This is a genomic window from Mesobacillus sp. MER 48 (genome assembly GCF_023714225.1).
GTDB lineage: Bacteria > Bacillota > Bacilli > Bacillales > Cytobacillaceae > Mesobacillus > Mesobacillus oceanisediminis_A.
Map to the genome: position 1 here is coordinate 57,672 of NZ_JAMAUR010000004.1, position 57,671 is coordinate 115,342.

Consider the following 57,671-nt stretch of genomic DNA (forward strand, 5'->3'; position numbering starts at 1 on the left):
AGAAAAAGTAACGATTGTGGATGCTTCCGGTGCACTGCTCCTGATCCAGCTCAGGGACCAGCTGAAAGACAGGGGACAAACACTCTATCTTGTCGGGAATGATTTGGACCTTGGCGGTATCCTTCGCAAAATGAATGTATTTCAACTTTTTGGTCCAAGCCATCATTATAATTCAATCGAAGAACTATTATTCAATCTTGAAAAAAAGAACATTTCGTTCTAAAATGGCCCGGATTAGATATTGGAGAATGTCTTTATAAAGGCAGCCTTTTAATATGGATCGTTTATAAAACAACATTAACGATATTCCTAAAAAGTGCGGAGTGATTCAGCATAGTGAATCACTCCGCGTTTTTTAATTCTTTAGTTTAACATCAGAATACCAGTTATTTAATATCAACTAAAAAGCCTACTTAATATTCTCTTCGAAATTCCCTGCATGCTTAATCCAATTCAATGACTCAAATACCATTTTGTTCTTTTTATGAAACGAAAAAGTGAGAAATAGTTAGTTTTAAGAAGAAAATATAAGGTTTTTGTTCTTTATTGAGTGCTTTTGGGGGAATATAAATTTTCTTTTTGTTACATCTTCCGTTATACTCACAATATGTTCTTTATAATGAACAATATGAAGGTGTGAAGATAATATGAAAAAGAAGATTTTTTTTTCTGTCCTTCCTGCTAATCCTTTGTTTTCTAAGGTTTGAAGAACCAATTGCACAAAAAGTTTCACCACATAATATTGAAAAATATGAAATGAAAGATTTAAAGGTGGACTCCTTAATTAAGAACGATTTTGTTCCGGCGAATGATAAAGAGGGGAGTGGATGGGAACTTGTATTTATGGATAATTTTTCCGGATATAAAGTGGAGTTAGAGAAGTGGGGAGTGTTAAACCGAAAGAAAAATTACAACAATGAATTGCAGGAGTATACTGCAGAAAATGTTAAGGTTCGTGATGGACGTCTTCATTTAACGGGACTTAAAGAAAAAGACGGTTATACTTCTGGATTAATACAAACAAAAGGGAAATTTGATTTTCTCTATGGAAAAGTGGAAGTGAAAGCTAATTATCCATCTGGCAAAGGCTTATTCCCTGCCATATGGCTGCTTAGAAGTGATGAAAAGGACGTCTTGCCAGAGATTGATATTTTTGAGGCAGTAGGCCATGAACCAGAAAAGGCCTATTTTGTTCAACATTGGAGGGAAGACGGAAAGCTTAAGACTGTACATGGTACTAAAAGTATTAATAATCCACATGAGGATCACATATTTAGTGTTGAGTGGGAAAAGCACGAAATCAGATGGTTTGTAGATAATCAACTAGTATTCAAAGCTGAAAATTATGATGCTAATGTCCCTATGTATTTAATTGTTAATCTCGCAATTGGTGGGAACTGGCCAGGAAGCCCAGATGCCCAGACAATTTTTCCAGCAGACTTTTCAATTGATTATATAAAAATCTACGAAAAGGAGAAATAAAGGATGATTTATTTTATTAGTATTGTCATTTTGGGTATGTGCTTAATATTTCCATTATATCATATAATAAATTCCCTTATTGCCCGAAAGGAACCGTATTATTTAAAGAGGAAAGTTTTTTTGAACGAAAAATCGATTAGCATCCTAATTCCCTGCTATAATGAGCAATCAATAATACAGACAGCAATTCATGGGATAGATAGATTAAACTATAATAATTATGAAATGATATTTATTAACGACGGTTCAGATGATCTTACTTTTCAACTCATGAAGGAATTATTGGTTCTAGAACCAATATTAAAAGACCGAAACGGTGTTCTTGATTTTAGGCCGATTAAAGGGATTTACAGATCCAAAAAAAATTCGCGTGTTTTGGTTATTGATAAAGAAAATGGAGGGAAAGCGGACTCACTGAATGCAGGTATTTCATATGCAAGTAGCGAGATTGTTATTACCCTTGATGCTGATAGTATGCTTGATGAACAGGCATTGCCTATCATCAATTGTGCTTTTCAGGATACAAACCTTATAGCTGCTGGAGGCATGGTTCATGTTCTGCAAGGAAGAAGGTTTCAGAAAGGAGCACTAAAGCCAAGTTTAAAGGTGAAGTCGATTGTTAGACTCCAAATACTAGAATATTTCAGAGGGTTTTATATATATAAAGCATCACTTTCTAAAGCCGATGCGTTAACCATTATATCAGGAGCTTTTGGTGCATTTAAAAGAGATGTACTACTTAGTGTAGGAGGATATAGAAAAACAATCGGGGAAGATATTGATATTACTATTAAAATTCAAAAGTATAAGAATGAAAGAAGTAATCTAAAGGTTATTTTTATTCCTGAGGCTATATGCTACACAGAGGTGCCAGAAAAATGGGGTGATTTATTTAAACAAAGAGTAAGATGGCAGAAGGCATTCACAGACTGTATTGTTCTATATTCCAAAGAGTTTATAGTTACAATATTCAAGAGTCCAATTTCATTTTTTCTATTAATTGATGCACTGTTTGTGGGTGTTGTGTGTTCGTTCTTAACAGTCATTGGCCTGATAGCTATACTATTAACAAATGATTATTCTTATATTTATATTATATTAATTTTATTTTCGTTATGTGTCAATTTATCATATAGTCTCATGGCTATCTTAATTGCATCCTCTCATGGTCAAAAATTTAGCAGTAAAGATATTGGTTTCCTTGTAACTACATTGTTAATGGATCTTATATTCTTTAGATTAATATCCTTATACATTATTATTTATGGAACAATCCAGTATTTTATCAATAAGGAAGAATGGAACAAAGTGGAACGAACGGGAAGAGCGTATAATTTAGAACAGGCAGGATAAATTTTTTTGACCGCTTGTTCTTTATTGAGAATGTAATGTTCTGACTAAAGAATAATGCCTGTAACTTCTAATGCGTATTTACAAAACGTTGAATTAAAGGTATAATTTTCTAGAAATTATAAAGGGAGGCAGTCGAAATGATTGATTTGAATCAAGCAACTAAGACAATTTCATATGTTTTACCTTCGGCCTGCCTGTATTGTGTGTAGTAGCGCTTATTTTTGTCATGAAAAATAACTGCCTAACCATAGACTCAGATGTCTGTGGTTTTTTTGTGCCTGAAAATCGAATGTATGTTCATGGAGAGTGATAATGTGATTACTGTTGAAAATTTAAAAAAGGAATATAAATTGGTGAAGCGTGACCCTGGTCTTAAGGGTGCGGTGAAGTCGCTTTTTAACCGGAAGTATGAAACGAAGCATGCGGTGAAGGGGATTAATTTTACGATTGAACAGGGTGAGACGGTTGGCTATATTGGCGCGAATGGCGCAGGGAAGTCGACTACGATCAAGATGCTGACGGGAATCCTGACACCGACATCTGGCAAGGTGACAGTGAATGGACTGGTGCCGTATGAAAACCGCCAGAAGAATGCGGTGAATATCGGGGCGGTCTTCGGACAGCGGACGCAGCTGTTCTGGGATATACCGGTTCGTGAATCTTATAATTTGTTAAAACATATTTATGAGATTCCGGAGCAGGAATATCAGGAAACAATCGCGATGTTTACAGGGGTGCTGAACTTGGAACCGTTGCTCAGCATTCCGGTCAGACAGCTTTCCCTTGGGCAAAAAATGCGCTGTGAATTGGCTGCGGCCTTCCTCCACAGGCCAAAAGTTGTTTATCTGGATGAGCCGACGATCGGTCTTGATATTGCGGTAAAAGTGAAAATCAGAAAGTTTATCAAAGAAATGAATCAGCGCTGGGGCACAACAGTGCTGCTGACTACACATGACATGCAGGATATTGAGGAAATCTGCGACCGAATCATCATTATTGATGGCGGTACGATTTTGTACGATGGAGGGCTGGAGCAAATCAAAAAGCAATTCGGGCAAAAGCGCGTGATCCATTTTGAACTGGCTGACAAGGAAAAATTCGTTTTGCCAGATACTCTCAATGGACACGTAGATATTTTACCCAATGAAGAAGAAACGAAGGTCAGTCTGTCTTTTGACCATGAGGCAGTTAAAAGCTCGTTCGTCATTTCAGAGATGATGGGCATGTATGAAATTGGTGATTTGAATATTGCGGATCCTAAGATCGAAACGATCGTAGAGGAGCTATACAACAAGCAGGAACAGGGGGGAGAGCATGAGAAAGTATTGGCAAATAGCTAAAGGACGGATGCAGGAGAATACGGCCTATTCTGCGTGGTACTGGGCCGGGACCGCTTCGGCGGTAATGAGGCTGTTGATTATTTACTTCTTCTGGCAGGCGGTCTACGCTAACCAGACGACGATTGAAAACATCAACCTTGAGACGATGCTGACGTATATCGTCATTGCGATGATGCTTCAGGGATTTGTCGGGGGTGTTGGCAATGAGCTTGCGGAAAATATTAAGGACGGCCAGGTCGCAATCGAATTGATGCGTCCGTACGATATGATTTTTAAACTGTTCGCGGTCGATATTGGCTCGAAAATCATGTATTTGATCCAGGGGACACTGCCGATGGTGCTGATTGCTTACTTCTTTATGGATTTAAGCTTTCCGAAATCACCTGAGACGATCATTTTATTTATCCTCAGTGCACTAGTGGGCATCTGGATCGGTACATTCTTCGATTTCCTTGTCGGTGTGCTTGCGTTCTGGACGGTCAATGTCTGGGGTGTGAGAGTGCTGAAGGAATCATTGATTACGTTTTTCTCCGGGGCGCTGGTTCCAATCACGCTTTTCCCGGATTGGCTGAGAACCATTACAGAATTCCTGCCGTTCCAGACGATGGTCTATCTTCCGGTTTCGATTTACTCAGGCCTCATTAGCGGGACGGACGCTTATATGGCACTGGGCGTCCAGTTATTTTGGCTCGTGTCTTTATATGTTTTGGTAAGGGTAATCTGGTCGCAGGCGATTAAACAGATTACGATTTTTGGAGGTTAGGAGGCGATTATATGCGCCGTTATACGAGATTATATTGGGAGTTTGCGAAGAGCCATATGAAGGTGATGATGGAGTACCGAATTGACTTTTTGATCGGTGTCGCCTCAGTGATGCTCGAGCAGTTCGCTTCGATCTTTTTTGTAAAAGTAGTGTTTGACCACATTGAACAGATTAATGGCTGGTCGTTTTATGAGATATTGTTCATATACGGAATAGCGGCAACAGGCCGGTCGATCCATCAGATTTTCTTTGATAATTTATGGACGCTTGGCTGGCAGTATATAAGACCGGGGAAACTCGACCGTCTGCTGATCAGGCCGGTCAATCCACTATTCCATGTCGTGGCAGATCGTCTGCATCAGGATGGCTTTGGCCAGCTGATCATCGGGTTGATCATTCTCGGAACAGCGATTCCACAGCTTGACCTTGTTTGGGGAGCGACAGAAATTGCCATGCTGGTCATCATGATCATCTCTTCTGGGTTGATTTTCGTGGCGATTAATTTATTTTTCGCGACTTTCAGCTTCTGGATGATCGATAGTCTTCCTATTGTATGGGCCGTCTTCAACCTGAGCGACTTTGCGAGATATCCGCTGACGATCTATCATAAGGGTATCCGCATGTTCCTGACATGGATTATTCCATACGGGTTCACCGCATTTTTTCCGGCGGCTTATTTTATCGATAAGTCAGGCTATAAAGAATTCGCACTATGGACCCCGGTTGCTGCGGTTGTTTGCTGTGTGATTGCCTATGCTTTTTGGAATAGAGGGCTTAAAGCCTTTGCAAGTACGGGTAGTTAAGTTGAAGGCAACCCGATGAATGTAGGGGATTTTCTTTTAACACTGCCATTGTCGTATTGCCCCTTGGGAGTTCAGTCGGATATGATGAAAAAAATAGATTGATAGGGGTGGCGAGGATGTTGGAAAGCAAGTCGGTCAGAGAAGTATGGCAGGAAATCGAGAAGGTCATGAATGAAAGACCAGAGCCAATACTAAAAATGAAGGCTGTATATCAGTATGACATAACAGGAGATGACAGCGGAACATTCCAATTGCTGATCTCTTACGGAACGGCACATGTTGTCGAAGGAACAGAAGCAGCTCCAGATTGCACCCTTAAGCTGTCAGATCAAAACTTCAAGAAAATGATCATGGGCAAGCTGAATGGAACAGCCGCCTTCATGACAGGGAAACTCAAAATCCAGGGCAGCATGGGACTCGCGCTTAAACTAGAAGGAATCCTAAATGAATACAATCTGAGCGAAACAGCATAAAACAGGATGGACCAGGCAATTAATCGCCTGGTCCACATTTATTCTATAAAAGATTCCTTTCAATCTATAAAAAATATTTATTAAAAAATCTTCTGCCAAATTAGACAAAAAGTAACAAGATATGACACATCCTGCTATAATAAGGCTATCAAGTTTTAAGATTTAAGGAGATTCCGTATGGAACCATTCAAAAAAAATTCGGTTTTAGTTTATGAAGAAGTAAAAGCAGTTAAGTTCTTTTTGTGGACTTTTTATATTATATTAGTTCCTTATGATTTTATTTATTATTATTTAATCCCATACTTAACTAAAGAAGAAATAGGTTTACCTCTAGGGGGAATGGGTTTTCTATATCATGTATTCTTATTTGCGCTGATTCCTTTAGCAAGATACTTAGTAAAAATAGGTCAACCCGAAAAAATAAAATATATTTACTTTATATCTTTTACATTAATAGATGCTATTAACAATTTCTTGATTTATTGGGGAACAGAAAAAGAGTTTAATAGTGGACATATTCTAGAAATTTATTTTATCTTGTTTTCTCCAATTTTTGTAAGCAGTCGTTTCTTCTGGATTATTAGCGTGGGTATTTTTTTGAAATATCTACTATCTGGGTTGATTTTCCAAACTACTGAAGTTTTAGTGGCAAATGCATTAATTATTTTCATAGCTGCTATTGCATGGATTTTGCTTAATCGTTTCCAATCTTATGTTAATGCAATTACTTCTATTTATGAAGATTTACGACAAAAAGAAAAGCTGGCTGTTATTGGACAAATGGCTACTGCGATTGCGCATGAAATAAAAAACCCTTTATCTTCTTTGAAGGGGTTTACGCAACTACAGCAAGAAAAGGATAAGGGTGATGAACAATATTATCCTATCATGCTAAATGAAATTGATCGGATAAATGCTATTGTAAATGATCTGCTGATTCTGGGAAAGCCAAATACTGCAGTCAAAACGCCGAAAAAATTAATCGATATAATTGAGTATGTTATTTCTGTTATTGACCCGCATGCCCAGAGGAAAGAAATCTACATTGAATATGATGTAGATCAATCCGCTATGCTGTTATGCGACGAAAATCAAATGAAACAGGTTTTTATCAACTTAATCAAAAATGCGATGGAAGCGATGCCTAATGGAGGAACTATAATAACTCATGGTAAAGTTGAAAATGATAAAGTGTTTGTCTCTGTTAAGGATGAAGGGTGCGGAATCCCTCCTGAGACACTCGCTAAATTGGGAGAACCATTTTATACAACCAAGCAAAATGGACATGGATTAGGTTTGATGGTCACTAAAAAAATCATTGAAGAACATGATGGGAAATTTAATATTTCAAGTGAAATTGGAAAAGGTACGATTATTACGATCCAATTGCCCGTTTCCAGTTAATACATTAAATTAAAATGAAAAATAACCCAATAAATAAACCAAAAGGACTATTTTACCAAATAGTTCTTTTGGTTTATAATGGAGAAAATTGTCGAATTGTGAAAAAATGATGTAGGCTAAATTATTCATTTTTTTATTATTTCATTTAAAGTATTAATTTTATACAAAATAATGGCGATATGAAGGGAAAATTGACTAGGTACTTTTAAGAAAACGAGGTATTATAATGCAAAATTCATTTAAAGATCCATCTTTGCACCACGAGGAAAAAAGAGCGATTAAGTGGTTCTTGGCTTTGTTTTATATTTCCTTTATCTCTTTTGATATTTTTTATTTTTATTTTTACCCTAAGTTAGTATTGAATCAGTCCGTGGATTTTTTTGGTGATTCTAGATATTACTATTATTGTTTAATAGTATTGATGTTGCCGATTGTATATTTCATGGCAAAAAAAGGATATATATCTACAATTAAATATTTTTTCTTTATAAGTTATTCGTTATTAACTATTATGTATGATTCAATTACTTATTACGGAAGTGATTTGGAATATAAAAGCGGAAATATCGTAGAAGTAATCTTAATATTATTTGCTCCAATTTTCGTTAATTCTATTTTCTTTTGGACGGTTTCTATTGGAACCATAGTGAAATACGCTTTTTTAGGAATTTTACTTGAAACCTCGTCAGTGTTGTTTCCTATAGCATTGATTTTACTTCTTTCATTAATTGGTTTTATTATCTTAAAACGTTTTAAAAGCTATATTGAAGCAATAAAAACCTCTTATGACAATCAACTTTCCGGGATTGTTAAGGGTGTAATTGCTACAATTGAACTTAAGGATCCGTATACGAAAGGCCATAGTGAAAGAGTTGCATACTATGCAAAATCTCTAGCAGAAGTAACTGGGAATTATTCTAAAGATGAACTCAGATCTTTTACATACGCATGTTTACTGCATGATATAGGGAAAGTGAACATTCCAGATTCGATACTAATGAAACCTGGAAAACTATCTAAAGAAGAATATGAAATTATAAAAACACACCCAGAAGTTGGTGCTGATGCAATTAATAAGGTAAGAGGACTATCGGGGAGTATTGATATTATTAAATCACATCATGAAAGATGGGATGGTAAAGGGTACCCTGAACAATTAAAAGGTACAGAAATACCTTATTTGGCAAGAGTTGTATCTATTGCAGATGCATTTGATGCAATGACCTCATCACGATCTTATAGGTCAGCTATGCCGGTTGAAGAAGCGTATAAAAGAATATTAGAAGGTAAGGGTACACAATTTGACCCAGAATTAGTAGAACTATTTGAAAAGGTTTTTCCAAAATGGATTTCATTCCATGAACGGTATGAATGGCTAGAACCCCTTCCTATTCAAAGCATTGAGAGAATAAAGGAGGTGACAAAATGAAAATCCGTAAATTAAATAAAATCAAAACTACATGCTGGTGGTGCGCATACTGGCCGGGCTGATCAATAGGGAGGGGATGTTGGCTAATAGCCGCATCCCTATATATTTAAATAGGTGATTATATGAATCTTACTGCTAGCTCAAAAGTATCCCTTCGTCCTATAATTATTCGTAAAGATACTAAACACTTTATTGTTGAAGATATCAGTAGTACAGATTACTACGAAATGCCAAGAATTTGCATTGATGCTATTGAATTGATTAATCAAAATAAGGCACTTGGCGATATCGAAAAAATATTAAATTCTAAATATCCTGGAGAAGGTGTAAATATATATGATTTTGTATCACAACTTATCAATCTAGATTTGGTAAGGGAGTTGAACGGTGAATCAATACCTAGGACGAGTGCAGAAATAAAAACTTATCAAAGCTTTTCATGGATACCACCTAAGTTAGGTCAATTCTTCTTCAATTCTGTAAGTTCAAAGGGTTATCTTGTTTTCCTTTTGATAAGTATTGGACTGATGCTATCCAAGCCAACACTCTTTCCACGCTATTCGGATCTTTTTATCTTTGACATAATGATTAAAAACATTGTGGTATTACTGGTGATTACATTTGTTCTCGTCCTCCTCCACGAATTCGGTCATGTCCTAGCGGTCAGGTCAGAAGGTCTACCCGCAAAGATAGAAATCGGACATCGGCTCTTTTTAGTGGTTTTGGAAACGGACATGTCACAGGTCTGGAAGCTGCCGGCTGAAAAGCGCAATAAGCTTTACCTTGCAGGGATGTATTTTGATTCTGTTGTGTTATTCTTTGCGTTGCTGGCCCAAATGTTTACAAGTGAAGGTTCGCTCATCATGGGTTTATTGAAGCTGGTGGTGCTGGATACATTCATACGCCTGGTGTATCAGGCTGCTGTTTTTATGAAAACGGATCTTTATTATGTGATTGAAAATAAAACGGGTTGTTATAACTTGATGGAAAATGGGCGAAACTTTCTGGCGCGGTGGCTGCCATTTTTGCGGGTGCCGCAGACGGAAACCTTCGACGGTGAGGAAAGGCTTGTCCGTACATATGCGGGTTTCTACCTGGCCGGAGTCCTCTTAACCATCGCCATAACCGCCTATTATTACATCCCGCAAATGATTTTCGCGGTGAAAGAAATGATGGTTCCTGGTTTTACAGAGCCAATGACCAGCATACGTTTTTGGGATTCGGTTGTCTTTTTGCTGCAAATTGTTTTGGTTTTAGGGTTATTGTTTTATTCTTGGACAAAGAAATATCGATTTAGCAGATAAAAAGACAGCCGGGTGGCTGTCTTTTTTAGTAGGATTTTACATAATCAATTAAAATCTCTTTATACTTTTCCACCGATTCCAGCAATACAAATTCATCGTCACCGTGCCAGTTCGCACCACTTGGCCCGAACTCGATTGCTGGGATTCCATGGGCTGCGAAAAATTGGGTGTCTGCTGCTCCGTGCTGGCCAAATAGAATGGCTTCACCATCGATATGCTTTTCCACGACGGGTTTTAACTGGGTGATGAATGGATCGTCTGGTTTCGTCGCGACTGGGATACCTTTTAATCCAACAGTAACTTTACCATCGGAAATGCTCTCGATCTGCTGAATGATGGTATCAGGTTTTTGTCCCGGAAGATAACGGATATCAAGGGACATGATACACCGATCCGGCACTTTATTGAAAACTTCACCGCCTGAGATGATGGCAAGATTAATAGACGGCGATTGATAAAACTCCGAGCTTTCTTTGGTAAAAGGCAATTCCAGCAGTTTTTCGTAAACCTGATAGGTTTTGACGATTGCGTTCTCGCCTTCCCACGGACGGCTGCCATGAGCAGATTTCCCTGTTACTTCCACTTCAAGTCTTAAGACGCCTTTTGCCTGCAAGGCAATCCCGAGCTGTGTCGGTTCTGAGGCGATCACGAAATCTCCGCGATAGCCATTTTCGACAAGGTAGCCTGTACAATTTTGGCCGCCAATTTCTTCATCAGAGACAATCTGCAGCTGGATTTTCACACCAGGTTTTTGATCCCGTAATTCCTTCATGGCGAACATCATCGCGGCAACGCCGGCCTTCATATCGGCTGAGCCTCTGGCATAAATTTTGCCATCCTTCTCAACGGGGACGAACTGCTCCTTTTTCCCGCTGACAACATCTACATGGCCATTCCAAACAATCGTTTTATCGCCTTCGCCAATCTCGCATACGAGCATTTTGTACCCATTATTCTCGATTAAACTTGGCTTCAATTCTTGCTCAATCAGCCATTGTCTGCAAAACTCGACCGCCTGATTGGCCCCTTCCATGGTGGAGCTGTCAATCAGGATCAATTCTTTCAATAATTCCTTCACTTTATCAACACTCCTTGAAAAGGTTCTACCTATACATTACCACTCTATGATTGTTTCAATCTTATAAATCAATTGTAGTCCTTTTGGCGGAAAAATGGATAATTATACTATTCGCAATTACTGACATATATCGAGGGGTTTCTGCAAAAACAAGTAAAAATTACCTATTAAATAGCTCGAATTTTACAAAAAGTTTAGAAAAGTCAGGTCTATCAGTCCATTTCCTTCTACATGAATCCTACTATAATTAAACTCGTATGTTACCAAATTAATTATTAAGGAGATGGATTTTCTTGAAGAAGCCTTTGCGCCAGCTAGGAAAAACTGTCGTTGCTACGACAATGGCATTGTCAGTATTGGCAGGACCTGTTTCTTATAAGTCATTTGCGGCAGGTAAGCCTGATAAAGCAGGAAAACATGAAGTACAACTGCGAATCATGGGGACTACTGATATTCATACACATTTATATAACTATGATTATTACAAAGATGCACCAACGAACGAATTCGGCCTGGCCAAGACGGCTACCCTGATCAAGCAGGCAAGGGCGGAAAAAGAAGGAAAGAACAATCTCCTTTTTGATAACGGAGATTTGATCCAGGGAAATCCGCTTGGCGACTATAAAGCCAAGGTTGATGTACTGGAAGACGGTGAAATGCATCCGGTCTTTGAAGCTATGGAACTATTGGATTATGATGCGGCTACAGTCGGCAACCATGAATTCAACTACGGGTTGGATTACCTTGACGAAGTGCTGGACGATGCGCCAATGCCATATGTCAATGCAAACGTATTCAAGGATGATGGCGACGATAATCCAGACAATGATGAAAACTACTTTAAGCCATATACGATTTTCAACAAGAAAGTCACCGATAATAACGGCAAGACACAGGTGCTCAAGGTTGGTGTTGTCGGTGCTGTAACACCGCAAATCCTGCAATGGGATAAAGCAAATCTCGATGGCAAGGTGATTACAAAGGACATCGTAAAATCAGTTGAAGCACAAATTCCGAAAATGAAGGAAGAAGGCGCTGACATCATCATCGCGCTATCCCACTCTGGAATTGGCGATGAAAAAGTTGTGGAAATGGAAGAGAACGCTGCATACGACCTGTCACTGGTTGACGGCATTGATGCGATCATCACTGGTCACAACCACTTAACATTCCCTGGCAGCTTTACGGACTTGCCTGGAGTGGACCCTGACAATGGCACGATCAACGGTGTACCTGTTGTCATGGCAGGAAACTGGGGCAACCAGCTTGGCGTTATGGACATAACAATTGCCAAGGAAAAAGGAAAATGGAATGTTAAAAATTCTAAGTCCGAGTTAAGAGCGATTTACGATAAAGGAACAAAGACTCCATTAGTTGAGGCTGACAAAGAGATTTTAGAAGCTGTAAAAGAGGACCATGAAGGAACTGTCAATTATGTCCGCCAGCCTGTTGGGGAAACTGCTGCCGACATCAACAGTTACTTCGCGCTTGTACAAGATGACCCATCAATCCAGATCGTAACGAACGCACAAAAATGGTATGTGGAAAAGCAGGTAAAAGGAACGTCTGATGAAAATCTGCCAATCCTATCCGCGGGTGCTCCATTCAAGTCTGGAAGAGGCGGTGTGAGTGATTACACTTATATTCCAAAAGGAACGATTGCAATCAAGAACGTGGCAGATCTTTATTTGTACCCAAATACAGTTTCCACAATCAAAATCAAAGGCAGCGATGTAAAAGAATGGCTTGAAATGTCTGCTGGACAATTCAATCAGATTGATGAGAACATCACAACAGAACAGCCGTTAATCAATCCGAAGTTCCCGGTTTATAACTATGATGTCATTGATGGTGTTACTTATGAAATCGATGTGACAGAGCCGGCTAAGTACGATGATAAGGGCAATCTGGTTGATGCTGGGGCAAACCGTATCAAAAACCTTCAATATAATGGACAGCCAATCGACCTTGAGCAAGAGTTTCTTGTTGTAACAAACAACTATCGTGCTACGGGATCATTCCCTGGCGTGGTAAACCAGACAGCAGTAGAAATGTATCCAGATGAGAACCGCCAGGCGATCATCGATTATATCCGTGAAGTTGGTACAATCGATCCATCAGCTGATAACAACTGGAGCTTTGCAGGGGTAAGCAAAGATTTGAATGTTACTTTCAACTCAACTCCTGATGCGCAAAATGCATTGCCAGAGAGTGGTTTGATTAACTATGCAGGTGAGGCTGCAAATGGATTTGCTAAATACCAGCTTCATTTGCCAATCGGCCTTCAGCTTTTAGGAATCAATGATTTCCATGGACAGCTGGACACTTATAATTCTAAAATCAATGCGGGCGGTGTTGATTACCTTGCTGCATATTTGAAAGAACGTGAAGCGACAAATCCTAACACATTGATGCTTCATGCTGGCGATGCTGTAGGAGCAAGCTCCCCGGTTTCAGCGTTGCTTCAGGACGAGCCAACGATCAAGATTTTGAACAAGATTGGTTTTGACGCTGGTACTGTAGGCAACCATGAATTTGATGAAGGCGTAGAAGAAATGCTGCGCTTAATCGATGGTGGAAGCCATCCAAAAACAGTGGATAAGTACGGTGAATTCGAAGGCGCTGACTTCCCATATCTTGCCGCTAACCTTGTTTACAAAGAGACTGGTGAAAATGTTTTAGATCCATATACTGTGATCGATGTGAACGGAATTCCAGTCGGAATAATCGGAGTAGCATTATCTGACACTCCAAGCATTGTTATCCCTAGTGCTGTCACAGATGTAAAGTTCACAGACGAAGCGGAAGCGATCAACCGCTATACTGAGGAGTTAAAAGCTCAGGGTGTAGAAACAATTGTTGTATTAGCACATAACCCATCAACCTCTAAACCAGATGGATCAAACGCTGGAGAAGAACTTGTTGAGATCGCTCAAAATGTGGATGATGAAGTAGATGTGTTAATGGGCGGGCATAATCATGCTTTCACGAACACTAAAGTAGATGGCAAGATTGTTGTCCAGTCTTATTCTTCAGGTACTGCTTTTTCTGATGTAGACTTACTGATCAACCCTGTTACAAAGGATGTCATGGTTGGCAAGTCTGAAATCGTGACGACATACCGTGACAAAATCCAGCCGGATGCTGAAATCAAAGCGATGCTGGATAGCTATGTAGCTGATGTCGCACCGATTCTGAATGAAGTAATTGGAACAACACCTTCTTATATTAGCCGTGATACAAGTGCTGCTGGTGAATCTGCTATGGGCAACCTGGTAGCTGATTCTATGCGCTGGCAGACAGGCACTGATTTTGCCTTCATGAACTCTGGCGGAGTCCGTGCTGACATCGACGCCGGCGACATCACATGGAAGGAAGCTTTTACCGTCCAGCCATTCGGAAATGATCTTGTGAAAATGAACGTGACTGGTGAAGTCATTAAAACATTGCTTGAGCAGCAATGGGGCAGCAAAGTCCGTATCATGCCTATTTCCGGTCTGAAGGTAGCTTATGATGATTCAAGAGCTGCGGGAGACCGCATTGTGTCGATCACGAAGAATGATGGCACACCTGTTGAAATGGATAAAACTTACTCGATCACCGTCAACAACTACATGGCAGGCGGCGGGGATGGTTATGCAATACTGGCAACAATCACTGATAAGACAATCGATGTAGTAGATTTGGATGCATTGGTCAACTATATTAAGGCACATGGTGAAGTAAATCCTCAAATCGAGGGCCGTGTAACAAAATTAAATTAATAGTTTAGAAGGGGAGCACACCATTGTGCTCTCCTTTTTATTAGGAACCAGTATTTACCTAATAGTCCAATAGAATCAAATTTAGAGACGCGAAGAAATTTTCCCAATAAATGAGTTTAAGGAAATAGTTCCATTTACACTTATTGTTGAGATTAAAACAGGATAAAAGAATCAATTAATTTTTAGATTGGGTTATTCCGACAAAAAATACAAAATTTTATAGGTAAATATTATTAAATTATAAAAATTTACAATTTTTCAAAACCTTGCTACAATTTCAATCAGATTCTTCAGAATATATGAATAATCGAAACTTGGAAAATAGCAGGGGGTAATCTTTTTGAAGAAAAAGAGTTCGTTGAAGGTACTTTCCAGCGTTGCGGCAAGCGCAGTATTCGCTTCGACGTTATTTGCTGGTTCATTTGCAGGTACACCTGCAGCAACTAAGGATGTGGCTGCTGCCACTGCACCGGAATCTGCACCAATCGACCTGAATATCGTCGACCAAGATCGGCTGGCAAAAGCTTTGCAGAAGCGCGGGCTGATTTCTAAAGGAGCTTCACAGGAAGAAGTAAACAAGGCAGTCACTGCTTATATCGAGAAGAAGCAAGGTGAAAAGCCTGGAAAGTCTGATAAGTCTTTGACAAAAGAAGAGCAGGCATTTGATAAAAAAGCCAAAGATTTTGTTTCAAAACAAAAGGACAAGCTTGCTAAGCAGCTTGATAAAGGTCATGAAAACTTCAAAAAAGGAAAGCCGACTGGTGCAGTAAAGGTAGACTCTGCTAAGCAGGCTAACTACAATGGAGACGTTCGTGAGGATAAGGTACTTGTTCTTTTAGTAGAATATGCGGACTTCCCGCACAATAACATCGATCAAGAAGAAGGCTATATGTGGGCTGATGACTTCAATCGCGAACACTATCAAAAAATGCTGTTCGGTGATGAAGACTTCACACTTTTCAATGGGGAAAAGGTAAAGACATTCAAGCAATATTATGAAGAGCAATCAGGCGGAAGCTACACAGTTACAGGCGAAGTTTCCAACTGGCTGAAGGTGCCTGGTACAGCTGCTGAATATGGCGGCGACAATCCTGAAGGCGGCCATGATAATGCACCTGGGGCAAAGGGTGCACGCGGACTTGTTAAGGATGCATTGGTAGCAGCAGCTGAATCCGGAATCGACTTAGCTGAATATGACCACTTTGACCAGTACGACCTCGATGGCGATGGAAACCAGAATGAGCCGGATGGCCTTGTTGACCACTTGATGGTGCTTCACTCTGGCGTTGGCCAGGAAGCAGGCGGCGGCAAGCTTGGTGACGATGCAATCTGGTCACACCGCTGGGTAGTCGGCAACGCTCCTTTCCGAGTACCTGGAACAACTGCTGCAGTTCCTTACTGGGGCGGGCAAATGGCTGCATTCGATTACACTGTAGAGCCTGAAGACGGCGCAGTAGGTGTATTCGCTCACGAATTTGGGCATGACTTAGGTCTTCCAGATGAGTATGACACTCAGTACACTGGACAAGGTGACCCTGTAGCTTCCTGGTCCATCATGTCTGGCGGAAGCTGGAACGGGAAAATTGCTGGAACAGAAGCACCAAGCTTCTCACCGCAAAACAAAGAATTCTTCCAAAAGACAATGGGCGGCAACTGGGCTAACATTACAGAAGTGAATTACGAAGACATCGACTCTAAAGGTCTGGCAACAATCATTGACCAGAGTGTTACAAAATCAAAGAATCCGGGAATTGTAAAAGTAAACCTTCCTGGTAAAGAAGTAAAGGGAATCCAAACTGACTTTGGCGAAAAGTACTACTACAGCCAAAAAGGCGATGACCTTCATACAACACTTGTTACACCTGAATTTGATCTGACAAACGCAACAAGTGCTGAATTCTCATACAAAGCGAATTATGAAGTTGAATTCGATTACGATTATGTATACGTAAATGCACTTGTGGATGGCAAAGAAGTAGAAATCGACAAAATCGGTGATACAAACGTTGCGGGTGGAATGGATACTACTGAAGGCAACTGGGCTGATGTAAAGTACGATCTAAGCCAATTCGCAGGCAAGAAAGTGAAACTTGCTTTTGAATACGTAACCGACGGCGGACTTGCTCCAGAAGGTTTCGCAATGGACGAGCTTAAGCTGACAGTTGACGGCGAAGAAGTTTTCGCTGATGGTGCTGAAGGCGACGCAGCTGTAACACTTGATGGTTTCCTCCAAACAAATGGCACGTTCTTTAAAGACCACTACTATTACCTGGAGTGGAGAAACTACGCTGGTTCTGACAAAGCATTGCTTGAAGGACGCGGCGTGAAGTACAACACTGGTATGGTCGTATGGTATGCGGATGATTCATTCACAGATAACTGGGTTGGTATCCACCCGGGTGAAGGCTTCCTTGGACCAGTCGATTCACATCCAGAAGCGATTGTTGGTACTCTGAACGGCAAGCCTTCTGTTAAGCAAAGCACACGCTACCAGGTAGCAGATGCTGCATTCTCAATGGATCAGACACCTGCGTGGTATGTCGATTCTCCATCTCGCGGAATCTTTGACTACAAGGGTCTTCCAGGAGTAACAGAATTCGATTCTACAAAGTCTTACATGAATGACTTGATTCCAGACGCCGGACGTAAAGTTCCAGCTCAATTCCCGATCAAGTTCAAGGTAATCGGCGAAGCGAAAGACAACTCTGCTGGTGCAGTTTGGATCCATAAATAAAACTTCAAGACATCGGGCGACTATTCGTCCGATGTTTTTTAATATGAATTGGAAAAAACCACGCGGAATTTCCAGGTCGCCAAATAAAAGTTGGAAATCGCCAATATAATAAAATTTTCGCCAGAAAAGCTATGTGAGTCGCCAATAAAATTATATTTTCGCCAATAAAGTTGTGAACTCCGCCAATAAAATAAATCCGAGTCACAAACTAGATGAAAAATCGCGATTCAGCGTGGGAAGACTGGACTTATAAGCAGGTTTTAGCTAGTATCAATACTAGAATGTTTACGTGAAGGAGAAAATCATGTCAGAAACTCAACCAATAATCGCTCAATTGAACCCTTTCCTGCAGCAGGCCTGGGAGAAGGCTGGATTCGAGGCAATGACGTCAGTCCAGTCGACAACGATCCCATTAATAATAGAAGGAAAAGATGTTGCCGCTGAATCGCCGACTGGTACGGGCAAAACTTTAGCGTACCTGCTTCCTGTTTTAAATAAAATCGATGCGAAGATGCAGAATACACAGGCCGTAATTCTTGCCTCATCACAGGAACTTGTCATGCAGATCCTCGCTGAAATCCAGAAATGGGGAGAAGGCAGCGGAATCAAATCAGCAAGCCTGATTGGCGGTGCTAATCTGAAGCGCCAGATTGACAAGCTGAAAAAAAGCCCGCACATCATCGTCGGAACTCCTGGACGCACGAATGAACTGATCAAGCAGAAAAAGCTGAAGATGCATAAGGTCCACACCATCGTACTCGATGAAGGCGACCAGCTGCTGACACCGGAACATAATGAAACGGTGAAAAGTATCGTGAAATCGACTCTTGCTGATCAAAGGCAGCTATTACTTTTTTCAGCCACACTGCCTGAGGCTGTAGAAAAATCAATCAACAGGCTGGCGAATGATCCTGAAATCATCAAGGTGAAGAAGGATGACACCATTGATGCAGCCAAAGTCGAGCATATTTACTTCCGCAGTGAGCAGCGTGACAAGATCAAAATTCTTGAGAAAATTGCGCGTCTTGATGGAACAAAGTCGCTCGTATTCATTAAGGATATCCCTAATCTGATCATTGCTGCTGAGAAGCTGAATTTCAAGGATATCCCGGTTGGACAGCTGCATAGCGAACTGACAAAGCAGGACCGACAGAAATACTTGAATAAATTCCGCGAAGGCAACAGTGAGATGCTGCTTGTCACGGACATCGCGGCTCGCGGGCTTGATATTAAAGGTGTCACCCATGCCGTCCATTTCGATTTTCCAAGAGAACAGGATAAGTATATCCACCGTTCCGGACGTACTGGCCGTTTTGGCGCAGAAGGGACTGTCATCTCAATCGTCAATGAAAGAGAAGAACGTGATTTGAAGAAATTCTGCAAGGCGCTTAATATCGAGCCATTGCTGAAGGAATTTTACGGTGGCAAAATTGTCGATCCAGAATAAGGGAATTCAAAAGCTATAGGCCGGTCCTATAGCTTTTTTCTATAAATAAAGGGATTTTCGTAAAATTTACAGAATATATATTCCGAAGTTTAATATTGGAAGGAACTGTTGAATATGAAAAATCCTCGTTTACATACATTGATGGAAGAATGGCTCCCGGAAGCGACAATCGATGACATGCAGGAAAAAATGGAGAGCGGTGAGCTGACTTCACATGATCTTGTGCTGATGTATCAGGCAAGGATCGCTGCTTTTGATAGAACAATCAAATCGGTGCTTGAATTGAATCCAGATGCTCTGCATATTGCGGCTTCACTTGATGCTGAGCGAAAACAAAAGGGTCCGAGAAGTCCGCTGCACGGTATCCCAATCCTGGTAAAAGACAATATCGATACTGGCGATAAAATGCATACAAGCGCCGGATCGCTGGCCTTGAAGGATTCCATTGCCTTGAAGGATTCGTTTGTTGCGTTCAAGCTCAGGGAAGCTGGCGCCGTCATCCTCGGAAAAACAAATATGACCGAGTGGGCCAATTTCATGGCAAATGGCATGAAAGGCGGCTACAGTTCACGCGGGGGGCAGGTACTGAATCCTTATGGCCCCGGCAAGTTCGAAGTCGGTGGCTCAAGCGCAGGATCAGGTGCGTCGATTGCAGCGAATCTGGCGGCGGCTGCGGTTGGTACGGAAACGGATGGCTCGATTTTAAACCCCTCCTCACAGAATTCCCTGGTTGGCATCAAGCCAACAGTCGGACTGGTCAGCCGCAGCGGCATCATCCCGATTGCCCACACCCAGGACACGGCAGGGCCGATGGCGAGAACCGTCAAGGATGCAGTGTATCTTTTAGAAGCGATTGCCGGGCAGGATCCGCAAGACCCGGCAACAATGGTAAGTTTAGCTGAATTCAACCATGACTCTCTTTTCGATAAAAAAGCATTAAAAGGCACAAAGATTGCTGTTGCCAGGGAAGAGTATATAGGTAAATGGACTAAGGAACAGGAACAAATTTTTCAAAAAGCGCTTGAAAAATTGGAGGAACTTGGCGCTGAGGTTATTGAAGCTGCAATCCCAGCAGCAAAAGCGAAGTGGGGACACAATGTTTTAAGCTATGAATTCAAGGCTGATCTGAATGCTTATTTAAATGGACTGAATATCCCAATCAAGACGCTCGCGGATGTCATTGCCTTTAATTATCAGCATGGTGAGAGAACGCTGAAGTACGGCCAGGAAGTGCTGCTGAAATCAGAAGCGACAAGCGGTGCTTTGACGGAAGCAGAGTACCTCGAAGAACTCGAGTACAATCTGTATATGGCCAGGGAACAGGGAATTGACTATGCCCTGAAGGAATACGGAGCAGATGTGGTGCTCTTCCCTATGGACGGCTCGACGATCGGCTCTAAGTCGGGCTATCCGTCAGTAACGGTACCAGCTGACTACACGGAAGAAGGAGAACCGGTGGGAATCACTTTCACGGGCACAGCCTTCAGCGAACCGCTGCTGATCAAGCTTGCATATGCCTACGAACAGGCAACCAGGGTCCGCCGTGCACCCGAACTTGGAATAAACGTAAACGAAAAAATCCATACTACACCTTGAATCCATTAAAAGGAGCGAGGAAGCATGGGTAAGCAAAAGCTAGGCAACGGAAACGCCCAGCGTAACAACAATAAGAAAAAAGGCAATAACACACCAGAAGAGCTAGTCGAGTTTACAACCGGCCAGAAAGAGAAAAAATTCAATAATCCGATTGATTAACAGTAAAATGCCCCTGCAATTTCCTCGCAGGGGCATTTTTATATAAGGATTGAGCTCTTTTAGAAATTGTATTGGCGAAAAAATAAATAATTCGACCACTTTTGGAGTTAATTCGACCACATTTTAAAATAATTTGGCGGATTTTTAATTTATTCGACCACATTCATGGATTATTCGACCAAGTCTGCATTTTTTAATGCCCGCTGCCCTTATCAAAATTACTCCCTGATACATCGGCCACATTCTCGATTGCGACAAGCGCGTTCGGATCGATATCATCAACCACCGAGCGCAGGGTGGACAATTCAATCCGGCTGACGATCGTATAGATGATTTTCTTTGGTTCGCTTGAAAAAACGCCCTGGCCCTGGATATAGGTCATGCCGCGTCCTAATTGCTTCAGCAGGGCTTCGGCGATTTCTTCCGGGACATCGGAAATGATTGTGACCGATTTTAACTCTTCCATACCCTCAACGACGACGTCAATCATCTTAAAGGCGATAAAATAGGTGATGATCGAGTACATGGCTGTTTCCCAACTGAACACGAGCAAGGCGGCCAAAAGGAAGATGAACAAGTTCATGATCATGACGATCTGCCCAACGGACACGGTGCGCTTCTTGCTGACAAGGATCGCGATGATTTCGGTGCCGTCAAGCGCCCCGCCAGCGCGGATGACGAGGCCGACACCGGTTCCGAGGATGACGGCGCCGATGATGGTGGCCAAAAATAAATCATCCGTCACCCGGTCGAAGTGATGGAAATACGCTGTCGTTACGGATAAAATAATGACACCGTACAGCGTCCGAAGCGTGAATTTCATGCCCATTCTCTTATATCCGATATAAAGGAAAGGCAGATTGAACAGGATCAGGAAAATACTCATCGAGACGTTGGTCAATTCCGCTGCAATAATCGAAAGGCCGATGACACCTCCGTCAAGGATGGCGTTGGGGACGAGGAACATATCAAGCCCGAATGCAGCGATAATCGCCCCGATTGTAATTGTCACAAGCTGTGTGACCTCTTTTATGACTCTTTTTTTCTTTGTTGCTGCCACTAAATATCAAACCCTTTTCTATAAAAATCTACTTTCTAATTGCATTGTATGTACTATACTTATTGTATCAAACTTAAAAGTCATCTGGAAATTCAACATTATATATCCATGATTAGTAAATGCGTGTTTTGGGGTAATGAGTAGGGAAGTGATTCGAAACAACGGAGGGACCATTTTGGCTAACGAAATTCAGGTTAAACATAGATCCAATAAGCAACAGACAACGTCGAAAAAAAGGAAAAATCAACACAATAGAAACAAGAATAAGAAAACCGGCAACAATTCATATCTTCGAACCAATCCAAGACCGGCAGTTGACGATAACCGCCTCAAGCGTGCCGAAGAGAACGTTGACGATCTGCCGAAAAAAGATTCCAGCAAAATAACAAAGCAGGATAGAAGCAAAGTAATCGATCAGAATAATGGTAAACCATCAAAAAAGAGAAACAGCAAAATAACGACTCAAGATAACACTAAAACAACAAAACAGAACAACGGCAAAGCAACTACCCAAGATAACGCTAAAACAACAAAACAGAACAACGGTAAAGCAACAACTCAAGAAAACGGTAAAACAACGGATCAAAACAACAGCAAAAAGACAAACAAAAGTAACGTAAAAACAACGAATCAGAACAGCACAAAAGCCATAAATCAAATCAGTGACAAAGCAAAAAACCAAAACACAGGCATTGAAAAATCGCAAAAAGCTTCTGCTTCTCAGGCGTCTTCAGAAAATCAAGAGGTAAAGCATAAAGAACAATCCGGCAAGTTTGAAACGGCTTTTAACCGGATCCATAAAGCGCTGAAGGAAATGGTGAAGGGGACGGACAGCGATGCGTTTGTCGAGCTGCTGTACTCTGGCTATAAGAATCATTCATTGGTCCGCAAGTATAAAAGTGAACTGCATCAGTTTGCCAAGCTGCGGAATGCGATTGTCCACGAACGGGTGAATGCGGATTATTATATTGCCGAGCCGCATATCGAGGTAGTCGAGCGGATTGAGGAAATCGCGAAGGAGTTCGAGAAGCCGCAGACGGCATTATCAATCGCGACCAGTCCCGTGTTTTATTATTATGAGGATGCTTATCTAAAAGATGTGCTTAAGGTCATCAACAAGTTTGATTTTACGAGATTCCCGGTCTATGACAAGGATGATAAATATGTTGCACTGCTGACTTCAACAGAGATCATCCAGTGGATGGCGAAGCATTTTTCCGACAGTGTCGTTCACTTTGAAGATGTGCGGGTGAAAGAATTGCTGACCAAGGGGAAAAATTATTTCGTGACGTTTGTGGATGAGGAAGCATCTTTATACCATATTGAGGAATTATTCGAGCGTTACCACACGAGGGGCAAGAAGCTCCAGGCGGTCATTATCACGGAAACAGGCGACCGCCACGGAAAGCCAATCGGTGTCATCACACCATGGGATTTGCTTGACAGTGATCCAGAAGATTGACTTCACAAATCTTTAGAAAATCGTTCATTGACGAATTTACAGCGATATTGATATACTTCTGCTAATATTAATGATTTTAAATCAATAACTCTTATCCAGAGCGGCGGAGGGACAGGCCCTGCGAAGCCCGGCAACCTTCTTTTTTCATTGAAAGGTGCTAATTCCTGAAGAACGATTTCTGAAGATAAGAGAGGCTTAGCAATTGGAACCTCTCCTTATTTGGAGAGGTTTTTATATTTTTTAAAAGCAGGTGGATGAAATGACGAACAACAGATTTGAAACGGAAGTGCTTCACTCTGTACATACTAAGCAGCAGGGTATTAAAAGCAAGGCAACACCGATTTACCAGACTTCAGCTTTTACCTTCAATGATCTTGATGAATTGGAGGGTTTTTATCAGGGTGAGGGCAATTATTTGTACTCCAGGGTCGGCAATCCGAATACGGATGAACTCGGGCAAGCGGTAGCGGCTCTTGAGCATGCAGAGGATGGTGTGGCGGCTTCATCTGGATTGGCTGCAATTTTGGCAGGTGTCCTGGCAGTTGTGAAGAGTGGGGACCATATTGTTGCGGCGGACGATGTGTATGGAGGTAGCTTCCATATGCTAAAAGCAGAGCTTGAGCGCTTCGGGATTGAAACAACGTTCGTGCCGTTCTCGGATTTGGGCAATGTCACAAACGCCATCAAGCATAATACAAAGCTTCTATACACAGAGTCGATCACGAATCCGCTGCTTCGCGTTGAAAAGCTGGATGAAGTCATCGAGCTGGCAAAGATTAAAAAACTCGTTGTATTAGTTGATAATACGTTTGCCACTCCGCTCCATGTGCGTCCATATGAAGGCGGTGCCGATCTGGTTGTCCACAGTGCGACAAAATATATTGGCGGGCATAGCGATGTCACTTCAGGCGTCATTGTTGGCAGGAAAGAACTGATTGCCGAAGCACGCGCGAGAATCGTCAACCTTGGGGCGAATCTGAGTCCATTTGAAGCGTGGCTGACCTGCAGAGGCTTGAAGACGCTTGCCTTGAGAATGAAAGCACAATCGGAGAATGCCAGATTGCTTGCCGAAAGTCTTCGGGAAAATAAGAATATCGCAAAGGTATACTATCCATTCGCAGAAGCTGAACAAGGATTTGGGGCTATCGTATCAATTGAGCTGGCGGAGCATGTGGATCCTGCCCAGTTTTTCAAATCGCTTGGCTGGGTAAAAATCGTTCCGACACTTGCGGGCGTCGAAACCACCGTCTCCCATCCGCTGAAAACCTCCCATCGCGCACTCCCTCCTGAGGCGCAGGAAGAACTTGGCATCACTTATCGTCTGGTGAGGATTTCGGTCGGAATTGAGCACGGAGAGGATATCGTTTCACAATTTGAAGCTGCGCTGGCTAAAGCTGTTGAATAGGATGGAAAATTTTCTGGAAATGCCGATATTATGATAGAAAGATCATTCATCCCCAGTGTTCGCGCTGGGGATTTTACAGGAGTGGATAGTATGCGGGACCTTTCGTTGAAAACAAAGGTGTTTGCTTTTTTTGGCTTGTTATTCTTTGTTTATGCCATTTCGACGTTATACAATTTTTACTTGCTGAATTCATTCAAAGTAGACTCTGATCCAGCCGAACTGGTATCCAGGAGTATGTATTCGACAGCCATTGCGGGTTCACTTATTTCAATAGGGTGCCTTGTTTTCATCATTATTTTATTCAGAAGGGTATTCAAGCCCATCGATCGCCTCACACAAGCGACACAGAGAATTGTTCAGGGTGATCTGGCAGTGGAACTGGCCAGTGATTCAAAAGATGAGATTGGGAAGCTGACCTCCCATTTTGATGCGATGATCAGTCAATTAAGGCTGCTCGTAGCCCAATGCCAGGACAATACCCGGGTTTTGCACGACTCTGCAAGAAAGCTATTCGAGAATTCACAGGTCCATGAAAATGAAAGCGAGAGAATAAAAGCTTCCATTCTTCAAGTCTCTGCAGGTGCTGAACAGCAGCAGGGCCATTCGGCAGTGCTGAGTGATATTGTTGATAATATGGTGCAAAGAATCAGCGAGATTGCTGAACTATCGAATCGGATTGAGACAATGTCCACGACCAATGCTGTTAAAAGTGAACAAGGCCAGACGTTCATCAGTGAAACGAGCACACAGGTGGGACGGATGGATCAGATTACGAGGCAGGCTGCCCGGGATGCTGAATCACTGGCTGAAAAGACGAATAAAATCGAAGAGATCGTCAGTATCATTTCTGGAATTGCCAACCAAACGAATCTGCTGGCATTGAACGCGGCTATCGAAGCTGCACGCGCAGGGGAACAGGGGAAGGGTTTTGCTGTCGTGGCCGATGAAGTGCGATTATTGGCTGAGCAATCGCTTCATGCATCCCGGCAAATCCAGGAAACGATCGAGGTTGTCCGCAGTGACATTAAACAGATGGTGGATGTTATGTCAGGCGGAAGCATGGAAGTCCAAAAGGGTAGCAAGTTATTCGGCAATGTTGAAATGCAATATAATGAGATGCGGGATGGGATTCTGTCCATCCAGAAGGAAATTGGCACCATCAGCCAGTACACTGCAGATTTGAATCAGCAGACAGATAAATTGTTGACGATGAATAGTGAAACGAATGTCATTTTACAAACAAATGCAGCCGGGATTGCCGAAATGGCAGCAGGGTTTGAAAATCAGGGAGAGACGGTCAGGGAATTGACCTTGACGGCTGAGAACCTGACACAAGTTTCTTCTTCCTTGAACAGGACCGTATCCGTCTATACCCACAGCCAATAATCCTTCGACATCAGGTTTACACCTCCTGTATGCGGGTATCTTTAAAAGGACTACTCGTCTAAAGGAGGCTTTTATTATGTTTGAACATGAAAAACATCTTGTTGGAGTATATGATAACGAGCAAGACGCAATCCAGGCCGTAGAGGACCTGAAGAGGCAAGGGTACAATACCGACGATATCTCTGTTATTAGTAAAAACGACGATGAGATTGATCACGTCAACGAAGCAACCGGTACAAAGACTGAGGAAGGTCTTGCTGCAGGTGCGGCAACAGGCGGCATATTAGGCGGCCTTACAGGATTACTGGCAGGCATCGGAGCACTAGCGATTCCTGGAATCGGCCCAATCGTAGCTGCAGGCCCGATTGCTGCGACACTTACTGGTGCTGCAGTAGGCGCAGGTGCCGGCGGATTGGCCGGAGCATTAATCGGAATGGGTATTCCGGAAGATGAAGCAGAACGTTACGAAGGCTATGTAAAAGAAGGCAAAATCCTTGTAGTCGTCGAGCGTGAAGAGAACAGAGTCGGCCTGAATGATGGTACAACAACCACTGGTTTGGACGGAACAAGAACCACCAACCCGGTTGATGCACCTCTAACATCGGACAACCCGGCTAACACTCGTTTTGACAACACTCGTGATTTTTAATCGATAGAAAAGGCTGCCATTGGCAGCTTTTTTTATCGTCTCTGAAAATAACAATTTATGATTCCGGGATGTTCAAACGATAAAAGCTGGCTGCATCAATTTAGCAGCCAGCTTTTGCTATTCTTTCTCTTTAGTATCCAGTAAATCAATCCGGCTTGCATCATCGAAATCAAAAGCAGAGGTAATGAAAAACATTAAAGTACCGCCAAGCAGGCCGAGACAAATGACATAACCGATCGTCATAACCCATAGATATCCCATAATCCTCATTCCTCCCTTGATAAAACTATATGCATTGTTAAAGTGATGTTTTCTTGTTAGTTCAATATTCAACTGTATATTTTTATCAAATCTTCTCATCCTATCAGTTGAGGAGGAGTGAAGATGGTAAAAAAAATAATATTGGCCCTTGTTTTAATGAGTATGGCTTTTCCGACCGCATCATTCGCGCAACAAGTCTATACGGTTCAGAATGGGGACTCTTTATGGAAAATTTCGGTCAGGTTCAAGGTTGGCCTTTCGGAACTTATCGGTGCTAACCAGCAATTCAAGAATCCTAGATTGATTTATCCTGGCCAGCGAGTCAATATCCCTAATTTAAGCGCCGCAAAGAGTATTGAAAGCCAGGTCATCCAGTTGACGAACCACGAGCGGGCGAAGAATGGACTTAAGCCAGTGGCAGCTGACTGGCAGCTTTCAAGGGTTGCGCGTTACAAATCTGCAGAAATGAGAGATAAAAGTTACTTTTCCCATACAAGCCCTACATACGGCAGTCCATTCACCATGATGAGGAATTTTGGAGTCAACCACAGGAGCGCGGCTGAAAATATAGCAGCGGGGCAGAGGACCCCCCACGAAGTAGTCCAATCATGGATGAACAGCCCTGGACATCGCAAAAATATCCTTAGCCCTGCATACACCCACATTGGTGTCGGGCATGCTGCAGGCGGGGATTATGGACACTATTGGACTCAGATGTTCATCACAAAATAAGGAACGGAAGAAATACCCCGGTGAAGCTGTCACCGGGGTATTTTTATGAGAGGAAAACGCAAGAGTGACGACCGGTCCGGTATGGTGCTAAGCCTCAGGACCTACCTGAAAATCAAGCTCAGGCACGTTATGGATTTTTTACGGCAAAGGTAAGATGAGTACATAAGAGATAAGGAGGAATTGAACATGAAAAAATTTGGTTTACTGTTTGCCGGCTTCATCGCTGCAATGGTACTGATGTCAAACCTTGGTCCGCTTGTGGGTCTCGGCGTGAGCTTGCTGGTGCTTTACTTTGTCGTAAAGCAATTTTTAAAGGCTCACTCGACAGCCGGAAAAATCGGCTGGGGAATAGCCGGGTTCATCATCTTGATGGCTGCAGCTTCAAATGTGCCAGCAATCCTGGGAATCGCAGCAGCTTACGTCCTTTACCTTGTATACAAGAACTGGGACAAAAAAGAAGTAGCAATGAAAGAAGCAAACGATCCATTTGTCAACTTCGAGAAGCAATGGGCAGAAATGAAAAACAACTAGGCTGCTGAAACACTACTATATGCGAAAAAAAAGGAGAGATTGTAAATGGCTAATCTATTAACAAGAATCAAAAACACTGTAATGGCAGATCTTCATGAGGCACTTGACCAGAAGGAAAGAAAGAACCCGATTGCACTGTTGAACCAGTATCTTCGTGAATGTGAAGCGGAGACTGAAAAGGTCGCGAAGCTGCTTGAACGCCAGGGCCAGCTTAAGGAACAGTTTGCCCGGGAATACCAGCAGGCAATTGAAATGGCAGACAAACGGAGACATCAGACGGAAATCGCGATGAGAGCGGGGGAAGCGGAACTTCAGGAGTTTGCCAGCAGGGAACAGGTTCAATATGAAGAACGCTCAGCCCGACTGAAGGAAGCGATGGAAAATGCAGGCAAGCAGCAGGTGGAGCTCGAACATAAATATGAAGACATGAAGCATAAATTGAAGGATATGCACATCCGACGACTCGAATTGATGGGCCGTGAGAATGTTACTCGTGCCAATTACCGGATGGACCAGGTGCTTGACCACAGCGATGGCTCCGACAAAGCCTATTCTAGGTTCACGGATATGGAAGCCTATCTTGATCAATTAGAAGAAAAGGTGAACAGCAACTATCACCGTAATACGATTGACGCAAGGATTGCCCAGCTCGAAAAAGAGTTCGAAAATAAAGAAACCCATACTATTTAATAGGCAAAACATGGTATTCTATAAAGGCGCAGGCAGCTGCGCCTTTTGGATATCACCTCTATTGAACTTCAACTTCATTCCACAGTAAACTTAATCCCAAATATTTAAAAAGGAAGGGGGAAAACACCGTGTTGAACAAGATGAAAAATGATTATGTCAGCTGGATTGTGATTACCGGAGTGATCCTCCTTTTGCTGGAAGTTTCTTTTTTCAACGAAGGGCTGATTTTCTCCCTTCTGGCAAGTGGAGCGATGATTTACTTTGGACGCTCTTTAATGCCGAAAAAATCAGGAAAGGTGCTGTTCTGGGCGGGATTATTCTTTTTCCTGAGCAGCGTTTTCAGCATGATGACCTTCAGGTTTTTCCTGTTGGCGGTACTGATCTATCTGGTATATCAGTATATCCAATCAAAAAAGAAGCCTGAATTGATTACGCCAGTTTTACAGAAGCCTGAAAAGGAAGTCAGCAAGGAAATGGTGATTGAGAAACCGCCGCTTTTTAAAAATCGCTTGTTTGGACATCAGGAAACACCTTCACATGTATATGAGTGGGATGATGTCAACATCCAGACCGGAATTGGCGACAGCGTGATCGACTTGAGCATGACGGTGCTGCCAAAAGGCGAGACGGTGATTTTCATCCGGAATATCATCGGAAATGTAAAGGTATACGTGCCATATGATGTGGAAGTCACTCTCCGCCATTCATCGATTGTTGGCTCCGCCGAAGTTTTCGGACACCAGGAAGGCAGGGTGCTGAACCAAAGTCTGTACGTGCAGACCCCTGGTTACGAAGAGGCTGGGCAAAAGGTAAAAATCTTCACCTCGATGATCGTCGGGAATATCGAGGTGAAACGCATATGACAACTGCCACGCGCCAGATTTTATGGGGACTCACCCTTGGAATCATATCGTTTATCGCGCTGACACTGTCCTATTGGCTGGCTTTCCCGGCAGCTCGCTTTTCCGATCTATGGAACCGTGAGCTAATGGACATTCCGTTTGTTATCTTCACTTTCAGCATCAGCGTTGTGCTTGGAATCGCGTTCGGCCTGGCTTCAGGCATATACTGGCGTAGGCAATTCAAGACGGTGGACAGCTGGCTCTTCCAGCTTGAGGAAGGGCAGCAGCCTGAAATAGAAGCAAACCAGGCATACGCAGAAATCGCATCAATCTCGAAACGTGTCAGCAAACTGTATAAACAAATCTCAGAAAAAGCTATGCTATCACAAAGGCTCGCAACCGAAAAAGCGGAGGAGCAGGAATCGCGGATCCAGGAAATCATTTCCCAGGAGCGGAACAGGCTTGCAAGGGAGCTGCATGACTCGGTGAGCCAGCAGTTGTTTGCGGCCTCAATGCTGATGTCGGCGATCAATGAAACGAAGGGGCCGGCGGAGGAACGGGAAGCGAAGCAGCTGAAGATGGTGGAGGAAATGATCCACCAATCACAGCTTGAAATGAGGGCGTTGCTTCTGCATCTTCGGCCGGTCGCGTTGAAAGGGAAGAGCCTGCAGGAAGGGATTGAGGAACTGCTGCTCGAATTAAGACAAAAAGTTACCATGAATATCAACTGGAAGGTCGAGCCGTTTCCGCTTGATAAGGGTGTCGAAGACCATCTGTTCCGGATTTTGCAGGAGTCAATCTCGAATACGCTGCGCCATGCAAAGGCGGATCAGCTGGAAGTTCTGCTGATCCATCGTGATGGTAAAGTCATATTGAGAGTGGTTGATGACGGAATAGGCTTTAATGTTGAAGAAGCGAAAGCGGGATCATACGGGCTTCAAAACATGCACGAACGTGCGGGGGAAATCGGCGGGACATTGAAGATTGTAAGTGTTGAAAATAAAGGGACCAGGCTTGAGGTCAAAGTTCCAATATTAGTGGCGGCAGGTGAGGAAGAATGATTAAAGTAGTGTTTGTAGATGATCATGAAATGGTTCGGATCGGTGTCTCATCGTATTTATCAGCCCAGCCGGATATCGAGGTAATCGGCGAAGCGGATAACGGCAAGGCGGGAGTCGATATGGCACTCGAACTGCGGCCGGATATCATCTTGATGGATCTGGTCATGAAGGAAATGGATGGCATCGAAGCGACAAGGCAGATCATTGAGCAGTGGCCGGAAGCAAAAATCATTATCGTGACCAGTTTCCTCGATGATGAAAAAGTGTATCCTGCACTTGAAGCCGGTGCGACAAGCTATATGCTGAAAACCTCTAAGGCCAGCGAAATTGCCAATGCGGTGCGGGTTACATATTCCGGCCAGCCTGTGCTTGAACCCGAAGTGACCGGGAAGATGATGATGAAAATGCGACAGAAGAACAGCGTCGAATTGCATGAAGAGCTGACCGAGCGCGAGATGGAAGTATTGAAGCTGATCGCCGAAGGCAAAACGAATCAGGAAATCGCCGATGAGCTGTTCATTGCCCTGAAAACCGTAAAAACGCATGTCAGCAATATCTTAAGCAAGCTGCAGGTTCAGGACCGCACCCAGGCAGTGATCTACGCGTTCAGGCATTCACTTGTAAAATAATGAAGCTTTGCTGAAAAAGTTATGATTTTCAATTGGGCTCTTAATGGAAACTGATTGCGGAAATGGGTTCTGCTGAGAAGCATACGAAAACAGCCTAAGATAAGGAGGTCCCGGATATGGAACCATTGTTTGGTGTATTCCCTCTGTTGGGAGTATTAATTTCACTTGTACTTCCACTGGCCATGATCATCCTGTTCGTCATGCTGGTGACGAGCACAAAAAGACAGGAAGCTTTGATGAAGGAAATTCTTGAAGAGCTAAGGAAGAATCAATCAGATAAAAGCTATTTGGATCGTTAAAAACACAACCAGAAGCCATTAGAAAAACAAAAAGAGGCCAATGGCCCCTGTTAAAACTAATTTGCTTTCCCTTCGATTACATCTAATTTCATAAGCATTTCGCTTAGCGCAATGGATATGACTTCCCGTTCTTCAAATTCATTTGGAAAATGGGAAGCACAATTTATATAGTTATGCTTTTCAGCTAACTTTTCTTTGATTTTTTTACACATCCAGAGCTGGTAATCTGAAAGTTCCACGTGTCTAAGCATTGTCACCCACTCCTTCGTTAGTTATCCTTACCCGCGGTCCAAGCCAGTTTAAACGCTTTATCCACAAGAATATCAGCATGGGAAAAATTGATAAAAAGCCTGCCCTGGTGGGTTCCTGCACAATTCAATCAAACGTTTGATTATTGGAATTTGCGGAAAATGGGCTGCATGCAATTCAGGAAAAACTTGCTAAAATAATAATGAGATTGTAGAATGAAACTAACTATTAATGAACGGAGGTGAGGAGAGATGATCAAGACTGTTTTTGTACGCGGATTTTGGAATGAGTTCCTATATTTTTGTCGTGCAAAATTTGCTGTTGCAGCTGTCAACGGGATACGTATGCCCTTTTTTAACAGCTCAATATCAAAAACAAACGGTACGATCATCTCTTTTCCCGCTTAGGTGAATGGGGAGGGCACATTTGTCCTCCTTTGTATTCATGGAATTCAAAAGCCAGGAGCAGAGCCATCTGCCCCTGGCTTTTTTGCGTTTACCGATAGACAGGTTCAGGTGAAGAGGGGGATCGATTAAGGAGGAAATCTTAATGATTACATGCAGTGTGAACAAAATAAGCAAAATGTACGGCGGCAATCTCATATTCGAAGATATGTCGTTTGAAATAAATGAAAAAGACCGAGTTGGCCTGGTTGGACCAAATGGATGCGGCAAGACCACATTGCTGCGTATTGTTGCCGGAATGGAAGAGCCGGACAATGGAAAGATTCACTGGAAAAAAGGCCTGAAGATCGGCTATCTGGCCCAGATACCGGAATATGATGCAAGCATGACTGCGAGAGATGTTTTAGCGACAGCTTTTGAAGACTTGCTGGATGTCCAGGGTGAGATGAAGCACATGGAAATGGAGATGGCAGCGGCTGGCGAGGACTCGCATAAGCTTGAAAGGCTGCTGGAAAAATACGGAGTTCTCCAGGAGAGGTTTGCTCTTGGCGGCGGTTATGAAATGGAAGCGAATATTGACAGAGTTGCCAACGGCTTGAGGATTGCAAGCCTGCTGGATTCCAATTTCAACAGATTGAGCGGCGGAGAGAAGACGAAGGTGGGCCTGGGACTGAGCCTGCTGCGTAATCCGGAGTTGCTGCTTCTAGATGAACCTACCAACCACCTTGATATCATGGCTGCCGAGTGGCTGGCAGAATTTCTGAAAGACTATGAAGGCACCGTGGTCATCATATCTCATGACCGTTATTTTCTAGATGAAACTGCGACCAAGATCCTCGATATGGAGGATGGAGAAATCGATCTCTATCACACAAATTACTCAGGATTCGTTAAGGAGAAGGAAGCGAAATTGCTGCGTGAATTCCAGGCGTACGAAGAGCAGCAGCGAAAAATCAAGAAAATGAAGGAAGCGATCAAGAGGCTGAGGGACTGGGCGAACCGGTCAAATCCTCCAAGCTCAGCGCTTCATAAGCGGGCGACGAATATGGAGAGGGCACTTGCCAGGATTGAAAAGCTCGACCGGCCGGTTTTGAACAGGAAAAAAATGAGCTTTGAACTCGAGACTGGAGCTCGCAGCGGAAAAGATGTGCTTGTTCTCAAGGATGTGAGTAAGTCCTTTGGCAGCAGGGAGCTTTTTGACAGCATACATCTGCAGCTTAAATATCAGGACCGGGCGGCGATTGTTGGCGAGAATGGTTCCGGTAAAACGACGCTGCTGAAGTTCATCAGGAATGAAATTTCACCCGACAAGGGAGAAGTCCGGCTCGGCAGCAATGTCAAGATTGGCTATCTGTCCCAGCATATGGAGCTTTCCAGCAAGGATGGAAACGTACTGGACGCATTCAGGAATGAAGTCGTCATGAATGAGGGGGAAGCCAGGAACGTGCTGGCAGGATTCCTCTTTTACGGCCCAGCAGTTTTCAAGAAAGTCTCCCAGCTGAGCGGAGGAGAACGGATGAGGCTGCGGCTCGCCCAATTGATGCATCAGGATCTCAATTTCCTGATCCTTGATGAACCGACCAACCATCTGGATATCGACTCCAGGGAGGTGCTGGAGGAAGCCCTTGATGGATTCGAGGGAACGCTGCTGGCTGTTTCCCATGACCGTTATTTCCTGAATAAACTCTTTGACAAGGTATACTGGCTTGAAAGCGGCGAGTTGACCGAAATACCCGGCAACTACGACCGGGCGAGGGCTAAGATGGAAGAAAAACGGAAGCAGCTTGAGGATGGAGATTCAGAGGTTATCCGTCCCGTTAAAGAGCCTATAGTAAGGGAAAAGGCTGATAAAAAAACTACTGCTGCTCCCAACGAAGAGGAACTGCTCGAGAACATAGAAGTACAGGAAGCGGAAATTGCTTTGATTGAAGACCAAATGGCCTTTGTCTCAGACTTAGCTGTATTGCAGGAGCTTCACACGAAAAAAGAAGAACTGGAAAGTAAATGCAATCAGCTTTATGAAAAGCTGGATGAAATCTCATAGTGATTAGATAAGAACTGCTGGCAGCCGGCAGTTCTTATTTATTTTGGAAAAAAACGTGTGGAATTTCCAATTCGCTATATAAATTTGAAAGTCGCTATATAAATCGAAAAGTCGCTATATAAATCGAAAACTCGCTATATAAATTGAAAACTCGCTATATAAATTTGAAACTCGCTATAAAAATCGAAAACTCGCTATATAAATTTGAAACTCGCTATAAAAATCGAAAACTCGCTATATAAATTTGAAACTCGCTATAAAAATCGAAAAGTCGCTATATAAATTTGAAAGTCGCTATATAAATCGAAAACTCGCTATATAAATTGAAAAGTCGCTATATAATTTTGAAAAAGGCTTTAAAAGAGCAAGACTTGCTATAAAACTTCCGTAAAAAAACCAAAACTCGTTATGAAATCAGAATTTCCGCTATAAACCCATGCTCTTGCTGAAAAAATCCACTCCAAATCTAAGACTTTTACCGTTGAAATCGACTTTTTAGCCTCCCTCACCGCCAATTTGCACTTTCTTTAATATTGTCCGGACTTGTCTCATATGTTTATAAAAGTAAATGAGACAGGATTGGGAGAGAAGCTATGAGTACTTTTTTTAAAGGGATGTCCATCCTCGTGGTCGCTAATTTTCTTGGTGAAATAGTGGAATTCCTCGTCAATATGATTCTTGCGCGCGAGCTTGGTGAAAGCGGGATGGGGCATTACATGACGATTTTGCCGACGATTTTCCTGATCATGCTGCTGGCAAATTTTGAACTGCCTGTGTCGATATCCAAGATGATTGCTGAGCATGATGAGTCCTACCATCGGAGCATGATGCGCCATGCCATCAGACTGGCAGTGGTGTTCACAACGGTTCTGCTGATTTTGGCTGCTATCGTGATTCCAATCATTCCGGTTTTCAATGAATACCATCCATTGCTGAAATGGGTGGTTATGTCGCTCATACCGGTCATGACGATCACGGCAATTGCCAGGGGGTTTTTCATGGGAAAACAGGAAATGGGAAGGATTGCGGTTTCCCATTTCCTGCGGCGCGCAGTCCAGCTTGTCCTGTTATCGGCTGTTTTCCAGTATTTCGAGTTTGGCAGTGAAACCGCTCTGCTTGTGGCTTTTTGCACGCTTGCCGGGAGTGAACTCGTCGTATTCCTGTATTTATTGCACCATTTCATCATGTCTTATCAAAAAATCAGGAAGGTGCCAGGTGAGCATGTAAGCGGACGGGAAGTCAGAAAAAATCTGGTGGAAGTGTCGGTTCCGACGACAGGATTGAGGATTTTCCATTCCCTGACCCATGCCGTGCAGCCCTTCTTGATCAAATTTGCGATCGTAAGCGCAGGATTGACCCCGGATATGGCAACGGAACAATTCGGGATGATGGCGGGAATTGCGATGACTATTGGGTTTTTCCCGGCATTTATTGCTCATTCTTTCCTAATCATACTGATTCCGACTGTTTCAAAGGCCTATGCGGAAAAAGAATTCCTGAAGCTGCAAAAATTGCTTCAGCAGGTGATGCTGCTGACCCTGTTTTATGGTTTGCCGTCTGTAACCGCCTTTTACTTTTTGGCTGAGCCATTGACGATGACGTTTTTCCATTCAAAACAAGCGGCTGTCTTTTTGCAGCTGCTGGCACCATATTTCCTGTTCCATTATTTTACCATCCCTATGCAGGCCTATTTAATCGGGCTGGGTCTGGTAAAGGATGCTTTTATCCATTCCGTCTATGCAACCATCGTTACCTTTGCGCTCATCTATCTGGTAGGATCAAGGCCTGAATGGGGGATGGAGGGTGTTATCATTGGCATGAATACTGGCAGTATGGTCATCTTGCTGCTGCATTACATGACCATTTGCAAAAAGATTGGCATCACCTGGCTGTCCAGGAACACGATCAGAGATTCCCGATTGTAAAAGGTATTTGGACATTTTCGAAGAATTAATAGATAGAAGATATTTTCAGGAGTGATGGTGTGGGAAAAGTATTGCGTGGGCACCATCTCCTCTGTGTGCATGGTTTCAGGGGGATGGGCTATAGTGTTGAGTTTGTTAAGAAAATGGAAGGGATCGTGAAGGATATCCGTGATCCCGGTCAGGATTTCTACATAAAAGTGGTTGCTGCTTTCGATGATGCCTGCATGTCGTGTCCGCACCGCGGGCTTGAGATTTGCGAGGCAAGCGAGGGTTCCAATGAGCATGTTTTATCGATGGACGGAAAAGTCATCCGCCATTTAGGACTTGTTCCCGGCGAGCGCTATTTAAAGTCAGAGCTGGTAAATTGGACCGCTGAAAAAGTTGAACCCGATGACCTTGATGAACTTTGCAAAAATTGCTCCTGGCTGCAATATGGGGTATGCAAGGAAGGGATCGCGCAACTTCGTGAGAAGAATACCACAAGGGTCTCAATGGAATGAATCTTGAAAGAACAATAAAAGATGCCTGGTCTGTGTTTGCAGGATACAAGCACAGTGTCAGGCATCTTTAAATTTTTCTTCGATTTTAGGGTTATTGCCGTATAAAACCAGTTTGTCACCAGGCTCCAATTTCGTCTCATGTGCTTTGTTACGGATATTGATTTCGCCTCTTTTAATGAATAAAAGGATGATGTCATCTTCCATATCGACAATATCATCGAATGTCATATCAGCCAAGCGCGAATCTTCTTTAATGGCAATCTCCCTTACCTCATCGTCCTCATCCATTACAAGGACATCGCTAATCGGCAAATCAGCCAGCTCATAGTTTTCTTTTAACTCGCTTTTCAATTTCCCGGACATCAATTGCTGCACTATTGGCGCTCTCAATATTAACAAAAGGACCAAAAGTCCTCCGGCAACATAGCCGATTTCCATAGTATAGAATTCATCCTCTAAAAGTTTGCTGATGGCCGAGATAATGACAGCCAGCGAGAAAGCTCCGAACAAAATCAGAAATGCTCCAAGGCGTCTCCTGACAGGATGGTCAATAATCAGCTCGGATTCCCCTGTTGTAAATCCAGTTCCGGTTAACATCGAGATGACCTGGAAACGGGCTACTTTTCGTTCCAAACCAGTTGCCACAAAAATGGATGCGTTAATTTCAATCACCGTAAAAACGATGAACAGATATATGAAAATGAATAATATGCCCATTACCTCCATCCCCCTCGCACTATTTAGTATTGATTGCCGGGGTGTGATTTAAACAAAAATAGACCGGGGAAGTAATTCCCCGGACAATTTTATCGTTGTTCCTGAAGATTCTCGTTGTAATAATTCACTCCGTACATTGCGCCTTCGCTGACCATTTTATTGTCTTCAACGTCCAGAGGATCAGGGTTGCCGGCTTTTTGGACTGGTAAGACATCTGTCTTCGATGGCATTACTTTTTCTTTCACTTGCGTAGCCATCTCGGTAAGTTTTGTTTTATTTTCCGGCTTCATCGCCATCCACAAGGCTGCAGCTCCAACACCTAACATGACAGCATTTTTAGTTTTGGTTTGCATTGTTTTTCCCTCCTGTAATGGTTTCAATTTTCTTTTGTCTATATTCGTATTTACCCTGTCGATAAAATTCAGAAACATTTTTAAAATGGAAGTCCTGCCAAGTATTAGCCTATCGGTTTCAAGCAGGCTAATAAGGGGAAGATTAATAGTTGATAATCATATGAAAGGTCTGGGACCATATGAAATATACATTTAACGAGGAAAAATGGACATGGTTTGATTTCGATGAGGGAGACGAGGAGAAAGTCAAGGAGCTGGTCTCGCAAAATTCAAACTGTGGTGAATGGTTTGAAAATATTATAGACCGGAAAGCCAACCTGCTCAACCTTAACACTGAAATAAGGGGAGAGGAATACATTTGGGGCTCACTGATTTACCAACAGGATATCGAGGATAAGGGTGAAAAAAATATCTTCCATTTTTACATCCGTAAGGAGTTTTTCATAACAGTTAATTTTGATTTCTCCATAATTGATGCAAGCCCAATTGGGGTACAGAAACAGATGGATCAGGCAGAAAATGGGATAGAAGGCTTTTTTATTCTTCTGGGAGAAATTTTATCTACCTATTTACAAAAAATAGATGGCTATGAAGAACGTCTTCATAATCTGCTATGGGAAATGAAGGAACAGAACAATCTGAAAATCCTTGAGAGAATCTATGAAAATCGGCATGAACTCCTAGTTTGGAAAAACCTGGTTGTCCCGATTGTGGAGATAAAATTCATCGCTGAGGAAGCGTATGGACAAGGAATCCACGAAAACTCCGAATTCAACCGGGTAGAGACGCGGGTACAACGGATAAGGATGCTGCTAAGCGAATACCAGCAGGCAATTGATACGATGATCAATCTCGAAGAAGTCGTGTCCACCCACCGCGGCAATGAAATCATGAAGACCCTGACAGTCATGACGATTCTATTCACTCCAGTGACCGCATGGGGTGCTGTGTGGGGAATGAACTTCAAAGTGATGCCGGAACTGGAGTGGAAGTTAGGATATTTATTTGCAGGAGTATTAATCATCGCCTCAACAGCAGGCCTATATTATTATTTGAAGGTAAAAGGCTGGATGGGTGATATTCTGAAGGTGAAAAAGAAGAACCGATTCTTTGGGTAAGAATTAATACGGATAAAATAAAAAATCGCCCGAGGGCGATTTTTTCTATTCAGCCAATTTCACAAGCATATGGGCAAGGGCATGCTGCTGTTCTTTATTGCCAACCTTCCAAAGCTCCTGCAAAAGCTGCTCCTCTTTATTGCGAGGTGCTACGTTCTCCGCGAGATAACCGGCTACCTTTTCGGCGGTCTTTGCCAACTGCTCCTCATTTAAACCAGCTGTTTTACCAAGATTGATCCGTTTGCTTAAATAGGTCCTGAACTCATTGAAATCACCAAGGATCTCATCCGCCTGCTGCGTATCCATGCGATCAAGAGTCTCCTCTACCTTGCTCGTATCCACTTCGCCATCTTTATGAATCATATGATCTTTTTCCATGTGTAAAAACCTCCTCGTTAAAGATAGTTATTAAATACCCTGTTGCCGGAATCTAGTAAACATTTGGGAGCACATTCAAGGTTGGAAGGTTAATGAAGCATATAGTGACCGCTCTTTTTCATGTGTTTAAACGCCGATTGGTTTAATACTTAGAAGCTCTTTTGGTATGTGATGAAGTGGTTTTTAAAACTTTAGTAGAGCTTAGAAACAAGGTGACGAAATTGCCCTGTGTGTAATACAACCCAAAAGAGTTTAATCAAAAAAGGTGCTGGCCGCTTGGCCTGCACCTTTTTTGAGTCCGACATCCGGACGATGGGAGGAGTATCTCAGCTGTTGCTATTCAATTTTGCGCTCTGGGGTGAATCGATATTAAATATATCGATTTAAGACCAGCGTGCCTTGAGACAGCAGCGCGAATCTTCCTCCGCTTGCATAGCCAATGACGTATTCCGAAGTCGCCGTGAAGTCTTTCAACTTAACCAGTCCCTTCCTTACTAGTATTGGCATTGCTCCAATCCTGCGGACTAACTTAGAGGAGTGTCCTGCTCAAGCTATTCAAAAACAATGGTGTCAATCGATGTTAAGTCCATCGATTTAAGACCAGCGTTCCTTGAGATAGCAACGCAAATCTTCCTCCATGTGCTAAGCCAATGACATATTCCGAAGTCGCCGTAAAGTTTTGCACTTTAACCAGTCCCTTCTAGTTTTTGTATTGGCCTTGCACTATATATATACCCGGATGAAATCACAGAAAACTCTTAAAACTTGATAAAAACATGGTAATTTAACCAAATATTGGTGCAAGCGAAAAGGCAGCCGCAGTGGACTGCCTTTTGAATCATATTTAGTCATTACTGGATAGGATCCCGAAGAAACGAAGGATATATAGGAAAAGATTGATGAAATCCAGATACAGGTTCAAAGCCATCAGCGGCACTTCTTCCGGACTCACTCCATAATGTTTCATCCTATTGAAATCGAATAAAACATACCCACTGAAGACAAGTATTCCGATGAAGGAATAAGCCATCATACCCGTTGAGCTAAGCGGCCAGATCCAGTTAAAAATGCTAACCGCAATCAAAGCAAGCAAGGCTGCCATCAGCATGCCGCCAAGAAAGCTGAGGTCACGCTTTGTTTTTGTCGCATAAATTGCAAGACCAGCGAAAACAACTGTTGTAGCCCCGAGCGCGTTGATCACGACATTGGCACCAGAAACCGCGATGTAATGGGCAATGGCAGGATACATCGTCATTCCGGAGATGAACGTAAACGCATAAAGGAATGCATAAGATATCGCCTTCCTTTTTCGTAAAAAGAACACCCCAATCAGCATCGCAAGCTCAACGATAACGAGCGGAAGGAACAGTGCTGGCGGAACGAACACTCCTGCCATTGTGCCAATGAAGGCGATTGCCAGGGAAAAAGCGAAAGTTCTCATTACCGATGGCATCATGGAATGATCAGAGTAAGCGTACATGAACAAGTCACCTCATAATATTATTTGATTATGTATACGGGTGACAGGCATCGCTGGTTTCATCCAGAGAGAAAAAATTTAAATGCTATTTTTTTCCCTTAGAAGATCTCGGATTTCTTTTAGAAGCTCTTCTTTTACATCTGGTGTAGGAACGACAGGCTTAGCCTCTTCCTTTTTACGATAACGGCTGATGATTTTGATGAAAATGAAGATGGCAAAGGCTGTGAGGAAAAAGTCTACAATGGACTGGACGAACGCGCCGTATTTTATCGTTTTGTAAGTAAGTGTTGAGAAATCCTCTCCAAATGAAAGCAGACCTACAATCGGCATAATAATGTCATCTACAAGTGAGGAAACGATTTTTCCAAAAGCTGCCCCGATGATGACCCCGACTGCAAGGTCAAGCACATTGCCTTTGAAGGCGAATTTCTTGAATTCATTCCACATTCAATATGTACCCCCTAAAACTAATATCTATTATATTTTGCGAGAAGGGGAGGGAAAAAGCAATAGGCCTGTTCCGCTAGTGGGAGCAGACCTAACTATTTTTATTGAATCAGTCTCATTTTCAAAGCTTTTACAGCAGCATCGGTCCGATTTTTGGCGTCCAGTTTATGGATAATGGCAGAAATATAGTCACGTACCGTATAGGCGCTGAGGTGAAGTGCGTCGGCTGCTTCATTGATAGAGGCACCTTCCGCGATGAGCTTGAGTACTTCTCGTTCACGTATGGTCAAGACGGCGTGCTGGACGCCAAAGAGCTGGACGGCATCCTCGTAATACTGGTTCAATAATTCGCCGCCATATTGCCCGAACTTGATGAGAGCCGTCAGAGTCTGATTGTTGACGGTGAATGACTTATTTTCTCCACGGTCAAGAAGCGCGAGGCCAATCAGTTTATTCTCAGCCGGTACATATATCGGCAGGACGACAAGGGATTTCAAACTATACTCGCGGACATATTTTCCCGGCAGAATTTCGGCAGCGTCTTCGATGAAAATCGGCTTTGAGTGGCTGAAATGCTTTAAGTATTTACGCAAAAGCGGAAATTCGGCGATGCTCTCCTTAATATGCTGGACCGAGCCCGTATTGACATTATGTGCGTGGACGCCAACACCGCTGTGCTCGCCTGGTGAGTAGATGAAAAGGGCGCAGCGCGAAAATGGAAGGTAATCAACCAGACCCTGGGTGATCATTTTGACTGCTTCCGAGGCGCTTTGCGAATGAATCAGCCGCTGCTGGAACAGGAGGGTGGCATCCTTCCACTCAAGCTCGCTTTCTAGATGATTGAGTTTCATCTGCTTTAAGTACATTTTTCTCAGAGTTTCTTTTTGCCCATCTGTGATTGTCTCAGCCGGGTCCTTTATACAAATCATCAAGGTTTCAGTCAAGCAGGGAATTGTGATGATCTGAGGTGCTTCCTGGCCTGGAGACAGCAATCTGCTAAGGGCCGTCGACAAATCAGCCAGATGGTCTGCTTGAAGGCTCTCACACATGGTGACAAGCTGTTCGGTTGCCGGCTGAGCTTCAGCGCAGACGACTTTATTAACCTTGTATCGGTTTTTTTCATTACGGATCACCGCGAGCCAATTGCTTCGGACAGTCCGCAGCCCGACGATGGTCTTCAGCCATTTGTCATCCTGGTATTCCAGCCGCTGTGTGCGCAGGACCTTATCGATGATCCTCGTGAAAAAAACCTGAATTGCCTGGTGATCAAGGAATCCAGCATTCTTTCTTTTTAATGCTTTATGAAATAGATTTTCCACTGCGCTGATCAGGAAGATAGCATCAAAATCATCGACAAATTCGTGATGTCGCTTTTGCCATTTCAGGACCAGCAACTGGATGAAATCATTTGTAGAAACAAAAGTAGTTTTCGAAAGATTGTTGAAGCCATAAACAATCATCCGCTCAAACTCTGATACAAGGTCGTTTTGCCAGGCCCTTAAATCCTTCTTTAAAAAGGACCATTCCTTAAGAAAAGGTTTCTCGTACTCTTTTAAGAGAAATAACCCTCTTATGGCCAAATCCTCAATTTTATGTTCCATCAGGCAACCCCACTCTCAGATTCTGGTAAAATATCATTCGTTTAAAAATTCAGATTTTTGTCCGTCATCTTCTTATACCCCGACATTTAACGGGGTTAACTTGTTGTTAACGATTTTTTTCGGAGTTGTACGCCTCATTTTTTGGGGATATAGTATGGGGAGAATTAATTTTGAATTTTAAAAATATTTAACGGAGGTGGCTTCCTTGAATGGAGCTGTCGTAATGGAAAGCAAGACGAATAAAAAGGTGTTTTGGGGTGCACTCGCATCAGGATTGCTTGCGCTTGGAATCCTGCTCGTGTCTTTCGGGGTATCCGGAGTGGCGTATGCTGTACCGATTGCCGGAGTAGGGGATTTCTATGTTGAATTCGATAAGCTTGAGGGAAAAGGCTATAAATTTTACCCAAAACTCGGCGAAACGAGCAGCTCAGACGCTGCACCGCAAGGAACCAATATCATCGATACCCTTACAATCGACAATCTGAAGTTATACAAGGACTTTCAGGTAGGCGGGGAGTGGATCCGCGTAAAAATCCAGGCTTCAAAGCCAGTACAGATTTCTGGTCTCCAGCATGATGCCGGGCTGATCGAAGCAAATGCCAAGTTCCAGAACCTCGCGCTTAAGGAAAACAACAGTACGGACTGGACAAAGCAATTCGAGCAGACTTCAAGCACGATCACTCTTGAGAATGCAAAATTGAAAACGCATTATTTATTCCAGGAGACCATCAATATGGCGGGTATGAAATTGACCGTGGAAAAAATCGATAAGAAATAATCGAGGTGATAGATATGGTTTTTAAAAAATGGAGGCATACAAGGCCTTTTTTCGGATCGATATTGACCGTACTAAGCGGGCTGATGATTCTATGGGTGCCGTTGAACCTTTATATGAGCACATTCCTGCCAGGGTCGGTCGCAGTCATCGGCTTGCTGTTTGGCGGATTGATCACGCTGATGGGATTGATGTCTTTCTTTTTGCCAAGCGCCTCTAAAGCATTAGGCATCATCGTCATTTTTTTATCCATTCTATCGGTCATTGGCGCTTTGGGAGGCTTTCTGTTCGGAACAATATTCGGCATTATTGGCGGTGCATTGCTTACTGCATGGCGAATCGTACCCGCTGAAGAGGCATCAGGATCACCAGTCTCGGATGTTACAGAGCAGTCAGCCAAAACGGGGTAAAGGGGAGAAAAAATGAAGATTGTCAAACATCGGTTGTTTTTAATCGGAATGTGCATTCAATTGGCAGCATTATCCTTTCTCCCTTTTATTGAAAAAGCGAATGCAGCTGGAAGTGACGGCGACGGGTTCATCATCCAGGCTGACAGAGTCGTCGGAGAGAATATGAAGGCAACGATTGTGGCTGGCGAGACGTCCGGCTCGAAGGCAAAGCCGATGCTGCGGATCACCTACGATTCCGCACAGATTTATGGCATGAGACTGACTAAACAATTCGCGACTCCAGGAGGAACTGTAAGCATCACAATGAAAGCGAGCGGACCTGTCCATATTAAAGGGATGCAGGTCGATGCCAGTGCGATTTCTTTCCAGGGAGCATGCTTGCACGCATCGAAAATCATACCTAATGCTGCGCTCGAAGGAGTGACGATGGTCGCCCATTCCATGAAAGCCGCAAACAGCAGCCTCGACCAGCTGCAGCTTCAGACAGTCAGCGGCAATGGCGGAGTCCAGAAACCAGGCACCTTGCAAATTTTACAGGAACTTGGATCGATGCCATTCGAACAGATGAAGAAGGAGATTGGAAAAATCACCAGCGGCCAGCTTCCGCTTACATGCGAGGGAGAGGAGGAAAGTGAGGATGCGGTCGGATCCATCACAAATCCAGCCGACGAGCTTCTTGATGACGTGACCGACCCAGTCGATGACGCGATTGGGAAAGTGACCGATCCTCTCGATGATACGATTGGAAAGGTGACCGACCCACTGGATGACACAATTGGAAAGGTGACCGACCCACTCAAGGAGGCGACCGATCCGCTGAAAGATACTGTTGAGAAGGTAACCACACCGGTCAAAGATACAGTAGACAAGGTAGTGTCACCTGTGGATAAGACGGTGGGCAAAGTAACAGAGCCCGTGAAAGAGGTTGTCAAAGAAACGACTGACACCGTCAAAAAAGTGACTGATCCCGTGACAGAACCAGTGAAAGGGACAGTTGACGCCACCGCAAAATCTGCCTGTGAAAAGCTTAAAGCTGCGAATGGTGAAATTACCAAAGAACTGGGCCTGGAATTGATCGACGAAGCCCTGGCGGAAAACAAGATGCTGGATGAACTTTGTCCAACAGATAAGACCCTGACAGATCAGCTTGAAAGCTTGACGGAAGGCCTGCTCGATTCATTGGGCCTGCTTAACCTGCTGGGATTGAAACCGAGCGAGGAAGAACAGCTGAAGAAGATGAGAGAAGCCATTCTAAAGGAACCAGATGGATCAATCATCGATTTTGACTAATAGAAAAGGCAGAGGATCATTCCTCTGCCTGTTAATATTTTATTGCGAAAGATTTATAGGTTTCGGTATTTTCAATCTCGTTCACCTCTATGTGGTCAACAGTGGAAAAAGGATTGCCCCTTCGCACCTCATCAATGAACTTCTCGAGATCAACTTTAGCACCTGAAGCAAGAATCTCAACGCCGCCTTCCCGAAGATTCCTTACCCAGCCTGTAATTCCAAACTGAATAGCTTTCATTTGTGTATAGTACCGATACCCAACACCCTGAACCTCTCCTGACACAATAATCTGTAATTGAATCAAGACGTCGCCCCCAGATAAACAATTAGGTTAACAATATATCTAATATTATATGTAAAGTTTCCTTGATAACTTCATTATAGCACAGTGATATAGGGTGCATAAGGGAAAAGGAAGTTTTAATTTTAGCAGGATCTTTTGTAAAACTATATTAAGCTCGTGATTTTGACAGGTTTGTTGGGAGGAGGGAAAAGCTGTCAAGAAAAGCATGTAATTTTGACAGGTTTGATGGGAATAAAGGTAAAGCTGTCAAAAAAAGCCCGTGATATTGACAGGTTTGAGAGGAATAGAGGAAAAGCTGTCAAGAAAAGCTCGTAATCTTGACAGGTTTGATGGGAGAAGGGTTAAAGCTGTCAAGAAAAGCCCGTGATTTTGACAGCTTTGAGCGGAATAAAGGTAAAGCTGTCAAGAAAAGCTCCTAATCTTGACAGGTTGGATGGGAGAAAGTGTAAAGCTGTCAAAAAAAGCCCGTGATTTTGACAGGTTTGAGAGGAATAGAGGAAAAGCTGTCAAGAAAAGCTCGTAATCTTGACAGGTTTGATGGGAGAAAGTGTAAAGCTGTCAAAAAAAGCCCGTGATTTTGACAGGTTTGAGAGGAATAGAGGAAAAGCTGTCAAGAAAAGCTCGTAATCTTGACAGGTTTGATGGGAGAAGGGTTAAAGCTGTCAAGAAAGGCCCGTGATTTTGACAGGTTTGAGAGGAATAGAGGAAAAGCTGTCAAGAATAGCTCGGAATTTTGACAGGTTGGATGGGAGAAAGTGTAAAGCTGTCAAAAAAAGCCCGTGATTTTGACAGGTTTGATGGGAGAAGGGGTCAAGCTGTCAAAAAAAGCGCGTGATTTTGACAGCTTTAAAGAGGAAAGAGAAAAAGCTGTCAGAAATGCAGCCATGTTTGGACAGGTTAGAGGGCAACAATGGAAAAGCTGTCCGAAGCAGGCCCATGTTCGAACAGGTTGGATGAGAAAAGCAGGAAAGCTGTCCGAAGCAGAGCGGAAGTCCAGAAAGTCCTCACAAAAAACAGCCGAACAAAATGTCCGGCTGTTACCTTGAATATTAATCACAATCTTACAGTGCCCAGTCACCATTGCGGAATACTGGTTCAGCTGTACCATCGGCTGTGATGCCGTCGATATCCATTTTATCAGAACCGATCATGAAGTCGACGTGGGTGATGCTTTCGTTCAGGCCGTTTTCAGCCAGTTCTTCGGAAGACATCGTCTTGCCGCCTTCTACACAGAAAGCATAAGCGCTTCCGATTGCGAAGTGGTTGGATGCGTTCTCGTCAAATAATGTGTTGAAGAACAGTACATTTGATTGAGAGATTGGCGAGTTGAATGGTACAAGGGCAACTTCACCAAGATAGTGTGAACCTTCGTCTGTCGCGACTAGCTGCTTGAGGATTTCTTCGCCTTCTTCTGCCTCGACGCCGACGATTTTTCCGTTTTCAAAAGTAAGCTTGAAGTTGTCAATGATGTTTCCGCCGTAGCTAAGTGGCTTTGTGCTAGAAACATAACCGTTCACGCCTGTTTTTGATGGAACAGAGAAGACTTCTTCAGTCGGCATGTTGGCCATGAATTCGTGACCTTGCTCGTTCACACTGCCGGCGCCAACCCAGATATGTTTTTCTGGAAGCTCGACTGTCAGATCTGTCCCAGGTGCTTTGTAGTGAAGCTTCTTGTAACGCTTGCTGTTCAGGTAGTCAACTTTTTCATGAAGGGAAGAGTCGTGCTGTTTCCATGCAGCCACTGGATCCGGAGTATCTACGCGGACTGCCTTGAAAATTGCTTCCCAAAGCTTTTGGACAGCAGTTTCAGGAGGATCCTCAGGGAACACCATTTTTGCCCATCCTTCAGAAGGAGCAGCAACAACTGTCCAGCTGACTTTATCAGATTGTATGTATTTGCGGTATTTTGAAAGTGCTGTTCCAGCAGCTTTCTGGAAGTTTGCGATGCGTTCGGACTTAACACCTTTCAACAGGTCAGGACTTGAAGACACGATCGACATGAATGCTGCACCATTTTCAGCCAGGTCTTCCATTTCACGTGCGCGCCATTCAGGATATTCGTTGAATGCTTCATCAGGCGCAAGATCGTATTTTGTCCTGTTTACAACATCATCATTCCAGTTCACGACAACGTTTTTAGCACCTGCATCATATGCCTTTTTAACAACAAGACGGACAAACTCAGCAGAGTCAATCGTCGTATTGATTACAAGCGTCTGGTCTTTCTGGATGTTCACGCCAACCTTGACAGCAAGGTCCGCATATTTTTCTAAGTTCGTTTGGAAATCACTCATTTATTTCGCCCCTTTTCTGAATCTTCTTTTATATTGTAACGATTTCATAGGAAAAAAGAAACTTAAGACATTCGACTTTTGCAGACAATGGGAGAGCTCGCCTAAGATGCTTTTTAATATCCGACTATGAAAACAACCCATGCAGGCCAAGTTCCCTGCATGGGTTGTTTCAGAAGATTAGACTTCCTAAACATCGGCTGCCTTCCTGTTCTCATACATTCGGAACATCACCCAGAACAGCACCGCGCTTAAAACAGCGAGGATGCTCAGGATGGTGAAGGTCCAGCCATAACCGATCCACACGGTGAGCGGGATGCTGATTGGTGCAATCGTCCGGCCGATGGTATAGCGCAACGAAGCTGCTGCGAAATATTGGCCGCGCATTTTTTCGGGTGCCAGATTCGAAATGAAGGTTTGCTGCAAACCGGCCGTCATCAGCTCAGCCAGTGTGAAGACCGCCATTGCTAAAATCAACCCCCAGATCCAGTGTGTCGCGCCGAACATCAGGATGGAGACGGCATAAACAAATGAAGATAACACAAATACATTCCGTTCAGGGAAGCGCGTCACCCACTTTGTCACAGCGACGGTGAAGAGAGCGACAAGCAATCCGTTCTCGGAAAGAATCAAGCCAAAGGCCTGCTCGCCATTCACGGTGAACACCTTGCTGCCAAATTCTAAAACGGTTTGATTATTCACCATTTCTTTTGTATAAACAGGGAATAACAAATCGAGCTGCATGAAAGTCTGTGCTGCTAAAATCCCGGCGATGATGAACATGAGGAAAACTTTGTCCTGAATTATGACCTTGTAGTCAGCAATTTGTTCTTTGAGGAAATCATACCATTTCCCATTTTCCGTACGTGCCTGCTTCGCGGAAGCAGGCACCGTTTCACGCGTCCATTTTGCCAGGACAAGTGCAAGCAGGATCGAGATAATCGCCACGGCAATCATCAATTCAAATCGGTATTTCACGTAAAAAATCGCCCCCAATATCGGGCCGACAACGACTGCAATATTGATTTGTGTATAAAAAATCGCGAACACACTGCTGCGGTCTTTTTCAGGGACGACGTCGGCGACCATCGCCTGGCTCGCCGGCCAGTAGATGGAGCCAAATACGCCGACAAGCGCGAAACAGATAAAACCAAGCATGGGTGAGGTGTACCACGGTGAGACCGCGTAGGCAAAAATAAGGAACGCGATGCCCTGTCCGAATGCTGATATCACCATCATCCTCTTGCGGCCGAATCTGTCTGCCGTATAGCCCCCAAGCAAATTGGCGAACACCGAGAACACCTGGGAAAAAATCAGCAGGAATCCAGCCTTGTCCTTCCCAAAGCTTTCGGCAAAATAAATCGTTAAAAACGGGAAAAACATCCAAAATGTTATATTCATCAACGCTTCACCAAACAGGCGAATCTTCAGGTTCCGGTCCCAATCTCTTATTCTCATGATGCTGCTCCTTAGTTTCCTTTTAAAATATAAGCTTTTCTTAGCCCCTCGCCCTCGAGGAGCTTGCGCTTTTCGATTTTAATAACAACCAACGAATATCATACTACTCCCAAGGAATTTTTTACAAGTCACACCCTTCGCTTCCATAAAAACAGCACCGCCAGATGATGGTCTGGGGTGCTGCTCTAAGACTATTCCTTATCCTCAAGTGCTGCTTTCAGCAGATCTCCAAGGCTTGTGCCGAAGTTTTCCTGGGATGGAGCGTATTTTTCCTTCAGCTTGCGTTCCTCGCGCTTCGTTACGCCTTTTTTCTTATCCTCAGCTTTTTCGACGACATTGCAGCGTCGGCATTGGAAGTAGGCGCCTGCCTTGCCGTTATGGATTTCCATCCGCTTGTGGCATTGCGGGCAGCGGCGCTGGGACAGCTTAGGGTCCTTATGCTTGCGGAAGCTGCATTCAGGGCTTGAGCAGACAAGGATGCGTCCTTCTTTTGTCTTGCGTTCCTTCATGAATTCTCCGCATTCAGGGCATTTTGAGCCAGTCAGGTTATGGGCACGATAGGTTTTGTCGCTTTTCTTGATCTCGGAAACAAGGAGGGAGGTTTGTTCACGTATCCGTTTTTTGAATGCCTTTGGATCGCCTTTGCCGCGGGCAATCTCCTCCAGTTCTTTCTCCCATTTCGCGGTGAGTTCAGGGGAGGTCAGTTCCTCGTTGACAAGATCAAGAAGCTGTTTCCCTTTCCGCGTTGAGAAGAGGCGGCCGTTCTGGCGCTCGACTACCTCTGATGAAATCAGGCGTTCGATGATTTCTGCCCTTGTTGCCGGCGTACCGAGGCCGAATTTCTCCATCTTTGAAAGAATATCTGATTCAGACAAACGCAAAGGCGGCTCAGTCTTCTTTTTGTTCACAGTCACCTGGCCGACATTGTAGCTTTTACCTTTTTCCAGATGGCCAAGAGATTGAGTAGCGGCGTCATCCTCATCTTTTCCAAGTACCTTTTTAAAGCCGGTCTCAAGGATGTTCGTTTCGCGGGCAGATAATGTTTCTCCCTCGACCTCGAAGCTGGCATGGACAACCTCGTATTGGTAAGCTGGATAAAATAAAGCCAGGAACCGGCGGACAATCAAGTCGTACAGCTTCCGCTCATCAGGTGACAAATCTGCCAGATGAAGCCGTTCCTCTGTCGGGATGATGGCATGGTGGTCGGTAACTTTTCCATTATTGAAGACCCGGCGTGCCTCGACTTTGCCTTTTTGAGCGACTGCCGGTTTCGCTTCATCCCGATAACCTGACATGATTCCCTGAAGGCGGTCGAGCATCGTGGCTTCCATATCGGTCGTCAAATAGCGCGAGTCTGTCCGGTATCTATAAAAAAATGTACATAAATAATTTCTGTGCATTAATAGTCGATAATCCTTATTTTATTAATGTTTTATCAAAAAAATCAATTGGTTTTATTGTGCATTAATCTATTAAGTGATATGGTTGTTAGGAAGATTACCAGTTTCCTATTTTTTAATACAAGAAAGGATTCTTATGGAAAATAAAAATGTAGTTGACTTTGACCAAAGTGGATACATCAAATTTATTGTTCGTTCAGTTTGGTCACAAATTGCTAAAAGCAAAGACGGGAGCCCGGATGAAAAAGAATTTGCAGTTATTGCAATAAAAAATAGACGAAACAATAAGTCCATGATTCATCCTTTAACAGACTTTATATTTTATAAGTGGAAGTATAGTGCTTTTAATACAATGAAATCTCATGCCTATAACCTTGTTAAATTCCTTAATTTCCTTATTGAAAATAAGACCTATTACAATCTTTCTTCTTTAACCGACTTAAACTTAGAACATGGTAGTGATTTTTTAAATGAGCTAACTTATAATCAGGTTCCTCGTAGTACAGTAAAAAAAATAGAAAGAACCCTTACAGAGTTCTATATTTATTTAGCAAAAAGAAATTTTATCACTATTGAAATGGATACATTCGAGAAAAAAACTAAACCATACAATAAATACGAAACTTACTATGTCTCCCCTTTCCATGAAGTTAATTACCTAGGTGATAAAAAGAATAATATTTTACATACCCTACCAGATGAATATATTCTATATTTCTTAGAAATGGCCTTTCAAACCAAAAGTGTAATTGCATTAGGGGTGTATATGCAATTTTTTGGGGGATTAAGGGTAGGTGAAATTGTAAACTTACGTCTAATGGATGTAAGTACTCTTGGGTCCTATGGTGAAAATGGATTAGTTCTTAACATTGAAAGTCGGACCCTAAGAACCGATCTTAGTAATACATCTGGATCAAATTATGTTAAAAAGCCTAGGTATCAGTTGGTATTAGGATACAAAAATTGGGCAAAGGTTTTTTATAAAACTCATCTTGAAATATATCCTGCTAAAAGTGGTTCCGATCCACTTTTTATAAATAAACATGGCTACGCTTTAACTGGACAAAGTTACAGATATTATTTTAATAAATTAAAGGAAGAGTTTCTTTCATACTTAAGAAGCTCAAATAATGCTGATGATAAAATGGCCTCACTGACCTTAGCAAGTTTCAAGTGGTCAACGCACTTAGGAAGAGGTGTTTTTAGTAATCTTTTAGCTGAAGAAGCGAAAAATCTTTATGAAGTTTCATTTCCTCGTGGAGACAGTAGCTTTGAATCCGTTATGCCCTACTTTGCGAATACAACAAGAATGAAAGAAAAACTAGAAAACCGTTTAGATACTTTATATGGATCAAACAGTCCAGACCTTACAAAACCAGAGTCTAGCCAAAGTTAAAATCATAGACTTTAAAAGGATGTGCCAAATAATGTCCTATTTAAATGTTGAGGAAGCAGCTAAAATACTCTCTTGCAACAAAAGTACAATTAGAAGCTATATAAAAAAAAACAAACTTCCTAATGCGTTTCAAAAAGAAAATAGTCGTTCCTATCTCATACCAGAATCAGACATTGATACGCTCAAAGATGAGCTTACAACTACTCCCGAAGGTTACTTAACAATTCCAGAAGTTGCATCAAGATTGTCATGTTCTGATTCCAACATAAGAATTTATATCAAACAAGGAAAATTCCCTAATACAATTGAAAAAAAACACGGTCGAGGCAGATTAATTCCAAAGTCTGATGTAGAAGATTTCGAACAAGCCCTTAAACCAGACGGTTATGTCTCCTTAGAACACGCTGCTAATATGGTATCATTAAACACTAATACTATTCTTCGTTATATAAATGATAACAAACTTTCTAATCACAAAGTTGGGCGGAAATATTGGATTCTTGAAAAGGATATACTTAACCTTCAACAAGATTTAAGCATACCAAAAGGATATATAACAACTAAAGAAGCTGCTAAACGAATGTTGTGGAGTGAAAGTCATATTTTAACATACATTAGAACAAATAAACTCCCTAATTCTGTTTTAAGAGGGGCAGGTCTAGGTTATCTCATTCCCGAATTGGATATTGATAATTTGAAGCGAAATTTGGCGTTACCAGAAGGATACATACCATTAAAAGAAGCAGCAAAAATATTAGGTATTAGTATAGCTACCCTTAGAGATTATATTAAAGTTAACAAATTTCCAAACACTATTTTCAGAAACCAAACTGAAGGTTATTTAATTTTAGAATCAGATATCTCAGCATATGAAAAATCTCTTGTGATACCTGATGGCTTCTTAACTGTGTCTCAAGCTGCGCAGAAACTCAGCTGTCATGAGGAGTCAGTTAGGGAACATATCAGAAAAGGAAACTTTCCTAACTATATTCGCGGTCATAAAAATGAATACTTAATATTAGAAACAGATATTCAATTACTTGAAATGCAAAGGCCAAATAAGTTACCTGGACATATAACAATCAAAGAAGCTGCTGAAAGATTGGCATGTCATCCAGATACTATAAGAAAATATATAAAAGTAAATAAATTCCCGAATGCTATCTTAAGGGCACGAAGAGAGGGCTATTTTATCCCGGAAACAGATATTGAAAGTTTTGAGTTAGCCTTATCAATACCTCCTGGCTATTTAACCATTAGTGAAGTTGCTGAAAGGTTAAAATTTAGCGAGGGCTATACTAAACAGCTTATATTAAATAATCGATTCCCAAGAGCTTATAAAATGGCAACAGGAAGTTGGGTTATACCAGAAGCAGATATTGCTAATTATGAAACCTCACTGTATCAGCAGTTTACACCTGAAACAAAAGGTCAGTTCACCACTCTCGATGCGATCAATAAGTTTAAATACAAATCATTGAACTTGGAAATACCAAACACACTCCAAAATTCATTTGATTTGTATATGGAGTTTGTTAATCACACGCTATCTAATAGTAAAGCAAATGGAGACACACTAAACAAGAAAGTGGTTTATTACGCAAATACAATTGATGCTATAATATCGATTATTCCTAGAGAAGTATATCTTCTTACAGACAGAGAAATTGAAGGAATACTGCAATCAAAAAGCACTCCTGACTATGTTAAACAATACTTTGTTTCTTTTCTTCAATATTGTGCAAAACGTGTAAATTGTAATTTTAAAAATAATTATAATATGGCAAACAAGGATCCCAAAGACAAAAGTATATATAGCTTTGAAAAGTTTATGGACTACTACAATTATGTAAAAAATATTGAGGTTCATGTCTCAGAAGCAATAAAAACTAAAACAATTGCTCAAACGTGGTTATTTGTTTTAATGCATATGATTAATGCCTGGCGTAAATCAGATATTATTCACGGGCTTCCTTCCATTGATCTAGATGATATCAAAGTCAACTCGCTTAGTTACTTTGAAAAAGAAAGACTTTCGCAAGAACAAGCCCAATTAATTGTGAATCAGGTCTATTTAAAAGTAGGAAAATTGCAGATTTCCAAAACGGGTGCACTTGGACAGTTTTTGTGTCATAACGATCTTGTCGTTCCATTTGCAACTGCCGTAGTAATTGTTGAATTGCACCGTAGAAAATGGAAAGATATCTTATTACTAGAATCCATCAGGCACAATTTCATTAACAAAAAGTTTTTTAAGCACAAGAAAGATTTGTCGGATTTTAAAAGTTTAAAAATGAACAGAACTCTACTAACCTATTATTTTCATCACATTAATGAATCAGGAAAAGATGCTGATATTTCATACGAATTAACACGAACGATGCGATTTCATAAAGATCAAGACTCAACAACTGTTTATATACAATTTACCAATGAAGATGGGCCTCTAGATAAAGTTTCTCTTAACCTGTTTAATCGCGGCCATTTTGGTTGGTTGTATAATAGTATGATTAACTTATATACGGAGCAGAGTCCACAGACACTAGAAGAACGAACAAAGATGATACAGTTATACCGTGACAGCTATGCACCTATTCAATTGGAAGGTCTATCGTCTTTCTTACTAAAGGAACAAAATAATGAGAATTCGTTACCATTGCGCTTAGCAATGATGTCAAAAAAAGAATTAGAAATTAAATTAAAGAAGATTTTCCACGGAGAAATGCCTGCTAAAATGAAACATGCTCAATGCTTTATATTTCCTAAATGTAGTAATAAAACGGCTACCTCCTGTTTAAATTGCGAATATATTATACCAAAAGACTACCTATTATTTTCAATAGGTGAGGAATTAAAGAGACTGATTGAATCAATTAAATCAACGAAATTTGAGGCAATACGAAAAAGAGATTCATCTCTGTTATTTAAGGTTTTATTTATTTTAGATCAAGCAGCCGTTGAGTTAGGTAAAGAGTATATTGGAACATTTATTGACTTACGGGATTTAAAGAGTTCTTTAATTGATATTCAAGATAATTTATCTGTTACATCTAAGGTATCAGAAACTAAAGTATAAAGGTTGTGGACTTGTGATCTCACAAAAAAGAATAAAAGATTTAGGGAAATCAATGAATATTAATATCATGGAAAATCATAGCTTTGATAAAACAAATATCTCTCATTACTATAATATTTTTATGGAATATAGATTAAAAGGTTATCTAGAAGCTGATAGTTTTGACGATACTATTTGGACACTTTATGACCGTTTTAGAAACACAAGATCTTTGAAGTTCGAACTTGAACTATTTCGCGAATTAAATATTGCTCTGAAGTGCTTTGCTCTACTTCAAATTTCATCCGAATTTACAATCCATCATACACAAACTGTTGTTGCCTCAATAAAAGAAGCAATATTTATTAGCAAAGGATTTAGCTTAGAGGCTTTACCGGAGTTGGAAGAATACATTAATCAATTTGGGTATAGTAAACGGAATAATATTGCTCTGTATACTGTCAGGTTTCTGCATTTTATCAATCACACAAATGCAGCTGAGTTTATTGAAAAATGTACCCCATTATATCAATATGTGCAAAGAAATAGAAAACTTCCTAAATATGAATATATTTTATTATTTGATGATGTGATAACTGACTTTGAAAACACTTGTAATGAACATGAGCATGCAAAATACTATCCAGTCTTATTGTGGTGGAAAATTACTACAATTATTCCTTTACGTCCCAGTGAGTTTCTTCTTTTAAAGAAAAATTGTATAACAAAAAAACAAGACAATTCATATTGGATCACAGTCCCAAGGGAGAAACGCAAATACGAAAGTTATAGTGATATCGATATTGAAAACACGCTTCAAATTAACCAAACAATATATGAATTAGTAAAAACATACCAAGACATGCTACCAAATGATTATAAGCCAAACTATTTGATGTCGTATGAAACCTATTATAAGTATTTAGATTTAAAAAGAGATACCTATAAGAGGGATCGTAATGTTTTATTATTGTCCCAGTTCCAAACTTTATTGGATGATTTTTATAAAAAAATTGTTCAAGGTAAATATGACTATTCAGAAGTAGAACAAGTATCTCCTGGTGACACAAGACATTTTGCCTTTTGCAACATGATGCTACAGGGGTTTAACATGCTATCCATTGCTAAAATGGGTGGACATAGACGATTAAGAACTCAACAAAATTACTGGGGACATATTGAATATTTTGCAGAGTCATGGGTATATGTTTTGTCCGAGAATAATCGATTAGACCGATTAAATAAATCGATGTCAGACGGTATATTTACTGTTAAAAGCAAACTCGATAAACATCGCATTTATGAGCTTAGTGACTTTGATACACTAAGACCTGTTGAATATGGATATTGCACAGATTCAGATTTCCCAAATAACTGTACTGGGGATTGTCGATTTTGTGATTTCTATCATTTCTATCCAAAGGAAAATTACACAGATGGAACTCGTTGGTTAACAGATTGTTCAGACTTATTAGACCGTCGTATCAGTGATCAAATTAAGCTATTAGAACATATTAATCAAAATATGAAATTTAATCTAGATACAAACTATTATTCGACAATTGATCAGGAAGAACTATCTTCTACCGCAAATGAACTTAATAGGATGATGGAACAAAAAGCTATGGTAGACTCGCTAATCCCAAAAAGATTTGAGGTGAATCAAGATGGCAACAAAAAAAAATAAAAAAGGTCGTCCTAATATATTTACAGATGCCGAACTTAAATCGATTCTTGAGAAATATGTTCAAGATAATCCTGGGAGAGTAACTTACCTACAATTAGAGAAGGCCACCAAAATCAAACGCCATGTTTGGTCACGGAGAATGGCTCATGTAATTAATAGATTGAATCAACCTACCATTAGTCAATCCTTAGAAACAACAAATCATTCTCTCCCCCTTCCAAATATAGATGAATATATTACTAGGTTTGAGAAA

At 42.1% G+C, this 57,671-nt stretch carries 52 protein-coding genes, 1 pseudogene and 1 riboswitch (2 of these 54 cut by a window edge); of the genes and pseudogenes, 38 read left to right on the forward strand and 15 right to left on the reverse strand.

The annotated features are described in order from the left end of the window. From M3593_RS15120 to M3593_RS15165, 10 genes are all read left to right on the forward strand, one after another. A protein-coding gene (locus M3593_RS15120) for a SulP family inorganic anion transporter (RefSeq protein ID WP_251544688.1) crosses the window boundary here: on the forward strand, window positions 1-223 show its 3' portion. 1,304 nt of this gene lie to the left of the window's left edge; only the last 223 of its 1,527 coding nucleotides appear in the window; the start codon falls outside the window, past its left edge; it ends in the stop codon at window positions 221-223. Between the two features lie 533 nt (window positions 224-756). Next, window positions 757-1,482, forward strand: a complete 726-nt coding sequence (locus M3593_RS15125) for a glycoside hydrolase family 16 protein (protein WP_251544687.1) — start codon at window positions 757-759, stop codon at window positions 1,480-1,482. Window positions 1,483-1,602: 120 nt separating this feature from the next. Continuing rightward, window positions 1,603-2,835, forward strand: coding sequence for a glycosyltransferase family 2 protein (locus M3593_RS15130; RefSeq protein ID WP_186326662.1), 1,233 nt, complete (start codon window positions 1,603-1,605; stop codon window positions 2,833-2,835). A gap of 314 nt (window positions 2,836-3,149) precedes the next feature. Further along, window positions 3,150-4,175: an ABC transporter ATP-binding protein gene (locus M3593_RS15135; RefSeq protein WP_251544686.1), complete on the forward strand. Its 1,026-nt coding sequence runs from the start codon at window positions 3,150-3,152 to the stop codon at window positions 4,173-4,175. Then, window positions 4,150-4,938: an ABC transporter permease gene (locus M3593_RS15140; protein WP_251544685.1), complete on the forward strand. Its 789-nt coding sequence runs from the start codon at window positions 4,150-4,152 to the stop codon at window positions 4,936-4,938. The genes M3593_RS15135 and M3593_RS15140 overlap by 26 nt, the downstream gene beginning before the upstream one ends. An 11-nt stretch (window positions 4,939-4,949) precedes the next feature. After that, the gene (locus M3593_RS15145; protein ID WP_144475251.1) at window positions 4,950-5,741 is read left to right on the forward strand and encodes an ABC transporter permease; all 792 of its coding nucleotides are present in this window, start codon (window positions 4,950-4,952) and stop codon (window positions 5,739-5,741) included. Between the two features lie 116 nt (window positions 5,742-5,857). Continuing rightward, window positions 5,858-6,214 carry an SCP2 sterol-binding domain-containing protein gene (locus M3593_RS15150; protein ID WP_251544684.1) on the forward strand — a complete coding sequence of 119 codons (357 nt, stop codon included), beginning with the start codon at window positions 5,858-5,860 and terminating at the stop codon, window positions 6,212-6,214. Window positions 6,215-6,391: 177 nt separating this feature from the next. Further along, entirely contained in the window at window positions 6,392-7,618 is a 1,227-nt protein-coding gene (locus tag M3593_RS15155) for an ATP-binding protein (RefSeq protein WP_251544683.1), read from the forward strand. A 226-nt stretch (window positions 7,619-7,844) separates the two neighbouring features. Beyond that, window positions 7,845-9,047: an HD-GYP domain-containing protein gene (locus M3593_RS15160; RefSeq protein WP_251544682.1), complete on the forward strand. Its 1,203-nt coding sequence runs from the start codon at window positions 7,845-7,847 to the stop codon at window positions 9,045-9,047. Window positions 9,048-9,169: 122 nt separating this feature from the next. After that, a complete protein-coding gene (locus M3593_RS15165; RefSeq protein ID WP_251544681.1) occupies window positions 9,170-10,351 on the forward strand; it encodes a hypothetical protein in 1,182 nt (393 codons plus the stop codon). 25 nt (window positions 10,352-10,376) lie between these two features. On the opposite strand, the gene M3593_RS15170 is transcribed toward M3593_RS15165, so the two are convergent. Then, window positions 10,377-11,429, reverse strand: a complete 1,053-nt coding sequence (locus M3593_RS15170) for a M20 family metallopeptidase (protein ID WP_222125052.1) — start codon at window positions 11,427-11,429, stop codon at window positions 10,377-10,379. A gap of 293 nt (window positions 11,430-11,722) precedes the next feature. Between M3593_RS15170 and M3593_RS15175 the strand changes: the two genes are divergently transcribed. From M3593_RS15175 to M3593_RS24060, 5 genes are all read left to right on the forward strand, one after another. After that, window positions 11,723-15,193, forward strand: coding sequence for a bifunctional 2',3'-cyclic-nucleotide 2'-phosphodiesterase/3'-nucleotidase (locus M3593_RS15175; RefSeq protein WP_251544680.1), 3,471 nt, complete (start codon window positions 11,723-11,725; stop codon window positions 15,191-15,193). A 340-nt stretch (window positions 15,194-15,533) separates the two neighbouring features. Then, window positions 15,534-17,927 carry an immune inhibitor A domain-containing protein gene (locus M3593_RS15180; RefSeq protein WP_251544679.1) on the forward strand — a complete coding sequence of 798 codons (2,394 nt, stop codon included), beginning with the start codon at window positions 15,534-15,536 and terminating at the stop codon, window positions 17,925-17,927. A gap of 304 nt (window positions 17,928-18,231) precedes the next feature. Next, window positions 18,232-19,374, forward strand: coding sequence for a DEAD/DEAH box helicase (locus tag M3593_RS15185; RefSeq protein WP_251544678.1), 1,143 nt, complete (start codon window positions 18,232-18,234; stop codon window positions 19,372-19,374). A 114-nt stretch (window positions 19,375-19,488) separates the two neighbouring features. Next, a complete protein-coding gene (locus tag M3593_RS15190; RefSeq protein ID WP_251544677.1) occupies window positions 19,489-20,970 on the forward strand; it encodes an amidase family protein in 1,482 nt (493 codons plus the stop codon). Between the two features lie 24 nt (window positions 20,971-20,994). Further along, a complete protein-coding gene (locus M3593_RS24060; protein WP_260983522.1) occupies window positions 20,995-21,129 on the forward strand; it encodes a hypothetical protein in 135 nt (44 codons plus the stop codon). A gap of 193 nt (window positions 21,130-21,322) precedes the next feature. On the opposite strand, the gene M3593_RS15195 is transcribed toward M3593_RS24060, so the two are convergent. Further along, window positions 21,323-22,189, reverse strand: a complete 867-nt coding sequence (locus tag M3593_RS15195; protein WP_144475243.1) for a YitT family protein — start codon at window positions 22,187-22,189, stop codon at window positions 21,323-21,325. A gap of 175 nt (window positions 22,190-22,364) precedes the next feature. Here M3593_RS15195 and M3593_RS15200 point away from each other — a divergent pair, with 175 nt between their 5' ends. The 4 genes from M3593_RS15200 (at window position 22,365) to M3593_RS15215 (ending at window position 27,091) form a co-directional block, all read left to right on the forward strand. Beyond that, window positions 22,365-23,651, forward strand: a complete 1,287-nt coding sequence (locus M3593_RS15200) for a CBS domain-containing protein (RefSeq protein ID WP_251544676.1) — start codon at window positions 22,365-22,367, stop codon at window positions 23,649-23,651. An 88-nt stretch (window positions 23,652-23,739) separates the two neighbouring features. Next, window positions 23,740-23,842, forward strand: a riboswitch (SAM riboswitch). 68 nt (window positions 23,843-23,910) lie between these two features. Continuing rightward, entirely contained in the window at window positions 23,911-25,056 is a 1,146-nt protein-coding gene (locus tag M3593_RS15205; RefSeq protein ID WP_144475242.1) for a trans-sulfuration enzyme family protein, read from the forward strand. A gap of 90 nt (window positions 25,057-25,146) precedes the next feature. Continuing rightward, window positions 25,147-26,442, forward strand: coding sequence for a methyl-accepting chemotaxis protein (locus tag M3593_RS15210; protein WP_251544675.1), 1,296 nt, complete (start codon window positions 25,147-25,149; stop codon window positions 26,440-26,442). 76 nt (window positions 26,443-26,518) lie between these two features. Next, a complete protein-coding gene (locus M3593_RS15215) occupies window positions 26,519-27,091 on the forward strand; it encodes a YflT domain-containing protein (protein ID WP_144475240.1) in 573 nt (190 codons plus the stop codon). Window positions 27,092-27,208: 117 nt separating this feature from the next. On the opposite strand, the gene M3593_RS15220 is transcribed toward M3593_RS15215, so the two are convergent. Next, complete coding sequence (locus tag M3593_RS15220; RefSeq protein ID WP_186326696.1) at window positions 27,209-27,352, reverse strand: hypothetical protein; 144 nt, start codon at window positions 27,350-27,352, stop codon at window positions 27,209-27,211. A gap of 123 nt (window positions 27,353-27,475) precedes the next feature. Between M3593_RS15220 and safA the strand changes: the two genes are divergently transcribed. The 7 genes from safA (at window position 27,476) to M3593_RS15255 (ending at window position 32,136) form a co-directional block, all read left to right on the forward strand. Next, window positions 27,476-28,084, forward strand: coding sequence for a SafA/ExsA family spore coat assembly protein (gene safA, locus M3593_RS15225; RefSeq protein WP_144475239.1), 609 nt, complete (start codon window positions 27,476-27,478; stop codon window positions 28,082-28,084). A 186-nt stretch (window positions 28,085-28,270) separates the two neighbouring features. Beyond that, complete coding sequence (locus tag M3593_RS15230) at window positions 28,271-28,615, forward strand: lmo0954 family membrane protein (RefSeq protein ID WP_144475238.1); 345 nt, start codon at window positions 28,271-28,273, stop codon at window positions 28,613-28,615. 45 nt (window positions 28,616-28,660) lie between these two features. After that, window positions 28,661-29,305 (forward strand): PspA/IM30 family protein, encoded by a 645-nt coding sequence (locus M3593_RS15235; RefSeq protein ID WP_251544674.1) that lies wholly within the window; start codon window positions 28,661-28,663, stop codon window positions 29,303-29,305. Window positions 29,306-29,433: 128 nt separating this feature from the next. Further along, window positions 29,434-30,168, forward strand: a complete 735-nt coding sequence (gene liaF, locus M3593_RS15240) for a cell wall-active antibiotics response protein LiaF (RefSeq protein ID WP_186326659.1) — start codon at window positions 29,434-29,436, stop codon at window positions 30,166-30,168. Further along, window positions 30,165-31,208 carry a sensor histidine kinase gene (locus tag M3593_RS15245; protein WP_251544673.1) on the forward strand — a complete coding sequence of 348 codons (1,044 nt, stop codon included), beginning with the start codon at window positions 30,165-30,167 and terminating at the stop codon, window positions 31,206-31,208. The genes liaF and M3593_RS15245 overlap by 4 nt, the downstream gene beginning before the upstream one ends. After that, window positions 31,205-31,837: a response regulator transcription factor gene (locus tag M3593_RS15250; protein ID WP_144475235.1), complete on the forward strand. Its 633-nt coding sequence runs from the start codon at window positions 31,205-31,207 to the stop codon at window positions 31,835-31,837. The genes M3593_RS15245 and M3593_RS15250 overlap by 4 nt, the downstream gene beginning before the upstream one ends. A 116-nt stretch (window positions 31,838-31,953) precedes the next feature. Then, complete coding sequence (locus M3593_RS15255) at window positions 31,954-32,136, forward strand: hypothetical protein (RefSeq protein ID WP_144475234.1); 183 nt, start codon at window positions 31,954-31,956, stop codon at window positions 32,134-32,136. Between the two features lie 56 nt (window positions 32,137-32,192). Here M3593_RS15255 and M3593_RS15260 read toward each other — a convergent pair whose 3' ends face one another. Continuing rightward, window positions 32,193-32,387 carry a hypothetical protein gene (locus M3593_RS15260; RefSeq protein WP_251544672.1) on the reverse strand — a complete coding sequence of 65 codons (195 nt, stop codon included), beginning with the start codon at window positions 32,385-32,387 and terminating at the stop codon, window positions 32,193-32,195. Between the two features lie 249 nt (window positions 32,388-32,636). Between M3593_RS15260 and M3593_RS24065 the strand changes: the two genes are divergently transcribed. From M3593_RS24065 to M3593_RS15275, 4 genes are all read left to right on the forward strand, one after another. Next, on the forward strand, window positions 32,637-32,792 hold the full coding sequence (locus M3593_RS24065; protein WP_283904851.1) for an RAxF-45 family protein: 156 nt from the start codon (window positions 32,637-32,639) through the stop codon (window positions 32,790-32,792). A 142-nt stretch (window positions 32,793-32,934) separates the two neighbouring features. Beyond that, a complete protein-coding gene (gene abc-f / locus M3593_RS15265; RefSeq protein WP_251544671.1) occupies window positions 32,935-34,833 on the forward strand; it encodes a ribosomal protection-like ABC-F family protein in 1,899 nt (632 codons plus the stop codon). Window positions 34,834-35,426: 593 nt separating this feature from the next. Further along, a complete protein-coding gene (locus M3593_RS15270; RefSeq protein WP_251544670.1) occupies window positions 35,427-36,758 on the forward strand; it encodes a polysaccharide biosynthesis protein in 1,332 nt (443 codons plus the stop codon). Between the two features lie 113 nt (window positions 36,759-36,871). Next, the gene (locus M3593_RS15275; RefSeq protein WP_285848142.1) at window positions 36,872-37,258 is read left to right on the forward strand and encodes a DUF1284 domain-containing protein; all 387 of its coding nucleotides are present in this window, start codon (window positions 36,872-36,874) and stop codon (window positions 37,256-37,258) included. Between the two features lie 57 nt (window positions 37,259-37,315). On the opposite strand, the gene M3593_RS15280 is transcribed toward M3593_RS15275, so the two are convergent. Both M3593_RS15280 and M3593_RS15285 read right to left on the reverse strand, forming a co-directional pair. After that, on the reverse strand, window positions 37,316-37,975 hold the full coding sequence (locus M3593_RS15280) for a TrkA C-terminal domain-containing protein (protein WP_251544668.1): 660 nt from the start codon (window positions 37,973-37,975) through the stop codon (window positions 37,316-37,318). An 89-nt stretch (window positions 37,976-38,064) separates the two neighbouring features. Continuing rightward, entirely contained in the window at window positions 38,065-38,328 is a 264-nt protein-coding gene (locus M3593_RS15285) for a hypothetical protein (protein ID WP_144475228.1), read from the reverse strand. 179 nt (window positions 38,329-38,507) lie between these two features. Between M3593_RS15285 and M3593_RS15290 the strand changes: the two genes are divergently transcribed. After that, window positions 38,508-39,446 (forward strand): magnesium transporter CorA family protein, encoded by a 939-nt coding sequence (locus M3593_RS15290; protein WP_251544667.1) that lies wholly within the window; start codon window positions 38,508-38,510, stop codon window positions 39,444-39,446. A gap of 45 nt (window positions 39,447-39,491) precedes the next feature. Here M3593_RS15290 and M3593_RS15295 read toward each other — a convergent pair whose 3' ends face one another. From M3593_RS15295 to M3593_RS15315, 5 genes are all read right to left on the reverse strand, one after another. After that, window positions 39,492-39,824 (reverse strand): DUF3243 domain-containing protein, encoded by a 333-nt coding sequence (locus tag M3593_RS15295; protein ID WP_144475226.1) that lies wholly within the window; start codon window positions 39,822-39,824, stop codon window positions 39,492-39,494. 369 nt (window positions 39,825-40,193) lie between these two features. After that, window positions 40,194-40,331: a hypothetical protein gene (locus tag M3593_RS15300; protein WP_176167229.1), complete on the reverse strand. Its 138-nt coding sequence runs from the start codon at window positions 40,329-40,331 to the stop codon at window positions 40,194-40,196. 337 nt (window positions 40,332-40,668) lie between these two features. Beyond that, window positions 40,669-41,304: a Bax inhibitor-1/YccA family protein gene (locus M3593_RS15305; protein WP_251544666.1), complete on the reverse strand. Its 636-nt coding sequence runs from the start codon at window positions 41,302-41,304 to the stop codon at window positions 40,669-40,671. A 78-nt stretch (window positions 41,305-41,382) separates the two neighbouring features. Next, the gene (mscL, locus tag M3593_RS15310) at window positions 41,383-41,751 is read right to left on the reverse strand and encodes a large conductance mechanosensitive channel protein MscL (RefSeq protein WP_251544665.1); all 369 of its coding nucleotides are present in this window, start codon (window positions 41,749-41,751) and stop codon (window positions 41,383-41,385) included. 101 nt (window positions 41,752-41,852) lie between these two features. Continuing rightward, a complete protein-coding gene (locus M3593_RS15315) occupies window positions 41,853-43,352 on the reverse strand; it encodes a response regulator transcription factor (RefSeq protein ID WP_144475223.1) in 1,500 nt (499 codons plus the stop codon). A 205-nt stretch (window positions 43,353-43,557) separates the two neighbouring features. Between M3593_RS15315 and M3593_RS15320 the strand changes: the two genes are divergently transcribed. From M3593_RS15320 to M3593_RS15330, 3 genes are read left to right on the forward strand one after another with little or no spacing between them, the layout of a single operon-like run. Then, entirely contained in the window at window positions 43,558-44,130 is a 573-nt protein-coding gene (locus M3593_RS15320) for a DUF6230 family protein (RefSeq protein ID WP_144475222.1), read from the forward strand. A gap of 14 nt (window positions 44,131-44,144) precedes the next feature. Beyond that, a complete protein-coding gene (locus M3593_RS15325) occupies window positions 44,145-44,537 on the forward strand; it encodes a DUF6114 domain-containing protein (RefSeq protein WP_251544664.1) in 393 nt (130 codons plus the stop codon). A gap of 12 nt (window positions 44,538-44,549) precedes the next feature. Then, entirely contained in the window at window positions 44,550-45,827 is a 1,278-nt protein-coding gene (locus tag M3593_RS15330; RefSeq protein WP_251544663.1) for a hypothetical protein, read from the forward strand. A gap of 31 nt (window positions 45,828-45,858) precedes the next feature. Here the strand turns inward: M3593_RS15330 and M3593_RS15335 are convergent, their stop codons facing one another. From M3593_RS15335 to M3593_RS15350, 4 genes and pseudogenes are all read right to left on the reverse strand, one after another. Further along, the gene (locus M3593_RS15335; RefSeq protein ID WP_144475219.1) at window positions 45,859-46,131 is read right to left on the reverse strand and encodes an acylphosphatase; all 273 of its coding nucleotides are present in this window, start codon (window positions 46,129-46,131) and stop codon (window positions 45,859-45,861) included. Between the two features lie 1,061 nt (window positions 46,132-47,192). Further along, a complete protein-coding gene (locus tag M3593_RS15340) occupies window positions 47,193-48,425 on the reverse strand; it encodes an aminopeptidase (protein ID WP_251544662.1) in 1,233 nt (410 codons plus the stop codon). Between the two features lie 186 nt (window positions 48,426-48,611). Continuing rightward, window positions 48,612-49,880, reverse strand: coding sequence for an MDR family MFS transporter (locus tag M3593_RS15345; protein WP_251544661.1), 1,269 nt, complete (start codon window positions 49,878-49,880; stop codon window positions 48,612-48,614). Between the two features lie 191 nt (window positions 49,881-50,071). Continuing rightward, window positions 50,072-51,241, reverse strand: a pseudogene (locus M3593_RS15350) (DNA topoisomerase); the annotation flags it as partial. A 175-nt stretch (window positions 51,242-51,416) separates the two neighbouring features. Here M3593_RS15350 and M3593_RS15355 point away from each other — a divergent pair. The 4 genes in view from M3593_RS15355 to M3593_RS15370 are tightly spaced (at most 31 nt apart) and all read left to right on the forward strand, a layout consistent with a single transcriptional unit that may run on beyond the window. Then, entirely contained in the window at window positions 51,417-52,676 is a 1,260-nt protein-coding gene (locus tag M3593_RS15355) for a site-specific integrase (protein WP_251544660.1), read from the forward strand. A gap of 31 nt (window positions 52,677-52,707) precedes the next feature. Further along, on the forward strand, window positions 52,708-55,752 hold the full coding sequence (locus M3593_RS15360; protein WP_251544659.1) for a helix-turn-helix domain-containing protein: 3,045 nt from the start codon (window positions 52,708-52,710) through the stop codon (window positions 55,750-55,752). 13 nt (window positions 55,753-55,765) lie between these two features. Next, window positions 55,766-57,418, forward strand: a complete 1,653-nt coding sequence (locus M3593_RS15365; RefSeq protein WP_251544658.1) for a site-specific integrase — start codon at window positions 55,766-55,768, stop codon at window positions 57,416-57,418. Then, on the forward strand, window positions 57,399-57,671 hold the beginning of the coding sequence (locus M3593_RS15370) for a hypothetical protein (protein WP_251544657.1). The gene runs 318 nt beyond the window's last position; only the first 273 of its 591 coding nucleotides appear in the window; it begins with the start codon at window positions 57,399-57,401; the stop codon falls past the right edge of the window. The genes M3593_RS15365 and M3593_RS15370 overlap by 20 nt, the downstream gene beginning before the upstream one ends.

Excerpts from the sequence above, each read along its gene's own strand:
- M3593_RS15125 (WP_251544687.1), top strand. The coding sequence starts at position 757 with ATGAAAGATTTAAAGGTGGACTCCTTAATTAAGAACGATTTTGTTCCG.
- M3593_RS15140 (WP_251544685.1), top strand. The coding sequence starts at position 4,150 with ATGAGAAAGTATTGGCAAATAGCTAAAGGACGGATGCAGGAGAATACG.
- M3593_RS15145 (WP_144475251.1), top strand. The coding sequence starts at position 4,950 with ATGCGCCGTTATACGAGATTATATTGGGAGTTTGCGAAGAGCCATATG.
- M3593_RS15150 (WP_251544684.1), top strand. The coding sequence starts at position 5,858 with ATGTTGGAAAGCAAGTCGGTCAGAGAAGTATGGCAGGAAATCGAGAAG.
- M3593_RS15155 (WP_251544683.1), top strand. The coding sequence starts at position 6,392 with ATGGAACCATTCAAAAAAAATTCGGTTTTAGTTTATGAAGAAGTAAAA.
- M3593_RS15160 (WP_251544682.1), top strand. The coding sequence starts at position 7,845 with ATGCAAAATTCATTTAAAGATCCATCTTTGCACCACGAGGAAAAAAGA.
- M3593_RS15165 (WP_251544681.1), top strand. The coding sequence starts at position 9,170 with ATGAATCTTACTGCTAGCTCAAAAGTATCCCTTCGTCCTATAATTATT.
- M3593_RS15185 (WP_251544678.1), top strand. The coding sequence starts at position 18,232 with ATGTCAGAAACTCAACCAATAATCGCTCAATTGAACCCTTTCCTGCAG.
- M3593_RS15190 (WP_251544677.1), top strand. The coding sequence starts at position 19,489 with ATGAAAAATCCTCGTTTACATACATTGATGGAAGAATGGCTCCCGGAA.
- M3593_RS24060 (WP_260983522.1), top strand. The coding sequence starts at position 20,995 with ATGGGTAAGCAAAAGCTAGGCAACGGAAACGCCCAGCGTAACAACAAT.
- M3593_RS15205 (WP_144475242.1), top strand. The coding sequence starts at position 23,911 with ATGACGAACAACAGATTTGAAACGGAAGTGCTTCACTCTGTACATACT.
- M3593_RS15210 (WP_251544675.1), top strand. The coding sequence starts at position 25,147 with ATGCGGGACCTTTCGTTGAAAACAAAGGTGTTTGCTTTTTTTGGCTTG.
- M3593_RS15215 (WP_144475240.1), top strand. The coding sequence starts at position 26,519 with ATGTTTGAACATGAAAAACATCTTGTTGGAGTATATGATAACGAGCAA.
- M3593_RS15220 (WP_186326696.1), bottom strand. The coding sequence starts at position 27,352 with ATGGGATATCTATGGGTTATGACGATCGGTTATGTCATTTGTCTCGGC.
- safA (WP_144475239.1), top strand. The coding sequence starts at position 27,476 with ATGGTAAAAAAAATAATATTGGCCCTTGTTTTAATGAGTATGGCTTTT.
- M3593_RS15230 (WP_144475238.1), top strand. The coding sequence starts at position 28,271 with ATGAAAAAATTTGGTTTACTGTTTGCCGGCTTCATCGCTGCAATGGTA.
- M3593_RS15235 (WP_251544674.1), top strand. The coding sequence starts at position 28,661 with ATGGCTAATCTATTAACAAGAATCAAAAACACTGTAATGGCAGATCTT.
- M3593_RS15245 (WP_251544673.1), top strand. The coding sequence starts at position 30,165 with ATGACAACTGCCACGCGCCAGATTTTATGGGGACTCACCCTTGGAATC.
- M3593_RS15250 (WP_144475235.1), top strand. The coding sequence starts at position 31,205 with ATGATTAAAGTAGTGTTTGTAGATGATCATGAAATGGTTCGGATCGGT.
- M3593_RS15255 (WP_144475234.1), top strand. The coding sequence starts at position 31,954 with ATGGAACCATTGTTTGGTGTATTCCCTCTGTTGGGAGTATTAATTTCA.
- M3593_RS15260 (WP_251544672.1), bottom strand. The coding sequence starts at position 32,387 with ATGCTTAGACACGTGGAACTTTCAGATTACCAGCTCTGGATGTGTAAA.
- M3593_RS24065 (WP_283904851.1), top strand. The coding sequence starts at position 32,637 with ATGATCAAGACTGTTTTTGTACGCGGATTTTGGAATGAGTTCCTATAT.
- abc-f (WP_251544671.1), top strand. The coding sequence starts at position 32,935 with ATGATTACATGCAGTGTGAACAAAATAAGCAAAATGTACGGCGGCAAT.
- M3593_RS15270 (WP_251544670.1), top strand. The coding sequence starts at position 35,427 with ATGAGTACTTTTTTTAAAGGGATGTCCATCCTCGTGGTCGCTAATTTT.
- M3593_RS15275 (WP_285848142.1), top strand. The coding sequence starts at position 36,872 with ATGGGCTATAGTGTTGAGTTTGTTAAGAAAATGGAAGGGATCGTGAAG.
- M3593_RS15280 (WP_251544668.1), bottom strand. The coding sequence starts at position 37,975 with ATGGGCATATTATTCATTTTCATATATCTGTTCATCGTTTTTACGGTG.
- M3593_RS15285 (WP_144475228.1), bottom strand. The coding sequence starts at position 38,328 with ATGCAAACCAAAACTAAAAATGCTGTCATGTTAGGTGTTGGAGCTGCA.
- M3593_RS15290 (WP_251544667.1), top strand. The coding sequence starts at position 38,508 with ATGAAATATACATTTAACGAGGAAAAATGGACATGGTTTGATTTCGAT.
- M3593_RS15295 (WP_144475226.1), bottom strand. The coding sequence starts at position 39,824 with ATGGAAAAAGATCATATGATTCATAAAGATGGCGAAGTGGATACGAGC.
- M3593_RS15300 (WP_176167229.1), bottom strand. The coding sequence starts at position 40,331 with ATGCCAATACTAGTAAGGAAGGGACTGGTTAAGTTGAAAGACTTCACG.
- M3593_RS15305 (WP_251544666.1), bottom strand. The coding sequence starts at position 41,304 with ATGTACGCTTACTCTGATCATTCCATGATGCCATCGGTAATGAGAACT.
- mscL (WP_251544665.1), bottom strand. The coding sequence starts at position 41,751 with ATGTGGAATGAATTCAAGAAATTCGCCTTCAAAGGCAATGTGCTTGAC.
- M3593_RS15315 (WP_144475223.1), bottom strand. The coding sequence starts at position 43,352 with ATGGAACATAAAATTGAGGATTTGGCCATAAGAGGGTTATTTCTCTTA.
- M3593_RS15325 (WP_251544664.1), top strand. The coding sequence starts at position 44,145 with ATGGTTTTTAAAAAATGGAGGCATACAAGGCCTTTTTTCGGATCGATA.
- M3593_RS15330 (WP_251544663.1), top strand. The coding sequence starts at position 44,550 with ATGAAGATTGTCAAACATCGGTTGTTTTTAATCGGAATGTGCATTCAA.
- M3593_RS15340 (WP_251544662.1), bottom strand. The coding sequence starts at position 48,425 with ATGAGTGATTTCCAAACGAACTTAGAAAAATATGCGGACCTTGCTGTC.
- M3593_RS15345 (WP_251544661.1), bottom strand. The coding sequence starts at position 49,880 with ATGAGAATAAGAGATTGGGACCGGAACCTGAAGATTCGCCTGTTTGGT.
- M3593_RS15355 (WP_251544660.1), top strand. The coding sequence starts at position 51,417 with ATGGAAAATAAAAATGTAGTTGACTTTGACCAAAGTGGATACATCAAA.
- M3593_RS15360 (WP_251544659.1), top strand. The coding sequence starts at position 52,708 with ATGTCCTATTTAAATGTTGAGGAAGCAGCTAAAATACTCTCTTGCAAC.